31 protein-coding genes (1 of these 31 running past the window's edge) are annotated in these 57,671 nt (G+C 48.4%); 1 reads left to right on the top strand and 30 read right to left on the bottom strand.

From position 1 onward, the window contains the following. The 30 genes from ONB37_13190 to ONB37_13045 form a co-directional block, all read right to left on the bottom strand. A protein-coding gene (locus tag ONB37_13190) for an ATP-binding protein (GenBank protein ID MDZ7401111.1) crosses the window boundary here: on the bottom strand, positions 1-324 show its beginning. It extends 984 nt beyond the left edge of the window; only the first 324 of its 1,308 coding nucleotides appear in the window; the start codon lies at positions 322-324; its stop codon lies off the left edge, out of view. Positions 325-592: 268 nt separating this feature from the next. Further along, a complete protein-coding gene (locus ONB37_13185) occupies positions 593-3,241 on the bottom strand; it encodes a beta-N-acetylhexosaminidase (protein MDZ7401110.1) in 2,649 nt (882 codons plus the stop codon). 232 nt (positions 3,242-3,473) lie between these two features. Then, on the bottom strand, positions 3,474-5,108 hold the full coding sequence (locus ONB37_13180; GenBank protein MDZ7401109.1) for a glycoside hydrolase family 28 protein: 1,635 nt from the start codon (positions 5,106-5,108) through the stop codon (positions 3,474-3,476). A 402-nt stretch (positions 5,109-5,510) separates the two neighbouring features. Then, positions 5,511-6,761, bottom strand: coding sequence for an Nramp family divalent metal transporter (locus tag ONB37_13175; protein ID MDZ7401108.1), 1,251 nt, complete (start codon positions 6,759-6,761; stop codon positions 5,511-5,513). A gap of 467 nt (positions 6,762-7,228) precedes the next feature. After that, positions 7,229-7,429 carry a hypothetical protein gene (locus ONB37_13170; protein MDZ7401107.1) on the bottom strand — a complete coding sequence of 67 codons (201 nt, stop codon included), beginning with the start codon at positions 7,427-7,429 and terminating at the stop codon, positions 7,229-7,231. 170 nt (positions 7,430-7,599) lie between these two features. Beyond that, positions 7,600-9,321, bottom strand: coding sequence for a sodium:solute symporter family protein (locus ONB37_13165; protein ID MDZ7401106.1), 1,722 nt, complete (start codon positions 9,319-9,321; stop codon positions 7,600-7,602). Between the two features lie 612 nt (positions 9,322-9,933). Further along, a complete protein-coding gene (gene uidA, locus ONB37_13160) occupies positions 9,934-11,712 on the bottom strand; it encodes a beta-glucuronidase (GenBank protein ID MDZ7401105.1) in 1,779 nt (592 codons plus the stop codon). Between the two features lie 373 nt (positions 11,713-12,085). Beyond that, positions 12,086-14,617, bottom strand: coding sequence for a hypothetical protein (locus ONB37_13155; GenBank protein MDZ7401104.1), 2,532 nt, complete (start codon positions 14,615-14,617; stop codon positions 12,086-12,088). 473 nt (positions 14,618-15,090) lie between these two features. Then, complete coding sequence (locus ONB37_13150) at positions 15,091-16,311, bottom strand: mandelate racemase/muconate lactonizing enzyme family protein (GenBank protein MDZ7401103.1); 1,221 nt, start codon at positions 16,309-16,311, stop codon at positions 15,091-15,093. Between the two features lie 337 nt (positions 16,312-16,648). Beyond that, positions 16,649-17,875: a mandelate racemase/muconate lactonizing enzyme family protein gene (locus ONB37_13145; GenBank protein MDZ7401102.1), complete on the bottom strand. Its 1,227-nt coding sequence runs from the start codon at positions 17,873-17,875 to the stop codon at positions 16,649-16,651. Between the two features lie 747 nt (positions 17,876-18,622). Then, positions 18,623-20,068: an alginate lyase family protein gene (locus ONB37_13140; protein ID MDZ7401101.1), complete on the bottom strand. Its 1,446-nt coding sequence runs from the start codon at positions 20,066-20,068 to the stop codon at positions 18,623-18,625. A 64-nt stretch (positions 20,069-20,132) separates the two neighbouring features. Further along, complete coding sequence (locus ONB37_13135; GenBank protein MDZ7401100.1) at positions 20,133-21,182, bottom strand: hypothetical protein; 1,050 nt, start codon at positions 21,180-21,182, stop codon at positions 20,133-20,135. A gap of 480 nt (positions 21,183-21,662) precedes the next feature. Further along, positions 21,663-22,412: a hypothetical protein gene (locus tag ONB37_13130; GenBank protein MDZ7401099.1), complete on the bottom strand. Its 750-nt coding sequence runs from the start codon at positions 22,410-22,412 to the stop codon at positions 21,663-21,665. 566 nt (positions 22,413-22,978) lie between these two features. Then, the gene (locus tag ONB37_13125; protein ID MDZ7401098.1) at positions 22,979-24,622 is read right to left on the bottom strand and encodes a T9SS type A sorting domain-containing protein; all 1,644 of its coding nucleotides are present in this window, start codon (positions 24,620-24,622) and stop codon (positions 22,979-22,981) included. Positions 24,623-25,121: 499 nt separating this feature from the next. Next, positions 25,122-28,028, bottom strand: coding sequence for a TonB-dependent receptor (locus ONB37_13120; protein ID MDZ7401097.1), 2,907 nt, complete (start codon positions 28,026-28,028; stop codon positions 25,122-25,124). Between the two features lie 223 nt (positions 28,029-28,251). Beyond that, entirely contained in the window at positions 28,252-28,815 is a 564-nt protein-coding gene (locus ONB37_13115; GenBank protein ID MDZ7401096.1) for a DUF4256 domain-containing protein, read from the bottom strand. Positions 28,816-28,870: 55 nt separating this feature from the next. Next, complete coding sequence (locus tag ONB37_13110; GenBank protein MDZ7401095.1) at positions 28,871-29,953, bottom strand: GntR family transcriptional regulator; 1,083 nt, start codon at positions 29,951-29,953, stop codon at positions 28,871-28,873. 413 nt (positions 29,954-30,366) lie between these two features. Continuing rightward, on the bottom strand, positions 30,367-31,659 hold the full coding sequence (locus tag ONB37_13105; GenBank protein ID MDZ7401094.1) for a pectate lyase: 1,293 nt from the start codon (positions 31,657-31,659) through the stop codon (positions 30,367-30,369). 52 nt (positions 31,660-31,711) lie between these two features. Next, positions 31,712-33,007, bottom strand: a complete 1,296-nt coding sequence (locus ONB37_13100; protein ID MDZ7401093.1) for a glycoside hydrolase family 28 protein — start codon at positions 33,005-33,007, stop codon at positions 31,712-31,714. A gap of 244 nt (positions 33,008-33,251) precedes the next feature. Then, positions 33,252-34,793, bottom strand: coding sequence for a right-handed parallel beta-helix repeat-containing protein (locus ONB37_13095; GenBank protein MDZ7401092.1), 1,542 nt, complete (start codon positions 34,791-34,793; stop codon positions 33,252-33,254). A 90-nt stretch (positions 34,794-34,883) separates the two neighbouring features. Then, positions 34,884-38,462 carry a T9SS type A sorting domain-containing protein gene (locus ONB37_13090; protein MDZ7401091.1) on the bottom strand — a complete coding sequence of 1,193 codons (3,579 nt, stop codon included), beginning with the start codon at positions 38,460-38,462 and terminating at the stop codon, positions 34,884-34,886. Positions 38,463-38,602: 140 nt separating this feature from the next. Continuing rightward, positions 38,603-40,165 carry a T9SS type A sorting domain-containing protein gene (locus tag ONB37_13085; GenBank protein MDZ7401090.1) on the bottom strand — a complete coding sequence of 521 codons (1,563 nt, stop codon included), beginning with the start codon at positions 40,163-40,165 and terminating at the stop codon, positions 38,603-38,605. A gap of 147 nt (positions 40,166-40,312) precedes the next feature. Further along, positions 40,313-41,800, bottom strand: coding sequence for a hypothetical protein (locus ONB37_13080; protein ID MDZ7401089.1), 1,488 nt, complete (start codon positions 41,798-41,800; stop codon positions 40,313-40,315). Then, a complete protein-coding gene (locus ONB37_13075; GenBank protein MDZ7401088.1) occupies positions 41,797-42,834 on the bottom strand; it encodes a PorV/PorQ family protein in 1,038 nt (345 codons plus the stop codon). The genes ONB37_13080 and ONB37_13075 overlap by 4 nt, the downstream gene beginning before the upstream one ends. 22 nt (positions 42,835-42,856) lie before the next feature. Continuing rightward, positions 42,857-45,073, bottom strand: coding sequence for a T9SS C-terminal target domain-containing protein (locus ONB37_13070; protein MDZ7401087.1), 2,217 nt, complete (start codon positions 45,071-45,073; stop codon positions 42,857-42,859). A 32-nt stretch (positions 45,074-45,105) separates the two neighbouring features. Further along, on the bottom strand, positions 45,106-48,048 hold the full coding sequence (locus ONB37_13065) for a TonB-dependent receptor (GenBank protein MDZ7401086.1): 2,943 nt from the start codon (positions 48,046-48,048) through the stop codon (positions 45,106-45,108). A 270-nt stretch (positions 48,049-48,318) separates the two neighbouring features. Further along, on the bottom strand, positions 48,319-49,536 hold the full coding sequence (locus ONB37_13060; protein MDZ7401085.1) for a glycoside hydrolase family 88 protein: 1,218 nt from the start codon (positions 49,534-49,536) through the stop codon (positions 48,319-48,321). 324 nt (positions 49,537-49,860) lie between these two features. Beyond that, complete coding sequence (locus ONB37_13055) at positions 49,861-51,552, bottom strand: T9SS type A sorting domain-containing protein (GenBank protein ID MDZ7401084.1); 1,692 nt, start codon at positions 51,550-51,552, stop codon at positions 49,861-49,863. A gap of 355 nt (positions 51,553-51,907) precedes the next feature. Next, positions 51,908-54,889: a TonB-dependent receptor gene (locus ONB37_13050; GenBank protein MDZ7401083.1), complete on the bottom strand. Its 2,982-nt coding sequence runs from the start codon at positions 54,887-54,889 to the stop codon at positions 51,908-51,910. 16 nt (positions 54,890-54,905) lie between these two features. Next, positions 54,906-55,253, bottom strand: coding sequence for a response regulator (locus ONB37_13045; protein MDZ7401082.1), 348 nt, complete (start codon positions 55,251-55,253; stop codon positions 54,906-54,908). Between the two features lie 347 nt (positions 55,254-55,600). Here ONB37_13045 and ONB37_13040 point away from each other — a divergent pair. Continuing rightward, the coding region (locus ONB37_13040) for a histidine kinase (protein ID MDZ7401081.1) at positions 55,601-57,671 on the top strand (2,071 nt) is incomplete at its 3' end.

Raw genomic sequence — 57,671 nt, 5'->3', positions numbered from 1 at the left:
AAAGTACCGCAAAGCCATCAAAGCACGGGGACAACTCTGAATCTCATCAAAAAATAGCAAATCCTTTCCGACTTCAATCCGAGTGTTTAATAAAATTTCTAACTCTGAGATAATTCGACTGGACACCAAATTCAATTCGAAGATAGAATGCCACTCTGGGTGCAGCTCCAGATCGACATAATGCACCTTCCCCTCAAAATGATTTTTTCCGAAATCCTTAACCACCCAGGTTTTTCCAACCTGTCGAGCGCCCCGCAGAATTATTGGTTTTCGATGTTTTTTATTTTTCCACTCAACCAGTTTTTTGGTGATGAATCGCTCCATTTTCAATCTCTCCTCGTATTTTCACCTTGCCTTTAAAAATTCAAGGTAAATATAATCATTTGCCTTTAAAAATACAAGGTAATTTTGAAAGAGAGCCTTTAATTTTACAAGGTTATTTTTAAAATCCCCAAAAAACAAAATCCAAATCTCAAATGAATTTCAAAATTCAATTTTTAAATTCCAATTGAATTGTGCCATTGGAAATTTAGGATTGAATATTGTTTGTTTTTTAAATTTTATTATTTGAAATTTTCCCGCCGATAGAAATTTATTTCAGATGATAACAATGACCTTCACTCACAAAATTTCGATCCACAACTCTAAAACAAAATCCCCACTTCCCTCGTCCTTGATCGATCTTTAACAGCAAGCGATTCAATCCTTTCTTCAGTGGCAAGGCCACTCGATCCTCATCGATCTTCACGAACCGCAGCTCGTGGCGCTCAAAGATTTGCTCGCCATTCAAAAATACCTTGATGCCATCGTTGCTGCCCAGCGCTGCCAGCACCTGTTGATCATCGGGCGATTTGATGGTGCAAAACGCATACGCCACAACCCTTGAATCTTGATCAAACAGTCCGAGCAGATCAACTTCGGCGCCCAGGGTTGACGTATAAAGCTTCCACTCGACTTCCGAGCCATCGGGCCGCTTCACCCGATCGCCCAACTGGGGATGAGCACCCTTTTCGCCGCCGATCTCTTGCAGATAGTCGGTCTCGAATCCGATGCAGTTGTTCGGTGCATGCGACGGGAGATCATTATCCTTCTTTGGATTTGGAAAACTGCCACAGATCAGCCAGGTCAGGAAAAATTTTTCCTTCAGTTCCCGAATTTCCAGCCGCACCTGCAAGGGCGAAGGAAGATAAAACCCCTTGGCCAAATATGCTTTCGCCTGACCCAACCGTTCCAACACATCGCTGAGGTCATTCGTTATCCGACGAAATTTTCGCCAATAGACATCCAGCCCGTACGCCCGATTTTCCCGCCCCCAGAGCACCTGATATTGATCAGCCAGTGCATCCCATCGCTGCTTTAGATCGGCTATGATCTCGATGGCGTTGATCAAATGCGTTTCTGCTTCCTGCCAATGAGGCTGGCTCAGGCAGGCTCGACGATAATGATCAGCCGCCACAAGGAGGTTCGCTCGAAGATCAGCCATGAATATCACCTGTTGGCAGGCATAGCGAATATAATCCACATCTTCCTGATAGCGATTGACCTGGGCTTCGTCCAGCAAGTTAATAGCCGCCCGAGTTCGTTGCTCGATTTCATCCCACTGCTCAAGCGAAAGCTGCGCTCGAATGCCATCCTCGGGAATCAAACGCTGCCAGAAAAGGGTGTTTTCCAGATTTTGGACAGCGGGAAATTCGACCAGCGAACTCAATTTCAAAATTGCCTCGGAAATCTTGCCCGAGCGATCCCCATAAAAAGCTGCCGCAAATCGGGCATCAAAATTTTCGGTCGCAGCATTTTCAGAGTTCCAGCCCTGATCGGCGCCGTAGGCGATACCATACCAATTGTTCGAGAAAAAATTGCCGCCGAAATCATCCCAGTTGGTGTTCAATACGCCCAGCGCCCCATGCCGAATCCCATCCCGAACAAAATCTTTGATATTGACTTTGGTAGTGGCAAAATCGGGAAACAGCTTGCGGGAGCAGGAGACGCCCGTGGTCACGATGAAATCGAAACCACTCCCTTTGATCGGCAGGATCATGTCCTCGAACGAGCTGCGGCCGCTGTAATTCCATGGCAGCAGCACGATGTCCTGTTTGAGTTGGGACAGAATCTCCCGATGCTCCAACGCCACATCGGCAGCGACCCAGATGCGCTTATTATGCCTCGCCAACTCGTCTCGAATCCAATTGATATGATTCGAATAGACTGTGGCGAAGCCCAGTTCCTTCACCATGGATTCACTGGCGCCCTTGCCCAATGCCCAGACCTCATCGCACAACACTAAAAATTCTTTCGACGGATAAGCCTGCGCCAATTCCCGATAAATATCCGATAACAGCTTATAACTTTCAGGCATGGCAGGCGAAAGCAGGGAGTTCATCTCTCCCAAAGGTTCGTAGCGGGGATGCTCCAGAATCTTCTCAAAGTGGCCGAACGATTGGAAGCAGCCCACCAGATCGATATGATATTTTCGGGCATAATAGGATAATTCCTGGATTTCTTCCAGGGTCAGCGCCTCGGGCGGGGCGAATTCAGGATGGCTCTGGGTGCGAATCACATGCTCGGTGTAGTAGGTCAGTGTATTGATTTTCAACTCGGCAAAGCGACGGATGCAGGATTTGAAATAATCCATCGTGGGCAGCGGGCCACGGCTGATGTCGTCCAGCACCCCCCGAATGTTGAGCATCGGATAATCCCTGATTTTCATACATGGAATCGCATTTTGATCATGATCTCGGATGATCTGCTTTAATGTTTGAACCCCGTAGAACACGCCCGTCTGGGTATTGGCAGCGATGATGATTTGCGATGGTGAAATAGCCAAAACATAGCCTTCTGGGCCAAGTCGGGCATTGCATTTCAGCCCCGCTTTTTGTAGCGCCTGCTTTATAATTTTATCGGAACTAGGAATTCCCAGTAATATTGATTTCCGAGCTGGTTTTCGGTCGATGGGAATTTTAAGATTAAACTGTTCCCTGATTTCTGCCTGAAGCTGCTCGGCGGCAAATTGATGGATCGGATCGCCGATGCTGATGGTGAGCGATGAGTCGAATTGGAAATTGCTCATTTCGATTTGAATTTCTCTGGGCTGAGGGATTAATTTGAGAGATTGGGTGAGTGGGCGATTGGGTAAATGGGTGATTGGGTAATTAGGTAATTGGGAAATTGGGATTGAGGATGAAAATCCAGGCAAATTAAAACTGATGAGAATGAATAGATTAATTGTGATTGAACGAGTCATGATCAGCACACCTATCTTCGGTCCTCCAATCCGCCAGTTGGCGGAAAACAACTCAACGGATAAGAAGCTAAAAATAAGATCCGTTGGGTTGTTTCTATCCGTTGGTGAAAAAAATCCATATCAAAATCCATTCTGAAATCTCATTTCTAAAATCCAAAATCGTCAATCTAAAATCAAAATCATCCGTTGGGTTGTTTCTATCCGTTGGAAAAAAACTGTTATTTTCAAAATATCATCTTATTTTAACATCCGATTTCTTCGCCCCATCACCAACCTTAAAAATGTTCTTGCAGCGATGAAAATCATTCCCAGATAAAATTATATCGCTCGAATTTTCTCCATGCACAGAAAGAAATAGTCGAACATCATCGATGGGTCTCGATCCGCAAATCATGACATCCTGAGTATTTCTCAGCGTAATCAGCGCCCACTGCACCATCGTTCCTGCGGCTCGAAATCCTGTGACATCCATTCCTTGCACATCATCGCCGACCAGTGCTGGGCGATGATCTGCGGTTTCAACTCTCAAATCAATTTCATTTAATCGAATATCTTTCGCATGGCGGATGTAAAAACCATAAGCGGGCAGCTGGCCGAACATGGTGCTCTCGGGATAATGATCGGGCAGCTCAGGCACATGTTTGAAGGCATCCTGGGGCTGGCCGCCGCCCTTAAAAGTAATCTGGATATGGCTCAGCCCAATATTTTCGATGGGGTGATCGGGCAAGCCCGTAATCGAACAGCCAATGCTATCCGCTGCGTTTGCAATGACGTGGCTGATCTGGACATTTCGAAAGATGCCGATGGCAGGACGAGGCAGGTCCTCCCGATAGACTCGCCCCCGATCGCCCAAGCGAAGAAAGATCGGCACTTTGGGCCCGTCGATGCGAATGTTTTGGATCAGCACGCCATCCAGCATGCCGCCATCCACCATGGTCAGCACAATGCCGCCAATGCCCCTTTCAAATCCGAAAATCGGATCGTGATCCTGCGATGGCTTGACCACGCAATTTGAAATGGTGATATTTTTAAATCCGCCGTGCGACTCCGTGCCCAGCTTGATGGCGTTGCAGTGGCTGCTCACCACGCAATTGGTAATGGCGATGTTTTCGCAGGCTCGGCCAGAAGTGCTTTTCAAGGTGATGGCATCATCATCGCTATCGCCGATGCAATCGGAGATCACCACATTGTGGCAGCCGTCGATGTCGATCATGTCGTTATTTTGATTGCAATGATTATAAACATGAATCCCTCGAATGGTTAAATTGTCGCAAGCCAGGTAGTGCTGCATCCAACGGGCGGAATTGCGGAGCGTGAGGTTTTCCACCCGCACGTTGCGGCAGTTCACCAGCCAGATGACGTAGGGACGGTTAAAATAACGATCAGGCTTCTTCTTGGTGGTCACTTTGAAAGCGCCGCCCTGTCCGTCTATCGTGCCCTCTCCAATCAGGGCGATCTGATCCAGATTTTCGCCATAGATCAGGCTGAATTTGGAGAACTCGTCGCCATAAAATCGGTAGTCTGGCGTTGTGGCGGGATAATCGCTAATGTCGGTGCTGCCCAATAACGTGGCACCTGCCATAAACTGCAATGTGACGTTGCTTCTCAGAAAGATCGTTCCCGATAAATATTGCCCAGGGGGAACAATCACCGTGCCGCCAGTCTTTGCGCAGTCATCAATGGCGGCCTGAATGGCTCTGGTATCCAGCCGAACGCCATCACCCGCTGCGCCGAAATCCCGAATGTTGAAAATGCCAGTTTTGTCTGAGACCTGTGAAAATGAATGGACGTGCGATGCCCCAGAAGTGAAAAGCAAAATGCTCAGCCATAAGCTTAAAGATTTTCTCTTTTGAATTGAAAAATCCATTTTCTTTTTTCCAAATTTCTTATCCCAAACCCTTTCAAAAGTTTTCAAACTTTGAAAGGGTGGCCTAATTAAAATCGAAATCACTAAAAATCATTAGCTCTTGTAGGACAGGTTAGCAACCTGTCCTACAGTTCTAATAGACTGATTCCATCGCTCTGAGCGATGGAATCAGTTGAAATCATATCATTTCGAAAATTGCAAACCTTCGGAGGTGCATCTCAACTCTATTGCTCCCTAACTCCATCATCTATCTCATTCAATCCTAATCGAAATTATTCAAAATCATTTTGGTTCTATTTCTGAGACCTTTCAATTCTGAGTCCAAAAAATAAAATCTCTAGCTCTTGTAGGACAGGTTGGCAACCTGTCCTACAAGTTAGCAAAACAGGTTGGAAACCTGTCCTACAGTTCTGCAATTCCGATAATCCCAATAACCGCCATAAAAATCGTGAAGAGAAAAATAAAAATCATGATCAAATTAAAACCGAGCTTTGCTTGATATTCGCCCATGACTTCTTTTTTATTCTGAAGCAGCAGCATCAGCAAAATGATCACGGGCGTTGCGACGGCACAGAGTACCTGGGAGACGATCATCACCAAAACGGGGCGACCACCGAAAATGGGTACGACTAATCCCAGGCTAACCGTGAAAAGGGCGATCAGTCGATTGTAATATTTTTTCATATCCCTGGGCTGTTCGGTAATTTCAGCCAGAAACCAGGGCGCCAGCAGCAAGTGCGGAAACATCGATGATAATCCTGCGCTGACAATCCCCGCCACAAAAATCGAAATGGCAAATCGGCCTGCCAAAGGCTCCAGCAGTCGCACCATGTCGATGGCATTGTCCACCTTCAAGCCCAAGGGATAGAGCGTGCCCGCTGCGCAGGCCATAATTGCGGCGCTCAAAATGAACATCATAGCTGAAGAAATAAACGCATCCCGCTTCTCCTCTTTGAGATCGCCAATTTTCCAGCCCCTCTCTTGCACCAGAATCGAGCGGACCAGATAGAGCACGCCGCCCATGGTCGTCCCTGCCATGCCCGCAATCAGCAGCGCTGCATTGGCCTCGCTGGGAATCCTGGGAACCAATCCCTTGATCACCTGCATCGGCTCTGGGATCACCATGAACATGGTGGCGATGAAGCTGATCCCCATGATGGCGACAAAAATGGTCAGGATTTTTTCAAAAAATCGATGTGTGCCGTTCCAGAAAAAATAGTAGATCAACCCGCCGAAAACGATGCTCAGAACAATCATATTGATGCCGTTGCCCGATGGCGTCAGCGGGCGTGACCATTCTTTGACCACCTCGCATACCACGCTCATCACGCCCATAAAGGCCACCCATTCACTGATCACCACGGAGAGCAGCACGAAAATCGCCATTCCCAGCCCGAAATGCTTTTTGAAGCTGAACAGCGCCGTCTCGCCCGTGACCACCGTGAACCGCCCAAAGGCGACGATCAAAATGTAAGTGAACACGCAGGACAACAGCAGGGGCCAGACATAGGTCATCCCATAATTGGCGCCTGTGGAAGCCGCCGTGGTAACGCTCCCCGTACCAATATTATAGCCGACTAAAAAAATCCCAGGCGCAATCGAGGCGAAAAAAAGAGAGAGCGTTTTCCAGAACGATTTTTTAGAATTGGTCATTTTGGCTCCGTTGCAAATGGCAGATGTGAGATGGCAGATGGCAGACGTGAGACGGCAAAAGGTAAATGGCAAAAGGCCGATGCGAGTTGGCAAACTGGAGAGATGAAGAAATTTTGCTAAAATTAAAATGATTTTTTGGATTAGATTTTTCCATTTCAGTTTTCTTTATTTAGTTTGGCTGATCATTCTTGATAGCATGGCAAAAATGTGATTCATTTGATCACTGATTGGCTTGAGTTCCTCTTCATTGCAATATTTCAAATTTAACGAAATTTCCAACTGCGTATCGATTTCAACGAGAGACGATCGAGCAATTTCATAAAATCGTTTCCGTTCAACTGCCGAGCTTCGTGAAGCACCTTCTGCGATATTCGACGCCACTAAAACCGCCGCCCGCCTGATCTGCGACGTCAACCCATACAGTTTAGACTTGGGATACCTATCGAGCATTTTATAGTACTAATTAGTCAGATTTCAATCCAACATCCCCCTAAATCCCCCTTCAAAGGGGGACTTTCTTTCGTTCCCCCCTTTGAAGGGGGGACAGGGGGGATGTCAGCAGCTTCCAAAGTAGCTAATTTGCTAATCTGAATAAATAGCACTAGATTAGTGATGAACTCAATGCACTTCTTCCAGACATCCAGCTTTTTATGTCCTAAGTTTAACATGTCAGTTCCCTCCTATTGAATTTGATTTCATTATTTCATCATTCTCCAATCTGCCACCTCACGCTTCATCTCTGCCTTTTTGCATCTGCCATATCTCGTTTCACATCTGCCGTCTCACATATCACGCCTGCCGTCTCACGTCTTCCATCTGCCGTTTGCCATCTGCCATCTCACGCCCCCACCCTCGCCAAAACCATCGCCAGCCCAATCAGCAACGCCACAATCACGCACGCCACCAGAAATCCGATGATATCGACTCGATAGCGAGCCCAGGAAAATTTTTTCGGCAGCGACAGCAGATCAACCACCAGTAGCCCATCTTCCACGTCGCTTCTGGCAAGGAATTTTTCCACCAATTTTTCTTTGATCTTCTTCGGAGGAGGAACCTGGGACTCGCCCTCCAGCATGATTTCGATATGCTGATCTTTGAGCCGCTGCTCTTTGCCCACGGGTGTATCCAGCAGCGTATAAAAGTTATGCAACTGTTCTTCGGGTTCGGATCGGGTGAAATGGCTGACCACGATCATAACAACGATGCCCACGGGAACATACAGGGCGATCTGATATTGCAACGGCCATTTCAGATAATTGCCCGTGTAAATGGCAATTGCCGCCATGGACAGGGCGCTGGCAAGGGCGCCATAGCGATTGGCCTTTTTCCAGATCACCCCCGCCCAGAAGGCGATGCCGAGATAGGCGGTTACCTTCCACACCTCCATTAAGCCATGAACCACGCTGGGAAAAATATAGGCGAATAGCAGCCCGCCCAGCACGATCACGCCCGACGAGAGCCGAGCGGTTTTCAACAGCGCCCGATCCGATGCCTGGGGATTGATATATTTCAAATAAATATTTCGAGTGAACAACGCCGAAGCGTGAACCATAAATGAATCGCAGGTGGACATGACGGCGGCAATGAGGGCGGCGACCATCAGGCCGACCAGTCCCACGGGCAGGAGATTTTTAGCAGCGATCCCGAAGGCCAGCTCTCGTTCATGGAAGCCCAATCCTGGGAACAAAAATGCCGCAAACACGCCGACGAACGCCCAGCCCATGGTGGCGAAGCGCTTTAAAAAATTGCCGTAGGTCCAGCCCGTGCGGCAGGCGATCTCGGTCTTGCCTGATCCGCCCACGGCCATGTGATGCGGCTGAACCACAATGCCGATCAACCCATTGATCACGATTGCGATGATGAAGAATAAAGTCACCTCATGAGGCGCCACCAGGCTGAACATGTGTTCGGGCAGCCCCTGATGAATAGCGCTAAGCCCACCCGCCTTGTGAATGGCAAACGGGATGAGCATGAACGAGAGCACCAGGATCAAAAATCCCTGGATCAAATCGGTGACCACCGCAGCGATCAGTCCGCCCGCCAATCCGTAAATCACAAACAGCGCTGTGGCGATCAAAATAATGGTGCTCTCGGACATGACGCCGCCCGTGAGGCCTTCCACCGTAATGCCCGTGCCTTTCAGCATGATGCCGATGTCCATGCAAAAATAGGTGACGCCGATAATGGTGTACAGCACGGCTAGCGTATTGCCATAGCGTTCCTGAAAGAAATCCGCCATAGTCACGTAGCGCAGCCGCCGATAGATTGGGGCCACGATCCAATAGAACGGCGTGGAGAACATCCAGACCCATTGATACCAGATGCCTGCCAGTCCCGTGGTATAGGAGGCGCCAGCGACAGATACGGGCTGATCCGTGTGCGTGCCCACGCCGAACGCCTGGGCGATCATCATGATTTTTCCGAAACGGCGATTGCCCATAAAAAAATCGCCCGAAGATTTGATCTTCTTATGCGTCCAGACGCCCAGATAGGTGATCAGAATAAAGTATGATGCGAGGACGATCAGATCGAGGAGAGAGATTCCAAAAAATGTGGTCATGATTTTTAAATTCCAAAAGACAAAATTCAAATGACAATTAAATTCCAAGCTCCAATAGCCAAATTCCAAACAAATTCCAAATCACAAATTCCAACAGCAGATGTGCAGGCGACTTGTTAGGAATTTGAAATTTTGGAAATTGAATTTTATTTGGTATTCATTATTTATTTTTTGACCAAAAGCCCTGGGTTTGTCATTCCGAACGAAGTGAGGAATCTGATCAACCTCTAATTTATTGGAACAATTAGATTCCTCGACTCCGTTTTGCTCCGCTCGGAATGACAAATTTTGCTGGTTTTCAGTCTGACACTGATCAGTACTACTTTGCCAGATTAATCTGAGTCGTGTCATTCCGAACGAATCCGCCACTTATCGGAGGAGTGAGGATTTTGTATGTACCAAAAACATTATGTGTTAATCAGATTCCTCGCTGCGCTCGGAATGACTTTCGCAAGAATGAATTAAGCTAATCCCACAGTCTGGAAGCGAAGTGAAGAATCTGTAGATGACGAAAATATTATGCCTTGATCAGATTTCTCGCTTCGCTCGAAATGACGCTGTATTCGCTGATGACTTTTAATAATCTGTCTAGGTATCATTAGGATTGAAAATTTACTTCCGATTCCAATGTTCTCGAATAAAAAACGCCGCCGCCTTCGGTTCTCGCTGGCGGTTGAAAACTCCCTTTTTGTTCAAAACGACCCTGCGGAAATGCTGCGCCGTTCGGAAATCAGCAAAGTTCCAGATGTGCTCACCAATGGCAAACGGCAGCGATTCGATGATGTCGAAATATTTCTGGATCAGGTCTGTCTGATACTCCTCGGTGAACAGTTGCGGATAGGTGGCGTGCAGGCCTTCCACCGTATCGGCACCGAATTCGCTCACCAGGATTGGCTTGTGGTATCGTTCGAACAATTGGATCAATTCCTCTCGCAGCACCTCGCCTGCCCGATCGATCTCGCCTGGGATTTCGTACCAGCCCCAGTAGCGATTGATCGACACAAAATCGCAGTACTTATAGACCACATCTTTATCCTTCCACCTGGGAAACGTAGGCAGGGTGAGCGGTCGAGTTGGATCCAACTTTTTAGCCAGGGCGAACAGCTCCGCCCAATACTGGTCAGCCTGTTCCGCATTAGCTTCAGGTTCTCCCCAGATGCCTGGCTCATTGGCCAGGCTCCAGGCGATCACACTGGGGTGGTTCTGATCCCGTTGAATCAGCTCGATGAGCGCCCGACGGTGGCTGTCCAGGGTTTTCTGGTTAGCAAAGCTGAAATTTAGGCTCACCGCAGGCGTTTCGGCGATCACATAGAATCCCAGCCGATCGGCCATTTGCAAGATTTCCTCGGCATAAGGATAATGCGAGGTGCGGAACGAATTGGCGCCGATCCATTTCATTAGTTGAAAATCCTTGACGATCAGCGGCGGCAACAGCCCCTTGCCGATCACGGCAAAATCCTCATGCTTGCCAAAACCCTTGAGAAAGAGAGGCTGGCCATTGATCAGCAATCCCTGCTCGGTGACCTCGATCTCCCGCACCCCCACCTCCAACTCGTACTCATCGATCAGCTTGGCATTTTCAAACAATTCCAATTGCATCCGATACAGAAACGGATGCTCGTGACTCCAGAACTGGCAATCGGGAATTTCAAGGGCGCCTTCGAGCCGATTTTCTTGCAATCCATAATTCGTTTCAAGCAATTTTCGTTGTCGATCCCAGATGGTGATCTTTAGTTGGGTGGATTCAGCCTGTCCGCTGAATTGCACTTGAAAGTTGATCAGTCCCTTGTTTCCAATGATATTCGTTTGTATCCTGACATACTCGATATGATGCGGCTGCAGGGCGATGATTTTCACGGGCCGATGGATGCCTCCGTACGGAAAGAAATCGAACACAGTCGGTGGAAAAGTCTGGTAGCGCTGGCGATGAAACGCCTGGTAATCCTCGGCCGTCACGCCCTGGGGGATGGTGTCGTGCGTCAGAGTGTTATCGACGCTGACGACCAGCAAATTCGGCTGATTCTTTTTGATATGTGCGGACATGTCGAATTCAAAGGGCAGATAGCCGCCGAAATGCTCGCCGAGGAACTCGCCGTTGAGCCAGACGCTGGCATGATGATCGGCCGAGCCAAATCGGATATAGAGCTGATGATTGGCCAATGCCTGGGGAATTTGAAACTGTTTTTGATACCAGATTTTGCCGATGTAATTCATCAGCCCCAGCTCGGCTAATTGTTCGTTCCAACTGCCTGGAACGGCGATGAGAGCATCTGGCTCGAAGCCGTTCATCCATTGCTCTGGCTCGCCCCTGTTCTCGGGATCAACTTTGATTTCCCAGAATCCTGATAGGTCGATTACGGTTCTGCATCGGTTCATTTGCGGATAGAGCATGTCCTTCGTCCTTTGCTGGTCAGATAGCGGAGTTAAGGGATCAGATTTTGTGATGATATTTTTTTCCAATCCGCCGACTGGCGGAAAACAACCCAACGGATAAGCTTGATTTTTGGTTTATAAATTTAGATTTTGGAATTGAGTTTTATTCAAATTTTTTCACCAACGGATAGAAACAACCCAACGGATGATCTTATTTTTAGATTACCAAAATTGTCCCACAGAACACACGAAAGGGCACGGAAACTATTTTTTGATATTAAACTTTCGTGTCATTCTGCGTTTTTCGTGGGCTGAAATTTTTTTCCAACGGATTGAAATAACCCAACGGATTTTGACATACTTATTCGGATATTATTTAAACCCACGATTTTTAATATATCCGAACTTCCAACAACGATCTTGCTGGCAAAACCAATGCGATCCGCTGGCCCTTCTCTCTCATCAAAAATTTTGATTCATGTGCAGCTTGCTCAGATCGATATGTTAATTGGTACGTCCCAGGCGCAAGCTGCCACAGACGCATGTTAATTTCATCTTGCTCGTTCGAATGCGAATAAATTTGCACGCTGAGATGATCCTTTCCCGACTCCGTGACCAGTGCCGTGAAATTTTCATCAGTCCCTTCCCAGGAGACAGCGTAGTAGGGCGACATGCCTTCGGTAACGCCATCCCCCGTGAGCATCGCTTTGAGATGATGGGCGCCACGAACATACACCCGATCGGTGTGCAAAACCTCGTAAGTTAGGAGCGGCACATTGTAGCGAACGCTCTCCAGCAACACTTGCAATCCTTCCAGCAGATGGTTTTCATCCCCAGTCAGACGATAGCGCAGATAAGGGGAGCCATAGCGATGGATCAGATGATCGTAGCGGGTATCGCCCGAAATGAATCGCCATTGGCCAACCACGCTCCAGAAGGTTTCGTCGTCACGCAACTTGGCGACGGCCCATTCAGGCGAACCAGGGGGCCTCGGCGCATTTTTTTCGTTGGAATGCTGGCTACCCTCTTGCGAGGAGATCAAATTCAATGAAGCGAACAGCGGCGTCAGCAGCGTCGTGTCCTGGGTCAGTGTGTAGGTGAACAGCAGTTGATCCAGCATCATGCTGCCCTTGTGCGCTTCCCAGTCATAATAATCCCAGAACATGTTGGCTTTATACCAGGTAGGCTCGTCGGCGTTCAGCGCCTCATCAGGGAATCGAACCGAGGCGGGAATGATGCCAGTGGGCTTGCCTTTATCCGTGCGCATGGCAGCATTCACCCAGGCCAGTGACCATTCGTGAAGCAATTGAATAGCCTCAGGTTCATGTGTCCTCCAGGCGAAATAGCGAATTGCTTTTACAGCACGGGTGTTGTATTCGTGGTCCCGATTCCTGGGCGGATCGGTTATCACCTCTCGGGAGCTGAACCAGGTCGACCGAAAAAACCGATGCCCCTTTGGCGTGATTGCCGTCCACAGCGTATCAAAATAATGGAGCGATGGCTGCAAGCGCTCCAGGAACAGCGGATCATCGCTGAAGAGGATCATATCGGGAGCGGTATCAGCAATGTACTCCGAAGCATGTTCCACATCACGGGCGTGCCTGCAATAGCCCTGATAGACATCGGGACTGTTCCAGACGCCATCTGCCAGCTTGCGCCAGCCATTGAAAGCGATAGTATCCCCAGCCAGAATCAATGGTGTCCACCAGCGCAGCGATTCCACGTCGTCGTCCAACTTTCCGCCGAGCTCGCCGTTAGGGGCCTGCCGTTCTTTTACCCACCAATGGGCAATATGGCGCAAACGACACAGAGCTTCTCGCTGGGCGAGAGACCATAGGGGTGCTCCAGATGTTTTCTCTAACTGATCGCACGGATCGGGCTGGTCAATTTTTTTGCCATTGTACATGGCCAGCAGCGGGTCATGGGGATAGCGCTGATAGAGGGCGGCCAAATCACGCCGTGCTCCTTTGATTTCATTTTGGCCATGACGTTCTTCGCCGAGCCAGTAAAGCAGCGTTCCCCGCAGCCAGAGCGCCCGTTCGTAGAAATAATACTTTTCCGCATCGGGTCGATCGAGCAATCCGTCCAGCAGCATCAATGCCTGATGGTAGCGATCGAAAATGCCCATGCCTGTCTTCTGTGTGGCCCAGCTCCAGCCCATCATGTTTTTCAATTGCTCAGCGAGACTCAGCAGCTCGATTTGTTCCACCCAATAGATAATAAAATTATCCCTCGGCTGCTGGGCTGATAGTTTTTTCAGATCAATGAGCAGGCTATCGAGCGACAGGGTTGCTCCATAGCGCCCCGCCTGTTTGAAGCGGCCGATGAGCTGATGATGAATTGGTTTGTTAGGAAGCGGATCAGGCATGAGGGTGAAACCCAATAGCCGAACCGAATCTCGCTGGCAGGTCATAAGAAATTGCAGCCCATCCTCGTGGACAGCCACATGGCCGTGAAACAGCCGATAGATATACTGGATTTCAGTTCGCCCCTCGGCAGGCGGCGCAAATGCTTGCCAATGCAAATTCCTTTTTTCTCCATTGATTGCAATGGAAACGGTGCTCGAGTCTTCCACGCCTGCTTCCAGCCACAACGTCAGCCACCAATTGCCCTCTGTCAGATCGGCTCGGAAGCTGATTTCTTGCCCGACCACACCATCGATAGTAAACTCAGATCGGGATCGCTCCAATCCGCTGCGAACAAAGGCACGATCGGGTCGAGCCAGCCAGCCAAAACCGTTGCGGGGTTCATAGATCATATCGGGTGTCAAAAGGATCGTTCTCTTTTGCACAGCGCTGTTTTCAGCGCCCGCATCGAATCGAAAGCAGGCAAGCGAACGGGAACCACATTCTGACCCACCCAGAATGAGATTCAGTAGAATCGAAAGAACAAATGGCCATAGAAGCGATATTGATTTTCTCATTTAACCTTCTCATTAAAAGGTTCTAAACTTTTACAGGGAAAATTTCAATTTCTGAGACCTTTTAATCCACCAGTAGGCAATTGGCGTCAACTTAAGAGAACAATGTCATTCTGAGCGATCCGCCAACTGGCGGAGAGCGAAGAATCTCTTGATTAAACGAAATTAGGTGCGCTTATTGAAGGGATTCTTCGTCGCTTCGCTCCTCAGAATGACAGCGCCTTCCTGAATATTCGCTTATGTTGACGCCAATTGCCAAAGGGCGGGCCGTCCCACCAATTGGCGGACGGTTCTGTGACCAAACATTTTAGGACAAATTGCCAATTTGTCTTACACTTTAGCGAGAACACCCTTGCGAAGGTTCTAAACCTTCGCAAGGATTTTAATATCGTTACTTTTTAAGATTCCAAATTCTGAGACCTTTCATTTCTGCGACCAAACATTTTATTGGACAAATTGCCAATTTGACCTGCAATTTATTTCGCCAGCTTCTCGACCCTTTTTTCATTGATCACCAACCCCAGCCCAGGCAATTCGGGCAGCAGCAATTTGCCATCTTTGAATGCAATCTGAGTGTCAAACACGCTCAGCACTTCACGATAGGAATCCAGCTCCACGAATTCCAGAAATGGTCCAGCATTGGAAATCGATGCCATCACATGGAGCGACGCCGCCGTACCCAGAGTCGGTTTAGTGTTGTGCAGCACCAGGGCTTTGAAGAACGTTTGGCCGAGTGCTGCGATCTTTTTCACCTCGGTAATCCCGCCCGCTTTGATCACATCGGGCTGAATGATATCGGGATTGGCCTCGAGAATAAGGTCCCGCATCTGCCAACGGGTGTAGCATTTCTCGCCCGCCATCACGGGAATATCCATCGCTCGCACCACTTCTGCAAGATCACGATGGTCTTCCAGTGGGCAGGGGCTTTCATAATATTTCATGCCCATGTTTTGCAGTTCCTTGCCCACCTGAATCGCCCTGGCCGCTGTGTAGCCCTCATTGGGATCGACAAATATTTCCACCTCATCGGGCAGCGCCTTTCGCAAGGCAGTGTAATATGGGATAGTGGGATCAGGAATGGGGTCCAGGTTGTACTCTCTGATCTGCATCCGCAATTTGATGACTTTAAAACCCAAAGCCACAACCTTCTGGGCCCGTTCGATCGCTTCCTCGACCGACACCTTGCCGCCATTCAAGGGAATGCCACAGTAGGCGGGCATCTCTTTGCGATAACAACCTCCCAGCAATCGGTACACAGGCACGTTCAAAACCTTGCCTTTGATATCCCACATCGCCAGATCCAACCCAGCGATGGCATACGGCAGGGCGCCTGCGGGCCCCAGGTCGTGCTCGCCCCAGAACAGTCGATCCCATAATGGCTCGACATTGAACGGATCCTGCCCGATCACCACTTTTTTCAATTTGTCGTGGATGAACGCTTCGATCACGGGTCGGCTATTGGAACTGGCTTCGCCCCAGCCGTTAATATCCGTGTTAGTCTCCAGCTTGATAAGGATCGCCCTTGCCAGCTTATATGTCTTGACATCCGTAATTTTCAGATCGGATACTTTTGGCAGCGGATTAAATTTATCATCCTGCGGCTTGATGGCAGCCAGTGGCGTTGCCATGGCAAAAGTTCCTGCTGCCGTTAATCCCAGAGCGGAAAGGAAATTTCGACGATTGAGTTGGTTGTTCATGGATATTCCTGAGTCAAATTTATTTTATCATAGCGTTTGTCATCCGATGGGCAAATTCCAAATTACAAATGGCCAAATTCCAAATAAATTTCAATTACTAAATTTCAATGATCAAAACTTCATGCAAAAAATAAAACGATTGGTCTGGTAATTGAAAAAAGCCACTCGGTTTGATTTAATTATGCCCCCCTGCCCTGGAGGGCACTTACTTCGGTCGCTTCAAAGGAGGACTTTTAGCGATTTCCCCCCTTTGAAGGGGGGCCAGGGGGGATGTCAAATTTACAAACCTAATTACCATTCAAATTTCTGAGACCTTCGCAAGGGTAATTCCACTTTTCTAAATCTTGTACTTTTTCACATCCGCTGGATCCAGATCTATGCCCAGCCCTGGCGTTTCTGGCATCTCGATATAGCCATCCTTTACGGGAAATAGCGGCAGGGCGGGATTGTATTTGCTTTCCACCATGGGATAGGTTTCCATGATCAAGGCGTTGGGAACGGAACCCAGCAGGTGGATCGCCATGTGCGGGCTGCCATGCGGCGCCACGGGGATATGAAATGCCGACGCCAGTGCGGCGATCTTGCGGTACTCGGTAATGCCGCCCGCCTTGACCGTATCCAGGTTCAAGATATCGGCGGATTGATTCACGATCAAATCCCGACAGCCCCAGATGGTATATTCGTTTTCCCCAGCGACGATCGGAATATCCAGTTCCCGTTTGACTTCAGCGCAGCCAGCAAAATCATCGGGTTCGACAGGCTCTTCGAACCAGAAGATATTGTATTTCTCGACCGCCCGCCCAAAGCGAATGGCTTCGTACGCCCGCCATTTATTGTTGGCATCGATCAGCAGGTCGACATCGGGACCGATGGCATCACGGACGGCTCGCACCCGTTCCACATCGGTATTGAAATCAGCGCCGCCCACCTTCATTTTAACTGCCCGAAATCCTTCTTTGACATAGCCCTCCATCTCCTTCGCCAGATCGGAAATGGATTTGTTCTCTTCATAGTAACCGCCAGCCGCATACACTCGAATTTTGGTGCGACAGGCGCCCAGCACTTTGTACACAGGCAAATTGAGCGCTTTGCCGATGATATCCCAGATCGCCATGTCGATCGAGCCCATGACCTCGATATATTCCCCTTTGGCCACTGGCTTGCGATTTTCATGATACATCCGATCCCAGATGCGCTCCACAAAAAACGGGTTTTCATCCTTGACAATTTTTTTAAAAAGGGATTGAATCATGCTGCGATTACCTTTTGGCAAGCTGCGCCCCACGATTCCCTGGTTGGTATGGAGCTCCAGTTGCGTCATCTGGGGCGAACCACCGCCCGTGTGGATGATCGAATTCCATTTGCGGGGCAATTGCCCTGGGAATTTCAAATCCAGAAAGTTGAGCTCAGTGATACGAAGATTGTCAATCGATTGCTTTGCCTGGCTCAAGACATTTGAAGTGGCGGCCCAGCTCGGCGTGATCATCGAAGCGGCGCCATAGCCTCCGATTGCCCCAAGAACTGTTTTCAGGAAATTACGACGTTTAAGGTCATGGAATTTCATGTTAAAATCTCCTATAATATTTTTCACAAACTCTGCCACAGAGACTCAGAGATCACAGAAAAGCATAATGTCAGCCAGAGAGTAATCATCAAAAATCAGTTAGCTGAAATAAAGAAAACACCTAAAATAATCCTACAGGAAATTGGAAAATGGTTTACCAAGCGTAACATGGTCTATCAGATTTATACTTTGTACGGGCATAAAACGAACTTTCATGTCATTGCGAGCGAAACGGAGTGAAGCGAAGCAATCCTTTGAGACTAAGCACTCAAAAGATTGCTTCGGCAAAAAACGCCTCGCAATGACAATAAAAAAATGTTCAATTTGTGACCGTTTGCAGTATAATCCAGCGTCCTAACTGATACAAAACCTTATTAACCTTAGTAACAAGCCCGAGCCAGGACAGCACGAACCTTATTACCTTATCAGAAATAATGCTTGAAAGAAAAATAAGCGAATAAGGTTTAGCATTGGTAGATCATCATGGGCTACTAAGGTTACTAAAGTCTAATGGATTTGATCTATCAAACCGAACTTTAATAGCTTACATCGATCAGAAATAAAATCGTGTTGGACAAGATTAATTCCTTCTCGATTTGAATATTTCATCATAATTAGATTACGGTGGAAACCATTTATTAATCCTTCAAGAAATTATGAAATGATTTAGTCAGCTTGACACTGATTGCCGATTAGCGGACGGATTCTTGCAATGACCCATTTATTTTTATTTTGCAGGAGCGATATTCACTTCTGCACAATCAATTTCTTCGTCTCTGAAAAATCCCCTTCCTGCAATCGGCAAAAATAAATACCGCCTGGCAAATCCCTGGCATTCCAGTTGATCTGATATTGCCCATCGTTCTGGTATTGATCGACCAATAACGCTATCTCTTGGCCCAGCAGATCATAAATCACTAACTTTGTGTGACTCGATTTTAAAAGCTGATACTGAATAGTCGTTACCGAATTAAATGGATTGGGGTAGTTCTGAAATAATTTGAAATGCAACGGCTGCAGGCCTGCTGCGGCGAAAATGGCCGATGGCTCAAATAGGTCGCCCTTATTTAAAGTGATATACTCATCGCCCTCTCTGCCGACCTGTGGCCTGTTTAATTGAATCCAATTCTTCATGCTCGCATCGAGCGCAAAATGAATGTTGGCCAATTCATAGCAATTTCTCCGCTTTTTGCTCTTATTGGGATTGCTGTGCCAGGGGAAGGGTGCGTTTTCGATGTCCCAGCGATAATATTGTTCAATCAACTCTTTGAGGGTGGCGCCCTCCTCGGTCGCATCGTGCCAGAAATTGAATCCCACGTAACGGGCAATTTCCAGGCATTGGGTCATGGTCGTCAGTGCATAAGCGGTGTAGGTTAAGCCGCTGCTGCCATCGTTGCGGACCACTTCTCGTGGCAAGTACACCCCACGGTGATCCTTTTTGATCTTCCAGCCTGGACCTGGATTTTGAACAAAATGATCGGTGCGGCTGAAAAAGTAGCTCTTTAATTGAACCAATCCTTCTTTCAACAGCAGCGTATCTTCCAGCACCACGGCGGCGGCCAGCACCCCCAATAGTCCCGCATCTTTCCAGTTATTGTCTTTATGGCGCATGACATCGATGGTATGGATCAGGCAATTATTTCGCCACCAATATTTGAAGTTGATCCGCTCGGAACTGGTCCAGCCTGCATAGTCATGAATCAGGTCAGCGGCGTACAGCATGGGTGAGAACCATGAGCCAAGCTGCAACCCTCGATCGCCACCCGTGAATGTCGTCATCCTGTTCGCCCAATTCATCAACACTTCCCTGGCTTTTTCGGCGTAGATCGGATCACCTGTTAAGGCATACGCCAGGCCGCAGGTGTACGCCGCATGGCAATTGCGCCACAGCCATTCCCTCATTTGATCGAGATTGGAATTTGGCTCGTAGCCACCCATAATATTCATGGTATCAGGGGCATCGGGCACAAAATTGAGCTGAACCGCCGCCTCGGTCAACAATTTGGCAAAGGCCGTGTGCTGCGGTTCGATCTTGCTGCTGATGCGCTGCTTGATGATTTCCAATTCATTTGAATTTATCACCGTCATTGGATGATTGAATTGGAAGCCAGCAAGCGAAATATTGTATGCCTCCCGCCAGGGTTCGGGTGAATCAGGAAAAGTCTGTGCGCTCACGAAAAATGGAATTAGCATCAAGGCACAGAAGGCAAGTTTACATCGCAGTTTTGGGAATGAATTCATAGCTGACCTGGTAGAATTATAAAGCTGGCGCCAAATCCCAACTGGGGTGATTAGTCAAATTCCTCAAATTTTTGCCGTCAATTCCGATCTCATAAATTTCCGAATCCTCGAATCGCATCGACTCAAACAATATCGATTTTCCGTCTGGCAAGAATATCGGATTATGATTGATATAGTTCAAGTTCTGGGTTAGATTTTTCACCTTTTTCGACTTCACGGGAACCAACATCAGATCACGGTATTTCATGCCTCGGATGTTGGAGCTGAACAGGACATATTTGCCATCGGGTGAAAATTGGGGCGCTACGTCATGAGACTTGTGTTCAAACAAAAGGACCAATTTTTTATCCGATAGATTCAAATAATAAATATCAGAGCTGCCACGGCGATCCGAGCAAAAGGCAATTTTGGCACCATCGGGTGAAAAGGCTGAATTCGAATCATTCCCCGCATCATCGGTGAGTAATTCTTGCTGGGAGCCATCGGCATTCATCAGGCCGATGGACGTGGTTTTTCCCCGCCTGGTGGTAAAACAGATTTTCGAGCCGTCTGGGGAAAATTCTGGCTCAGTATCATCGAAATTATTTTGCGACAGATTCTTTCGATCCGAACCATCACGGTTCATGCGAAAGATCTGATGACGTCCTTCTACTTTGTCGACGAATATGATATATCGATCATCAGGAGCGAAACGGGGCTGGGGCTGATCGATTTGCACCTGCGTGAGCGGCGTGGCAACTGTGTCGCCCAATTGCAAGGCATACAAAGTTCTTTGCATTTGATAGAGTGTCACAAAAAGCACGGTTTTCCCGTCATGCGAAACCACGGGATTTGAAAACGACCGAATGCCGTGAATGTGTCGGGTGAGATTGCGTGGCTGACTGTCATCCCGATTCATGGAAAAGACATCGAATTCACGGGGAACGGCCTCTCGATTCGATAAGAATAAAATCCGATCGATCTGGCGCTGACTGATGGCTGTCTTTTTTTGACAGGCGTAGATCAAAATAATGGTGCAGCAAATTACAGCGAGTGGAACAAAAGCCATTCGGTACAAAAACATCATCCTTTTATTGTCCTTTCTCATCTGAATAATTTATAGCCGCAGAGACTCAGAGCACACAGAGTTCTTCTTTTTAGAAAATTATGGGAAGAAATTTCCTCTATATTCGCTAAATGATTTTGATGGCGGATAATTAGTTTCTATTGCAAAAATGAAAATCAAAAGAAACGATGTGATTCCTGTCCGCTAGTTGGCGGACAGGCGTGACAATTTATCCTGTTTTGGTAATTTTGAAACAAGAATTAATTATCCCCAGGCTATTCATCTTCTGCTCTGTGACCTCTGTGCCTCCGTGGCAAAATTTGTAAATATTACGTGGAGCATTATATATATTACATTTGAACTGTCATTCCGATCCGCCAATCGGCGGAGAGGAATCTGGTTTTCAAGCAACTATTGAATTTACAGATTTCTCCCCGCCAACTGGCGGGTCGAAATGACACCGATAAGTAACCTATTTCGTGCTCTTACTAATAATACAGGCTAAAATAGCTGATAACCCAGGCTGATCAAATACATCGAAACGGAACGTTCCTCTCCCAGAATCCGATTTTCTCGGCTGAAAATTTGGGGAAACACTTTTTCCGACAGCGTACGAGTCCCTTCGAAGCGAGGGGTGTTCAAAGACAAATAACTGAATCCAAGCTGCCACTTTTTAAACAAATTGAGGCTCAGGCCCAATTCATAGCCGAAATCCCGAGCGAATTCGAAGCTGGTGTGTTCCGCTTTCACATCGCCGATCATCCCCGATCGGGAAGCAGCTTTGGAAAAGTTAATGCCGCCCTGCAAAAAGACCGCCGCACCAACATCAGACAAAAATTGATACTCGTAACGCAATCCCGTCATCACGGGGAAATTGATCCAGGTGCCCGTCTCGTAAATGATATCGACGCTATCGCCCATGAAATGCTCGAATGCAGCTTCGGCCGTGGTCGGGTCCGTGCTGTTGGCCAGCAAGCGCAAACTGATCACCCAGCCCAGGCCAGACACCAACACGGGCGTGTTCAGCTCGATGCCGAGGCCATAGCCCGCCTTTGCCAGTCCCACATATTCGCCGATATCGAACCCCGAACGCCTGGTCAAAATTGGATTCTCGCCGACCTTCTTGGCGAAATCACCAGCGGGCAGGCTGCCATAGGCAGAGACTAGCAGGGAGACATAGTCAGTTTGGGCGTAGAGCAGGCTGGATAGCAGCATCAGGACGATCAGTTGCCCGAACAAGAATCGTTTCATGATTGGCTCCGTTGAAATTCGTTTCTGATCTAATAATTAGTGCTTGAACGAAAACTCACCATTCTGTCATTTCGACCGAAGGGAGAAATCTGTGACTCCAATATTTGTGTAAAGAACAGATTCCTCACTTCGTTCGGAATGACATCTTTGCTACAAATTCTATAGTTTTCGTTTAGGCACTAATTAGCAGTATTTAGTCAGATTAAAGGACGATATGTCGTTCCGAACGGATCCGTCCGCCAATCGGCAATTGGCGTCAATTTAAGCGAACAATATCATTCTGATCCGCCAACTGGCGGAGAAGAATCTCTTGATTTAACGAAAGTAGGTGCGCTTATTGAAGGGATTCTTCGTCGCTTTGCTCCTCAGAATGACAGCGCCTCCCTGAGTATTCGATTAAGTTGACGCTTATGGCCAATCAGCGGACAGGGAGAAATCTGGTTGGCCAATTAACTGGTGGAGAATTATAGATTCCTCACTCCGTTGCACTCCGTTCGGAATGACAGCTCAATACGATGAACAATCCTTGCGAAGGTTTGAAACCTTCGCAAGGGTTGCAAACCAATTTATTTCATCAATAACATCTTCCGTGCCAGGACTCGATCATTGGTTTCCAGACGATAGATGTACGTGCCGCTGGGGACCATTATCCCCGCATCATTCCGACCATCCCATTTGGCCACATACGAGCCAGCATCCTGGTTTTGGTTGACCAGAGTTCGCACTTTCTGGCCCAGTACATTGTAAATTGATAGAGTGACAGCGCCACGTTTATTTAGACTATAGGGTATCGATGTGGTCGGATTGAACGGATTGGGATAATTTTGAGCTAAATAGAATTCGGTTGGATGGACTTTTTTACCAAATTCCACCTTAGTCACCCAGGTTTCCCACTCAGCCTTTTTAGCTGGGAACCAATTCAGATCGCCAGCAGGGAAGCCGCCCATGGCATGTGTGTAGGCAGCAAAGGTCGCTGCATAATCGAAATTATAATCATCGGCTGGCGGACCAAAAGTCTGGGGATTATCGGTCAACGTACCCACCCCATTGCGATCGACTCGAAAATCGGGGTTATTGTTATTGGCGTAGTTATCATTGAACCGATGCTCCATGTAAGCCAATAGCTTATCCGTTTCTGGGCCATCCGAGAAAACAACATCTTCATAGATGTTATTTTCGGCGACCATGTTCGGAAAAGTGGCAATAAAGCGTTCAGCGGTCGCATCGATGAAGCGATAGAAATCCAGCGAATCCTTGCTCTGAATCCAGGCTTTGACCTGTGGAGACCAGCCCATAACGTTATTTTTAATCGTATAAGTCCGCTGGTCATCCGTTGCTAAATTTGGAGCCTTCAATGAATCAATGGGAACTGCCACCTCACCAGTCGAGTCCACTGACCACAGGTCTCGTCCTTCATAGCCAAAATCGAGCATCAAATTATTGGTAAAGACGCAATTGATAGCCCGATCCACATCGAATTCGCCACTATTGCCAGCAGTCATGACCAAAGTGCAATGATCCATGAGGAAATTTTTGATGATGCCGCCACCGCTGCGCACTGGATCGGTGGAACTGTTGTAAAATGTGCTATTCTGGATAAAAATAGTATCCTGCGTATTGCCACGGGTATCGATAAAGCGGCCGTTGTTGGGATCAGATAGGAGAAAGGAATTGGCAAAGATCGTATTGGTAATGTAAAGTTTTTGGCCCTCGGCATTCATCCGAACCGTGGCCTGGGCATCGCCGTCGACATAGCAGTCATCGATGATAAACTTGCCGTTCTTTTTATCGCAACGAAAGGCATTGCTCTCCACCTGGTTCCCCAGATTGTCGATGCCCGAGAGATACAGGCCTCTCCATTCGGCGTCAGAAGCAGGCCTAAAATAACGAAGCGAAGTGCCAGTTTGCCCCGCCGTAGCAATGAGCACTGGTTTGGGGCCGTCTCCTTTGGCCGCTACGATGCGAAGGGGGATGCTGAGCCCCCGAATGGTTCCGTTGAGCAGGTAAAAGCCGCCTCGTTCTAATCGGTAGACCCGATTGGGATTCGCAGGCACACCACCTGTTAGCGTATCGCCTTCAACCGCCAGATTTAATGTTTCATACCCCTGGGCGACATCCAGGGTGTCCTGGGCGAACAAAACGCCCGATTCGGCCAGCATCATGCAGAAGGCTATGGCGGTTAAAAACAGAGCGGTAAATATTTTCTTCATCGCATGTTCCTCCAATTGGTTGGTTTTTGATTTCCGTAATAAAAATGGTAATCGATCACAAGGTAAATAGAGTTGAACAGCTAAGCCTACATTTCTTTGACATCCCCCCTTACCCCACTTCAAAGGGGGGGAACATTAAAAAGTCATCCGCTAATTGGCGGAGGAATTTGGAGCAATGCTAAGGTCTCTGTTTTAACCCTTGGATCGTTTACGAAATATGAATTATGGCCTTTCATTCACCTCCTCCCTGCCGAGAAAATCTATTTTATTTTGAATGCCGATCGATCACCTCCATTCTCCTGCTCAGTTCAAAAATTTGAAATAGGTAATTACGAGAAGCCTATTGTAATTTACTTTTGGATTGTCATTCCGACCCGCCAGTTGGCAGGGAGGAATCTGACTTTGAAGCGAAAGTTGAATTTACAGATTTCTCTCCGTCCGCCAGTTGGCGGACGGATCGAAATGACGCTGGTATCGAACCTATTTAATGCTCTTAGCATTAAAAGCGTAATCCCAAACCAAGATTCATGGTCCAACTGTAGTATTCACTGGCGGTCAAGAACTGGGTCTGAGATTGATACGACTCATCGGGTTCATCGGTGATGTTGTTCCAGTCAAAAAACAGGTCAAGGTAGCGGGCTAAGCGATATTTGATGGACAGGTCCATTCGCATCAAATCGGCGGTGAAGCCGTCCAGCTCGGGTCGTTCGCCCACAATCGCCAGGGTCTTGCCCTGATAGAGGAGCGACAATCGTGCGGAAAAGGGACCTTTGTCATAGCCGATGGCGACATTGGCAATATCGTCACTTTGATCTGGCATATCACCCGTGCGAAAAGTGTCCACAACGGTGGTTTTAAGAAACGGAAACACAGGGATTTTTTCACTCAAAACGAACGAACGTGGGAAATGAGTTTTTGACCAGATGTGAGAATAGTTGGCGTTCAGCACAATTCCGTCGAACGGGCGGGGCAGCCAATGAAAACGAGTCTGCCACTCCACCTCGAATCCTTTTACTCTGGTCAGAAATGGGTTATTCTCGGGTCGGTCTAAAGTAAATCCCTGCAAGTCGGGCGTAAAGCCTTCCTTCACGGCGTTCAAAATTTTATGTCCCTGGCGATTGAAAATGAGATCGTCGATCTCCTTATAAAAGCCGCCGAGCGTAAACAAACCAATCGTGTTTCCATAAAATGAGAGGAAGATGTCATAGTTGGTCGACATTTGGGGCAGGAGATCGGGGCGGCCAAATTCTACCCGACGTTCGGTGCCATGAACTTTCTTTTTGGGCATCATCCAACTGAGCTGGGGGCGGGACAGCGATTTGGTGTAAGCCAGTCGAATATCGAACCATCCCGTGGGACGAATTCTGGCATGGATCATGGGGAACCAGCGGCCGTAAGTGGCGGTAGCGGTCGTATCCGAAACAAAAGGCTTATTCAGCTCTGGCTCGGAGAAAATATCGGGCACGGTCCCTTTGCGTCCTGTCATTTCAGCCCGAGTATATTCATAGCGAGCCCCTGGGAGCAGCATGAAAATCCGCCCAAAATTGAGCTCGGTCATTAAATAGCCAGCCGTCACCGCTTCTGTTACCTCATAATCATCTAAATCGGCGATGGATGAAAAGGCATAGAGCGAATCCAGCAAGTAATGATTGAGCAAAAAGTTCAGCTCAGAGCGGCTCATGGCAGGACCAAAATTGTAGCGCCCGCCCAAAAAATTGCCAGCGTCGAACGATGGATCCAGATAATTTTGCATCAATGACCAGCCAGTGGCATTCCACTGATATTCGAAGCCTTCTTCTCCAGAGCGAGGATGATGTCGTTCAAATTCCTCCCGATGAGTGACGGCCGTCAGATCCAATCGGCTGTTGCGATGGCCACGATCCCGTTCCTTTAGCTTTTCAATGTATTTGGCGCCAAACTTGACGTTGCCTGCTATCTTATTGGTTAAAGTGAACGGCAGCTTAAAATTGAGCTGGCCACTTCGATCTCTTTCCAGGGATTTTTCGGTATAAAAATCGCCCTGGTAGAGAAACATCTGGTCGTAGCGATTGTTTGCGGCGGCCAGCAGCAGATCGGGTCCGTAGGAATTGGGGAGCAGGGCGTGATTAATGGCACTCAATTCACGGGCACGGATGCGGTTATCAAAGGGTTGGCGGTTGAGGGAAGCGGTTTGGGACACCCGCCAATCCAATTGACCAGAGAAGAGGCGATGTTCACCCGTGAGTGAATTGGACAGGACATCGATCTGTTGCTGCCGATCATAAAGTCGGATTTCGTGGGTATTGGCGCCCTCATCCCATCGGGCCAGGTGAGTCAGCGCATCCCGATCCAGACGGCTCATAAAATTATTGAACGTCAGCTTTCCATTAGGGAGGCGATAATCCATGAGGATGCTAAAACCGATCCGCTTGCGAATTTCATCGGTATAGCTCAGGTCCACCTGGGTAGCAAAAATTGGAGCGTAAGGTTCGCCTTCCCTCTTTTCCCTGAGCACCTGATAGTTAGCCGCAAACTGGTCCGAACCACGCTGGGCTCGCTCTAAATTGCCAGTGACCATCAATCCCAATTTTTGATCGAAATAGCGATTGCTCAAAGTCAGGCTGCCTTTGTATTGCCCAAATTGATCTCGCTGCGCATTATAGCCATTGCGGAACTTGAAATCATATTTAAAACCTCCCTCCGAAGCATCGGCCAATTTAAAATTGACAATCCCTCCAAACGCATCGGCGTCTTTATCTGGCGTCAACGCCTTGGTGACTTCAATCCCAGCTAAAATTTCTGGCGAAATCATGTTCAAGTCCACACTGCGATCATCCAGGTCGGTGGCAGGGACTTTCTCCCCTGCAATGGTGATGATGTTGTAGGTCGGCGCCAAGCCCCTGATCACAATTTTATTGCCCTCTCCCCCACTGCGTTTAATAGAAATACCAGGCAATCGGCCGACGGACTCAGCCGCATTGGCGTCGGGCAGCTCCTGAATGCGCTCCGCCGAAACGATATTGGTGATCGTGTTGGAGCGCAGTTGCTGGTTGATCGCCGCCACCTGACCCTCGGCCTGCGCTGTAATGGTGACCGTCTCGCCCTTCACCACGTCGTATTCCAGTTGAACATGCACCACTTTTTGTTCATTCAGCCCGATCTGAATCGGCAGCTCTTTTGAGCGGTATCCGATAAACGTGACCCGCAGTTGATAGGTGCCTGGCGGGACTGAAGGAATAATATATTCCCCTTTGAGGTCCGTCGCAGCCCCGATTGCCGTGCCCTTTAAAAAGACATTGGCTCCAGCCAAAGGATCGCCTGTTGTCGCATCGGTAATTTTGCCAGTGATTTTACCAGTTGCAGCCGCAAAGAGGTGAGCGAGGGGCAAAATAAGTAGCAGCAATACAGCGAGGATTTTGAATTTCATGATTCGCTCCTCAATCAAAGATGGATGTGAAGATTAGTTCTTTTCTATAAGGTTGCCACTCTGATATTATTTAAAAACTGCCGTCGCTATCTGAAATTTCATCGAACGGCTGTTGCTTCACCTACCCCACAAAGTTAGCGAAGCGGCAGCTTGATCAAGCGCTTGTTCGCTCAAATCTGATTCTTGCAGAAATAGCAAGCGCCACTTTGTCGCCTGAAAAAACTTAGATCCTCAGCAAGCCACGAAACCCTCTTGAAGCGTAATAGGACTCTGCGCTGTTGTGATATACGAAGACATGGTTATAGCGACGATCACAAAAGAGCGCCCCACCAAGTTTTCGAATATTGGGCGGCGTTTTCACCCAGCTTGATGTTTTCGTATCAAAAGCCCCAAGTTTCTGCAGCTCTCGATATTGTTCTTCCGTTAAGATTTCAATCCCCATGGCAGCAGCCATATCAACAACATTATTTTCTGGCTTATGTTCTTTCCTCGATTCCAATGCTTCACGATCGTAACAAAGACTTCTCCGACCATTAGGGCTTTCCGCTGAACAATCACAAAAAATGTATTCGCCCGTCTTTTCGTCATAACCAACAACGTCTGGCTCTCCGCCTGTTCTTTCCATTTCATGGAGCGACCACATTTTTTCAGGATTGGCTTCTATTTTTGCTTGCACGTCAAGCCATTGAAGACCATCATGGCGGCTCATATTTTTTTCAAAACGAGCTTTCAGTTTTCTCAGCAGCTCTTCACGTTGTTCTGGCAATAGCTTTTTATCGCTGTTCATGCTCATATCTATCTCTCGTGAATGCTTATTCCTGCAATCGTGCGGTAACAAATGTTTAGCAACTTGATCGAACGATCAACTCAGGCTTTAAAATGGTTCGAACTGCCACAGGCTCGCCATCGATAATTTTCATCAATTGCTCCACGGACTGCTGGCCAATTTCATCCGTGGGCTGGTGGATGGTGGTCAATGGTACAGGAGCATACTTGCCTCGCTCGATGTCATCGAAGCCGATAATGGCCACGTCATCAGGGATTTTGTAGCCCTGATCCAGCACTGCCTGTTCAAAGCCGAGCGCCGAAAGGTCGTTGTAGACAAATAGCGCTTCGGGCCGATCGGACTTTTGAAAGAATTGCTGACCGATCTGATAGCCAGAATCATAGTCTCTGAATTTCATCGGCAATGGAAAAATAAATTCGGGACGAAATGGCCTGCCGTACTGTTCCAGGGCTCGTCGGTAGCCTTTGAGCCGCAGCTCAGCCAGCAGGTTGCCCGATTCGCCGCTGAGGTAACCGATTTTCTGATAGCCCCGCTGGATAAGATGCTCGGTGGCTATAAAGGCACCCAGCTCATGATCGGTTCCGACATAATAGATGTCTTCATCTTCAATATACGACACCATCACAAACGGAAAATTGTCATCCTTGAGCTTCCGAATCGTCTCCGTGGCCCGATAGACGTGACTGGTCGAAGCGATGATCATGCCGTCCACGCCCAGATCCCGAAAGCGATGGATCTGGCTCTCTTCTTTTTCTATATTTTGAGAGGAATTGGACAGCAGCAAATTGTAGCCGTTTTCGGAAATCTTCTGTTCCACGCTGTGAAGGATCAATGAGAAGAAGGGATTTTTCAGGTCACTGAGGACCAATCCGATGGTGTGATGTTGAGTGAAATCGATAGATGGAGCGGGTTGGGCCACGAAGGTGCCCTTGCCAACCCGACTGAACAGCACGCCCTCACGGATTAATTCGGTCAACGCCTTTTTCACGGTGATGAGGCTGACCCCGTATTCCTGCGCCAGTTCATTTTGCGAGCTGATTTGATCACCAGGTTGCAGTTCTCCCGACTCGATTTTTTCTTTGATGGTATCGACAATTTGCAGATAGAGGGGTCTCGGATCGGTAAAGTCTATGGCCATGGGAGCACTCGTACTTTTATTATCACGCATCGCCGATGGAGGTGATGCTCTACCATTGGTATTCTTAAACCAAATAGTCGAGTTGTCAGGCAAGGTGAAATTAATCATACCTGGTATACCAGGTATGATTAATATAACATATTTTTTGAAAATGTCAAGTGTTTTTTTCTCGTTTTTTCGTCTGTTGCTTCGGCTTTTTGTCGCTAGGCCAGAGTGAAGTTTATTTGGCTGGAGCCTGCATTTTAAAAGGTGATCTTGAAGATTTTGAAGGAGCAAAATTTTAGCTAAAATCGGGGATTCAATTTTAGCAGGACTCAATCGAATGGATCAGACGGCACTGTAACCATAATTCACCAATTCTCTGAAGTTCTTTGCGGCTGAGCATCGAAATTGAATGCCATCTGTCCCTCGCATCAATGTATCAAAAGATCATTCAAATAGTCTTCGAGATTCGTATAGCCATCGCCATCGGCATCGCCATTCCGATCTGTTGGATTAACAGGATCGAGACCGTGAGCGATTTCCCAATCATCTGGCATCCCATCATGATCGGTATCAATAGGAATGGGACCAGTTTTCAACTCCGGCCAGCCGCCGACTTGGTGTTGCGAATCAATGATCCCCGTGCCTGGCCCCCAGATTCCACCATAGGTCGCTGTTCCAGTCTTCACTTCTTCAATGATCCGCCAATCCACGGGATCCCTTTTGGGGAACACAGCGCCGACGTTGTTCAATACGAGCTCATAGGCTAATTCGGCTGGCTGCGTCATCACAGGGGCAACAGCAACGGGGAATTTGAGCCGCACGGACTTCCAGTATTTGCCTTGCACGCCACCAGCCCAGTTATCCCGAGTAATATTGGGGAACCCCGCAACGAAATTATCAGCTATATACCATCGACTGGTGCTATCCCAGGGTTCTACGATGCGATCTTTCTTCTGAGTCGCTGGGCCAAATTTATAGTAATTGGCGATCAGATTATAAAAACCACCCTCTCCCCCATAACTGCTGTTGAACCCCCAATTATAAATCACATTGTTTCGAAAATCGACCACCTCACGGTTTGGCTGACCATGGGTGCGGCTGCCATTGAAACGGGGATTGCGGCTGGAATGATGTGCCAGCAAATTATGATGAAAGGTAGCACCCTTTCCGCCCCAAATACCACCATAACCATGATCCCCTTTATGATGAAACGAATGATTCAAACTTTCGCTGATCAAACACCATTGCAATGTGAAATTTTCATTGTCATAAAAAGAGGCGACTTCATCGATCCCCCAACTGAATGAGCAATGATCAATGATAACGTTTCGATTTCCAATTGCAGAAATTGCATCCCCCTCGAACTGTCTTTCATCGCCCAAGCGACTGCGGATGAAACGAATAATCACATTATCCGCAGCGATGATCAAAGGATAATTTTTGAGACAGATGCCATCGCCTGGTGCTGTTTGACCAGCAATTGTGATATTGCCTTGTTTGATCACCAATTCCGACTCTAATGCGATTGTACCAGAAATGCGAAATACGACAGTTCGGATCTGATCCGAATCGATGGCAGCACGTAAGCTTCCTGGACCGCTATCTTTTAGGTTTGTCACCTCGATCACGATCCCTCCGCGTCCGCCCGTTGCGAAACGACCGAAGCCCTCGGCTTCAGGGAAGGCTAATGGTTGCGCCCGAAGCGAAGAAGGTATAATCATCGAGAAAAAAAATATCATCCAGAAATAAGAGCAGTTCATATAAACTGTGTCTTTATCGACTGTCAAAATTAATGCAAACATTCCTCAAGACCAGATCCTTTACATGTTGCTGATCAAAGCCCTTGGTCACCCCATTAAAGCGACAATTTTCTAATCGTAAATGCAAAACAGGGGTTTTCTTATCCCCCTTGATCACGTAAGCATAGGGTGCATTGCGACAGGTCATGCGATCGACTTGGATGTTCCGAATGATTGGGGCATATTCACCTTGTTCTTTGCCATAGAACATATCGATGTGGATAGCAGCCTCTTTTAGCTGGCCCACGACAATGTTTCTCAGAAATATATTTTCAATTACTCCCCCCCGAAGCGAATTGGTTTTGATGCGCAACGCCCGATCAAGTTCTGGGCTATCCATCATACAATCTTCAACAAAAACATTTCGGACGTTGCCAGAGACCTCACTCCCAATGGTCACACCGCCATGGCCATTCTTCATCCGACAGCGCTGAATCACGATGTTTTCCGATGGGACATTGATTCGTCGGCCATCGGCATTTCTGCCTGATTTAATTGCGATACAATCATCTCCGCAATTGAAACTGCACTCTGCAATCAACACATCGCGACAGGATTCGGGATTGCAGCCGTCATTGTTCGGCCCCAGGCTTTCGATCGTCACATGTTGAATCGTCACATTGCTGCACAGCACGGGGTGAATGACCCACATTGGCGAATTTTTGATGGTGATGCCTCGAATCAGCACATTATTACACCGATAGAACTGAATAAAATTGGGTCGCAAGTAATGCCCCTCTCCAAAGATCCGCTGTGTTACGGCCAGATTGTTATCTGCCATCCGCTGTAATTTCGCCACATCTTGGCGTTGATCCTCCATGCCTGGTTCCCATCCAGTCGGTGTCGATTCTGCATCATCCCAGGGGCCTTTCCAATTCCACCAGACATTGGCCCTGGCACCGCCATCCAGCACACCTTTGCCAGTAATAGCAATATTCTCTTGCTCAAATGCATACACGAGTGGCGAATAATTCATGCATTCGATTCCCTCAAACCGGGTAAAAACGGCTGGTAAATACTTTTTCGGATCTGTGCTGAAGCGGATCGTAGCGGATTTTTCAAGATAAAGATGGACATTGCTTTTGAGGTGAATGGCGCCGGTTGCCCAGATTCCCTTCGGAACGATCACTCTACCTCCGCCAGCAGCATGACAGGCTTCGATGGCGCGGCGGAATGCCTCAGTACAATCGCTTTCCCCGTCTCCAATGGCGCCGTATCCAGTAATCGGAAAATCTCTCGCTGGAAATGATGGAGGAATGATCCGACGCAAAATTTCCTCTTTCTGATTCCATCCCTCATTTCGAGGGGAATCCTTCGAGAGTTTGAGCAAAAAAATAGAAAAAATCAGCAATCCGAAAGTTGCTATTCTTAGCGATCTCGATCGATTAGCTTGCATGACATATCCAAACAAACGTCCATGATGCGATTGCTGTAAATCTTCAGTGACTATGGGTACAAAACAATTCAACCACTATCGAAATAGAAATTTGAAAATCAAGCCAAGATGAGCATTGTCATCTTATCACTATCAGCTTCCGAGTGAACGTGCGACCGCTGGCGTTCATTTGATAGAGATATACGCCAGAACCAATGGATTGACCATTCTCATTATCGCCATGCCAGGTCACTTCATGAGTCCCCGCTCCAAAATTTTGATCCGCGATGATCCGCACCAGTTGTCCAGCAGGGTTGAAGATCCGAAGCTGAACATGGCTCAATTCTGGCAGCGAGAAACAGATCGTCGTTATTGCATTGAACGGATTAGGGTAATTCTGATGCAATTCGAATTGCGCTGGCGGATTGGCGATAGCGATTTCAATTTCAGTTGATGATTCAGTTTCGAACGCTCCCAAATCAGGCGCATTACCCGAGAATGGCAATCCCACCTCAACCCCAGCATCGATCAAATCGCTGCCAGTAGCGAGATGAAGAAAATCGATATCGGGCAAACTGCCATCTGGCTTCCGCGGCGCTGCGGCTAAATTGGCATCGAGACTTAGAAAATCCTCTGCGGTTACGAGAAAGGGCGGCATCCAGCTATTGGCCTCTTGTATGGCGAAACCTCCCAGTTGGACCAACCCTTGAAACGAAACACAATTTTTGATTATGAGGCTCTGCCCTGGATTCAACGAACGCTGGATTCGGTAATTGGCTGCCTTGTTATGGTAACCAGTGCAATTGAACAAGGTCATGGAACCGACATTGTTATTCTGATCGAATCCTTTATTTTTGTTATTGAACGCCACACATCGAACGAGGATTTGATGATGCATCAACGCTTCGCTATTGCTGTTATCGCCGCCACCCATTTTGAAGCCATTCCCGTTCGCCTGGGACCCTGGATCGGTCCCATCTTTTAAATAGCCATTGCTCCAGGACCAACAATTTTCGAGAGTGGTGGTCACATCAGTAGCGCCACGTAAATAGCCATCCCAACCATCATCACAATTGCCCCAGGAGCGACAGCCGTAGAAATAGTTGCCGCTTCCCACGGTTAATTTTGGTGCAAATCCGTCGGCATCGGCATAATCTGGGGGATCAGCATTATAATATGAATCGCAATTGATGATGCGATTGTTGGCCGAACCATTGCTCAGTTGCAGCCCCGAGTCGCGATTTTCAAAGAAGACACATCGCTCGATGATATTATTCGAACCAAAGTTTATTTCCATGCCGTTATCGCCTGCACCCTTGACGTGAAGTCCGATGATATGCCAATAATTGGCCCGCAGGCTAATTCCTTTAGATCCGAGCGATTGGGCCGAAAAATCTAACAATGGTACTTCATCTTTAAATGCGCTCATCGTCACCACTTTCTCCTCTGTGCCACTTTTGGCTGCGCTGATGGTGATAGTGCTGGTGAGATGATAAGTACCGCCCCGTACATAAATGGTATCGCCTGGCATGGCTTCGGAAATAGCCTTAGCGAAAGTTCCAAACGGTTGTGTAATGGTCCCGGGATTGGCATCATTGCCGTCAGGGGCAATATATTTCTGTGCCCATAAAAGATCGGTGAAAATTGCCTGGAGCAAAAACAAAAAAACGAACTTCTTCACTGCTTCTTGCCTTTCACAAAAATGAACTCAATAATAAAACGCCGGCCGCTGAAGGCGGCGGCCGGCAAAACGCGTTTAGCTATCGATTCTTCACTTCATCAAAATGAGCTTGCGCATCGACTTGAATTCGCCGGCTATAATCTGGCAGAAATACACACCACTCGGCATCCCAGTCGCGTTCCACACCACTTTATAGGAACCAGCTTCGTGTTGACGGTTCACCAGTTCTGCCGCCAGCTGCCCATTGATATCGAAAATTTTCAATGCTACATGGACTGATCTGGGGATGTGGTAGCAGATAGTGGTCGATGGATTGAAAGGATTGGGATAGTTTTGCATTAAAGCGAAATCTTTGGGAATCGCATCAAGCGAAATATCTACCGAGGTGCCAACTTTTAGCCGACCGCCCTCAAACGAGATCGACCCATTAGGCCCGAGCGTAAAGGGAATGGTGTTATCGAATTCTCCAGCGATCAATCTGAGTACCCCGTTTATGGTGGTTTCTTGTGACAATTTGACGCCCGCTTCATTGTTGATAACTAATCCATTGACCACTTTCGGCATGAGCGTGCTGGTGATCTGCGGTTTGGTGCCATTGAATATGAAATTAGCGTTTTCACTCAAGGTCAATGTGCCAGTCGATTGAATGGCTCCAGCAACGCCATTTTCATGGGCCGTGGCAAGAGTGGCATTTTCATTCAGAATAAAAACACCATTGCCCGCTAATTCGGTCAGCCCGAAATCGAGCGTGGTGCCTTTGGCCACCTCGATGGCTAATCCGCCGCCGCCGTAGGTAATTTGGCTAAGCACCAAATGTTGAACACTATCCTGCCGATCGAACACAAACCGAGCGTTGGTAGGGTTAGAATTTTGGGTTGTCGCAGTGGACATCATGAGATCGCCCTGGTGGAGATACCACCGCGTGGAACCTGATCCATTCCCTTGAGAGCCGCGAGCGACCGAGAAATTCCCTCCAGTAACGATCACGTCTCCATAATGATGGACTTTGAACACGGTCAAGGCATTGCCTGTTCCCTGAGTTTCGAACGAACCGTTCTCCACGATCAAATCGCCCATGATCGTCACGATGGAACTGTCCCCCGCTGGGGCTGTGGTCAATCGCCAGCGAGCGGTTCCCGTATTCAGCACCCGAATGTCCCCGCCAATAGTCACTCCATTCAGCCCCATATCGAGATTGGATGTCATCTTGGGAGTATTGAACACGATATGATAATAGCTCTGGTTTCTGTTTGCTGGTGCCGTGTTGACGATTCCTGTCATCAACAAAGTTGAACCCTCCTCCCAGAGACCAGATGGAATACTTCCACCGTTGCGGGCGTGCTCATAAATTGAATGACCACCGAACACCAACGGGTTGTTGGCTTCGAGAGCGCCCCGATTCACCACGGTCCCTTCAACCGCACCAGCGCTGGCAGTAATACTCCCCAGCGAATCGATATTCATAACCGCCGACGGCGTGACATATAATTCCTGGCACAGAAGCGTATCGGTGAACGATACTCCGGCAGGATTGGAGATGGTCAATGTAGCCAATGTATCGGGCAACAGCAGCCCGGCGGATTGGGCAATAGTACCATTAAAGATGAAGCTGGAGGCCTTGCTGAGGGTGACCACTCCAGTGGTTTTCAGATTGCCATCGACGCCTGCTGGATGGGCGCTCATCAGCGTCGCTCCAGCCGAAAGCGTGAAGATACCGTTTCCTGCGATGGAGGTTGTATCCATGTTCAGGGTGACCAGGCTATCCACCTGGATGGGCAATCCACCACCGGCATAAGTGACATTTTCGAGCTTCAGATTTTGGATACCACCCGCATTGGCGAACACGAACTTCGCCTTGCCTGGAGTTGGATTGGAATTTTGAGTGGTGGCGTTGGCCATGTTAAAATCGCCTTTGTGAAGGAACCATGTAGTGGATCCGGCGCCACTTCCCTGGGAGCCTCGGCTGATAGAAAAATTCCCACCCGTGACATGGATATTACCATAATGATTGACGATGACATCGGTCGCGCTACTGGTGCCTTGAGTCGCCAATTGGCCAGCTTCAACAATAACATCTCCCATGATAGTTACAGTCCCAGAAGATCCGCCGACCAATTGCCAGCGAGCCGAGCCAGTATCGATCACTTTTAGGTCACCCCAAATTGTATGCCCGTTTAAATTCAAATCGCGGTTCGAGGAGAGCCCAGGTGTCTTGAGCACCAAATGGTAATAATCCTGCCCGCGATTTTCGGGCGCGGTGCTGGTGATCCCAGTGAATAAGGCTGTTGAACCAGGCTGCCAGTTGCCCAAAGGCACGCTGCCACCGTTCCGCGCGTGTTCGTAAATTGATCCCTCAGCGAAGACTAATGGATTACTCGCGCTGATCAATCCTTGATTCATCAAGGTTCCTGCGATAGCCCCGGAGTCAGCTATTATATTTCCCGACTGATCTATTTTCATGATTCCGCCGGCTGATACGTTCAATCCAGCGGTTTTCAAGGTATCGCTGAACGTCACTCCCACAGGATTCGCTATTGTAAGGACCGCGATGGTATCTGGCAACAACACGCCGGGAACTTGATCAACAGCGCCATTGAACGTGAAGTTAGCCGCTTTACTCAAGGTAATCGCACCTGTGGTTTTCAAATTGCCGTCCAGGCCGCTGGGATGCGCGCTTATCAATGTCGCTCCAGGTGAAAGCGCAAAAATTCCGGTACCACCGACTGCTGTTGTATCCATATCTAAGGTGGCTAAGCTATCGACCTGAATCGGCAGGCCTCCACCACCATAGGTCACATTCGACAATGTTAGCTTTTGCTTGCCTCCGACATTTGCGAACACGAATTTCGCATTTCCTGGTGTCGGATTGGAGTTTTGAGTCGTGGCATTCGACATCGTGAAATCACCGCCAAATAGATACCAAAGTGTCTTTCCTGTCCCGTTGCCCTGTGAACCTCTGGCAATCGAAAAGTTGCCGCCAGTAACGATGACATTACCATAATGATTGATGATAAAAACTGTCTGAGCATTGCTGGTCCCATGTACAGAAAATTGCCCATTTTCAACGATTACATCTCCTAAAATCGTGATGCGTGCCGTATCGCTAGCAGCGATCGAGCTCATCTGCCAACGGTATGCTCCGGTGTTAATCACCCTCACATTACCACCGATGGTGATGTTTTTCCATCCCATGTCCCGATTGCGCCCCAGGTTCGGCGTGTTGAAAACGACATGATGGAAATTTTGGTTTCGATTGGCAGGGGCATCCTGCACCGTGCCGGTCAACAGTAAGGTTGATCCCTGTTCCCATGTAGCGGTCGGGAGCGTCCCGGCATCGCGGGCGTGCTCGTAGCTGCTCCCATTGCCAAAGCTCAAAACGCCAGTTGTTACGGTGAAAACACCAGATTCGACCACTTTCACATATCCTGTGATGGTCACTGGCACGTCTACGCGCACAGTGTCAGTCCCTTTCACAAGGATATTTTCAGCGCCTGACGGCCCAGCACTGGGTGCAACCCAGTTGGTTCCATCAAAAGTTTCCCAGGTCGCGGTGCTGCTCCAATCCCCGCTTTTCGCAGAACGAAAGTCCCCAGCGACCTGCGTGTACCCCTGCCCCACTGTGATCATGCTTAGGAATAGCAAAATAAGAAAAATTCGTATCATTTGCATAAACGCACCCTCCTTCAATAAATCATTCATGTTTTTGAAAATCGAATATGACAATAAATGAAAATCTTTCGCAATCCCCTATGCTTCTTCCATTTGAACAAAGAAATGGATCGAACCAGCAAGTTCGATTCAGCAGCTCCTCATTTCAACAGCATCATCCGTTTGTTGTCAACAAAATCGCCCGCCTTGATTTGATACAAATAGATACCTGCGCTCAGGCGTGAACCATCAAACTGTAATTGGTGAATTCCAGGCTCTCTGCGAGCATCTAACAAGGTCAGCACCTCCTGTCCCTGAATGTTATATATCTTCAGTATCACATGAGAGGCCCGGGGTAAACCGAATCTGATCATGGTAGCTGGATTGAACGGGTTCGGATAATTCTGTTCGAGAAAAAAAGCGCAAGGTAAGTTCAGAGACCCACTTGCCACCGAGACCGGAATTTTTAAGCTGCCTCCCTCGTAGGAGATCGAGCCATTTGGGCCCAAAGTAAAGGGGATGGTGTTGTCGAATTCTCCGGCCATTAATCGCAGCACGCCGTTAATTGTTGTGGGCCGAGAAAGAATTACCCCGGCTGGATTATTGATGATCAAATCCGTTACCACAGCGGGCATGCGATCGCTGGTGATCTGACTAGTGGATCCATTGAAGCCAAAACTCGACCCCTCTTTTAGTGTCACCTCAGCGACGATGCCGCCAATTGCCTCAGCAACTCCGCCGGCCAATGCCGTCATTAATGTCGCTCCTTCATTCAGCACGAAGATCCCATTGCCTGAGAGCTTGGAAGACCCCATATCAAGCGTTGTTCCGCTACTGACCTCGATGGGGAGGGCCGTCAAAGTATTGCCCTCTCCTAATGTCAACGTTTGCGTTCCCATCTTTTTAAACACAAATCGGGCTCCTCCTGGCGTGGAGGTCGAACTTTGGGTCGTCGCATTAGACATGGAAAAGTTACCTTCATACAAATACCATGTGGTTGTTCCGCCTGCTTGCGATCCGCGGCTGATCGAAAAATTGCCCCCAGTAACCACGATATTGCCATAGTGATGTACGATGAAGGTCGTCTGGGCATTGCTTGTGCCATGGACCGAAAACGCGCCGCCTTCCACAATCACATCACCCATGATGGTAACAATTGATGTGTCTGTAGCTAGAGCTGTGGTTAAATACCATCGAGCCGATCCGGTATTGATCACTTTCACATCGCCGCGAATGGTATTCGCCCTCAGGTTCATATTCAAATTCGAAAGCAAACCGGGAGTGTTGAAGATAAGATGGTAGTAATCCTGATCCCGATCGGTTGGCGCCGTCGAAGTCACCCCAGTTAGCATCATAATCGAGCCTTGTTCCCAATTGGCGATGGGAATTCGGCCACCATCACGATCATGCTGATAGGTGCCCCCACTGGCGATGGTGAGCTGGGAATTATCTTCAACAATTCCCTGGTTCACTAGCAAGCCAGTAATCGAAACTGGGATGTTGACAAAAATCGAGTCCGTCGATCGGACAGTGATCGTCTCTGCTCCAGTGGGAGGTGTGCCCGTGGTCACCCAAATCGAGCCGTTGAATCGCTCCCAATTCTGCGCCTTATTCCAATCGCCGCTAGCGCGCGTCCGATAATCCCCAACTTTTTGGGCCCAAAGTGATGGCAAGAAGAGCAATCCAAATGCTATCGCAATGCTTGCTGTAACACCTTTTTTCATTATCCACCTCCTTCGTTCGACTGAAAAATGTGATGGGACTTTATTTGAACCAATTTCACCATTTTTTCAATCAAAAAATTCCAGATCTCGATTTCAGTTTATCAATTTGCTATCAATCGCACTTTCGAAGTGATGCGCTTAAATTTCTCACTTAGAATTAGAGGCCCCTATTCGCCACGGCAGCTCGTACGATAGCTGCATCACCCATGTCTGAGTTCGCTCGCTATTTTTGCTGATGGCGCTGGACCATACGTCTTGGTATTTCATCAGCGAATTTTCATAGCTCAGGTTCAAACGAAACTCATTAAGAAACACTCCAACCCCCGCAGAATAGACCTCATAAGTTACTGGCGTTCCGGGGAGTTGATTTCCCTCAGGCTCGAACACCTCAGCCTCACCGCGGATACCAGCTCGAAGCGCTAGCCATGGGGCGATCAGATATTCGGCTCCAACGCGAACCAGGGAGGCTGGCAGCCATGGTCTTGTTTCCTCCCCATCGGACGCGATATAGCGAAGCGATTTATAAGGGCGAATTTCGCATTCGAGCCCAAAGGCCAAATTGTCTCTGGGAGTGAGCATAAGGCCGATGGTTCCACGCCAAGGAAGCTTTAGTTTGTCTTTGCCGATAACAGGCTCGGATTGAACCCCGGCATCCGATTCGCTTTGCAGTGTGAGATGATAAGATCTGGAGATCGTTGTAGCCGGGCGAAGGGACCATCCGAGGGTAGCGTAGCGGCCGGCCCACTGGCAACTGATCGTTAATTCATATCCTTCGAATTCCGATGTTCCGCTTTTTATCGTGCGATGAAACACAGAATCAATGCGGAAAGCATTAGAAAAGAACGTAAGTTTTCCTCTACCGATCTGCTGTTCCAGGTCTTCGCTGGTGCCTCTTAAAGCCGTTCCGCTCACCCCGAACCAGAGGTGAAATTTTTCGATCCCACTGGCAAGTGCCAGGCCATAGCCCTTGATCCATCCCTCTCGGGATCGAATCGATTGGAGCCAATCCACCTTGAGGGGGTTGTCATCGGTCGGTCGTAAGGTCGGCAGGGGTCGCTGCGATAAAATCGGGGGCGAAAGGAGATTATTATTCTGATAAAAATGATTCAGGTCCACTTGGTTCATTACTCCCATGCCAGCAACAATTTTCAAATTGCCAATTGCGATCGGAATGGCGATCAAAGCCTGGATTGGCTGCTGACGCATTTTCTTTCGAGACCAGTTCGGTCCAATGTCGTCGAATGGCCGTTGCACTGTATCTTTGGCGCTGAATCCGAATAGACTGGTATCTGGGTCTGGGATCCGAGCTGTGAGCCCTTCCAACAAGAGGCTCAGATTCGGATAATAGCGGACCGGGGCATATTCCTGGTTCTGCTGCAAACGTTGGGATTCCATCATCCCAGCAAGAGCGAGCTGCATTGTTTGAACCGAATAGAGGCCGGCTGGGTGCTGAAACATTGTCCCAATATCGGTTCTAATCGCGAAGCTTATCCCCCCCATTGCTCGCGCCGCAGCAGAATGTAGAACCAGATGATCTACGCCCTGAAAGCTCAGCGGCCCTCCATATCCCTGAGCATGAATCGCTCTGGAAATAAAAAGAGCGAACATTAAGATCAAAAGCCTTAAATTTCTCATGGTAAAGCAATCCCCATACTGATTCGTTGAACATATCCGAGGTAATCCCCCATATCTCCGTAACTGTAATCTAATGTCAGCAGAACCCCTTCGAACTGGTGTTTGATGCCAGCGCCAAAAGTTAGCCCATCAAAATCGTAATTGAATTTGTACCCAGCGCGCAGCGCCAGCTTTGCGGCAAATTCATATTCGAGGCCGAAATGAACTTGCTGGTCATAATCATTAGGATGAAAGATATCGCCAGCTAAGCCTAATCGGTTGCTACTATCGTTGCGGGACAACAGTCCATCAGGGCCAATCAGATCTGCTCCAATACCGAATCGAAATAGCAGCGGCACTGGGTGCGATTCTTTGGCATATTTCACATCTGGCCCAAAATTTTGCACTGAAGAGCCGATATGGATTGACCGGTAGCCAGTGTTGTATCGGATGCCGAAATCGAACAAGACTACGCTCGCCCACGTTTTCACTTCTTCATACACGCCCTGCTTGATCATCGCTATTACTCTGTCCCCATTGAATAGCGATTCGTACGCATATTTCATCCCGAAGCCCACAGAGAATTTATCGGTCAGATCACGGGCATAACAAACCCCTACCACGAAGCTGAACGGATGAAATATTCGGCCGGTAAAGCCTGGATTATCGGGATCGCTGATATAAGGGCGTTGGGTGCTGGTTTCGTCGAACTGGCCAAAATCGGCGTATTGCACCTGGAATCCAATAGCACCAAGCTGTTTGATGGTCAAAGCGGCCGCAATCGCTCCCTGTTGCGCATCAAATAGCCAATTGATATAGCTGGTCGAGATCCCCATTTTCTCAAGCCGCGCCAGGCCTGCAGGATTCCAGAACACAGCTTCTGGTCCTGCCGCCCAAGCAGCATACGCCTCCCCAAGGGCAGTGGCCCGTGCACCTGGCGTTACCTTCAAAAATTGCATCGATGTGCTTCCTACTTTTTGGCCATTGGAAACGGAAACCCTTAAAAGCAGCGCTGTAATGACGAACAGTGGGATGGTAAATCGGATCGAACGCATTTCTTTTCACCTTAATAAATCATTAATGGATGACGATAAATTTGCCTTTGGATTTGGCTTTGGTTTCCCGATCTTCAACAACAAAATAGTAAACTCCAGAGGCGATGATTTGATTGTTATAGCTGAGCTGGTACCACGGGTTACCGTATGTATCCTGTTCATGTTCGATTGTCATGATCAATTGACCGGTGTATGAAAAAATTCGGATAGTGCATCGTCGTGTCAGGCCCATGAACTGGATTCGATCGTTGATTTCGCCACCGGGGTCAGATCCAGCGAGCCCACTTGAGACGATGAGGGGGTTCGGTACCACGTACACTTTGCCGAGCGTTTCAGCGGGTGGGGCTTGCGTTTCATGCAGCGTCAAATTGGTCATGCCGCTTCTTCCGCCCAGTCCATCCACCGAAACCACTGCATAGGCCACATTATCGCCAAGATTGCTTTCCGGATCGAGCACCGAATATTCACCATTTTTAAAATAGACTGGATCGCCTGGGTAGACCGTAGCAATGATCTTCCATGGTCCCAAGGGATGGGGCGCTCTCAATACCTCATAATGGCTGAAAGGTGCTCGCAATCTTGGCGTATTGAACTTTTCCACTTGAGGCCCCCATATGATTCGATTGGCCGCAGCGCGGGTATCCTCGACCCGAATTGCTGGTGCTGGAAATGGGATGGGGATGGTGTTATAGCGACCTGTCGCCGGCGCCTCCTCGGGCTTGTACTGCAGCGTATCGTATTTGATCAATGGCCGTCCGGTATATAGCTCGATCGCCCTGTCGGCTACATCCCGGATGGAGACCACTCCAGGAGTGACATACCAGGGCAACGGATGATCGCGCAAATAGGTGCTACCGATATAATTCTTATTACCCAGATTTGGATATTGTAACGTGTCGAACCAGCTTGGAACTGGGTGGAAGTAGGCGCCAGCATCGACGCCAGCGCGGACCGCGCCACCGAGATCCTTGTACTTTCGATCGGTCGCCACGCCTGGTCCGTAGCCAACCAGCTCAGCTACGGAAAAGCGCATTTTATCCCCAGGGGGAAGAATATAGGGATAGAAGCCATAGGCGCGCGCAACAGGCTGCCACCAAGAAAGATTGACCGAACTCTTGGTCCTGCCCTTCCAATATGGCCAAAGCGCTGGCTCGAATTGATCATGAAACCGCGTCGAATCGCTCTTTCCTTGCCAAATCCCGGTCTTGCGCGCCAGCGACGGGTCCATCCAAGTCATGGTCTTCGATTCCGCTGGCAGGTTGCCGTTTTCATAGCGCAATAGAAACGGCTGTTTTGCCTTTCCGTTTTCATCCCACATCCCAATACTATCAGTCGGCGCCAGGAACACCTGCCTCGTTTGATCCCTGCGGCTCAGATGGTCATAATCGTAATACAGTACCATGATCCCCACGGCCTGGGGCGAATTCAGTCCACCCCGATCCCCTGGCTGAGACCATTTTTCAAAAAAATCTGGATCTGGAAGGCCATCTCGCTCATGATTATAGCTCATCCATCTTTTTAAGTCGAACCGAGCAAAGTGATCGCCCAACCCGGCTGGCGGCTGGCCGCGAAAGGCGGACTCAGACCAATTCCCATGATTCCGTTGATACCCGAACATCGATGGTGCGAAAGTATTGGCAAAGGTAAAGAAAAGATCCGTGATCGTATCCGCAGTGACGTTTTCAAATTGATATTCGTAAATGATGAAACTATCATAACCAGGGTAGCTCCAGGCACGGCTGGTGCGGGTTACGCGGATCCCCACTGGCGTATCCCAGGCAGAAATGATGATCTCCTCCGCTTCATCGGGGTTGAAATTCGGGTTTAGCTCTCCATTCTCCAAAACAGGATAGTTTTCGATCCGCTGCAGATCGAGAGGGATACTGTAAACGCCCACAACAGGGACCGGGTCGCCACTGGTATTTGACACCGCTCCACAAAAGGCATATTTTCGTCCCGATGGCCGAGTGCCTGCGATCCAAATGCCGCTTCCGAATGAATTATGTTGACCTGGGTAATTCCGACGATCCAACACCATGCTGGAATATGGCGGCCATTCCATCGACGGGCTACCAGGCAGAATCGTCCCCCCTGCATTATAAGCTCGACCCAATTCCCCAGTATTGAACACAGTCTGATGCAGCATCCCTCTGCGGTGGACCCGCCAATCTCGGACTTGGCAATGGCCATCGCCAAGCCAAACCATGAGGATAAGCAGGAAAAATCCAATCCGTCTCATAATATTTGCCCGTACTTTCTTTATAGGTGCGGTTAAAATTCCACCACCAGTCCAAATTGATAAGACCGTGGTTGATTGCTGTAAATTAAAAACGATTGATCCACGCTGAACGGCCCCTGCCTCCCCTTATCCCACCAATAGCGGATTCCATTCTGACGATCGTTGATGGGATAAAGCTCATAATACTGCAGAGGGAGGTTCGGGTTAGTGGCTGTGGGGCGCTGAAATAGATAATCGTAATTGAGAATCTTATTGTTGAACAGATTATATATTTCACCATAAATCGTCGCTGATAAGCCGACCACGTGGCGCAGCGTCTTGGTCAATCTCAGATTGGTATTGAACTCCATCGGTGTGCGTTTCACATTGATCAACCGAATGTCGAAAGGCGAGGTATAGGGTCTTCCGCTTTGCAGCGATGAATGAAGAGAGACCGCCAGTTCAGCAAGCGGTTTTCCTCCGAATAGCGCGGGCCCCCATTCTCGCCCCGTCGTATAGCTGATGGTGACAATTAGGTTGTGGGTTCGATCGAAATCCAACAAAATATCCCGAGTTGGCACGTTGGTCAAATCTGTCGTAACGACGCCCAGCGTGTCCCGATTGAAAATTGGGGTCGCAGCGGTAGCCGTGGCACTTTTCCCCGTCGCATAGCTGAATTGATAGTTGATCGACCCAGTTAGGTTCCCGCGCCGTTTGTTGAGCGCGATGCGAAAACCTCGGATATCCGCATAATCGAGGTTGAAATATGAACTCACCTGATAACCGGCCCGTTCGTCGATGAAATTGGATTGTTGAATTAGGTTTTTGACATCTTTATAATAGCCGCTGATGTCCAACGTAATTCCTTCAGTGAGGGCCTGAACCACTCCAATATCGTAGCTATTGGTGGTCTCAGGCTCAAGGCGCGGATTGCCCAGAATGATCGGATCATTCAATCGCTGGCCCAGTCGCGTTGAAACGATATATTGAAAAGCTGGGCGTTGCATGAAAGCACCATAGTTCAAATGAAACACAGTTCTGACCGAGATCGGAAATGAAAAACCCAAGCGCGGCTGCAAACGGCCGTAGATTGGTGGCTTTTTGCTGACTGCTTGCGAGGGGTGGAATCGTCCCAGTGAGTCTGGATCCCCAAAGGGGGTGTACAGATCAGGATAGTATTTTTTGCCAGAATACCAGAGGTCGAACCGCAGCCCCACGCTTGCGATCAGGCCTTCGAACTCCATTTTGTCCTGGATATAGATCGCCGCCTCGAATGGTTTGGCGGTGTAATTTTCGAGCTGTCTACTGGAGCGAATGTTCAAAAAATTTGAGACATCAATTCCATAGGAGTTGAGCTGGATACCGGCATTAAGCAAATGCGCTTTTGTAATTTGACTGGTCCATGCCCCATCCACAGAAATCGTCCGTGTTCTCTCATCAGTAAAGCTATCATAACCCATTTGATAATTGAGCCGATCGGGCGAATTGTTATTGGGATAGGCGATCGTTCCTACCACCCAGTTGAAATCCACCGAATCGGGAAGGACGGGTGGTACTGGCGTTGCACCCAGGCGATTATGAGTGAAAAGGGAATTAACTTTTAGCTCGTAAAAGGAGCTTGGGCTCACCGTCTTGGTCACTCGAACGCCAAACTGGGCATTGACCTTTTTTCGTTCCCGCACGCCAGTGATCCGGTCCCAGAGCCAGCGCTGATATCCACCAACGTTATTTGAACCCGGAAACACATAATCGTGCAGATGGTTCAATCCGGCGCTGAGCCGGACCGTTGCACCCGAACCCAAGTCGGTCACAATGTTCCCCATGCCTTGATATTCGACGTTCGGCCCCTCGGTGGGAAAGACGCTCCAGCGCCGATTCGAGCGGCCGGCGATAAACAATCGTGTTCTCTGATCGATCGGCCCTCCAGTCGCCAGCTCCAACGAGTTGTCGAGCTCATTGCCATAGATTCTGCCGATATCTCTCCTGGTTTGTTGCCAGAGCGCCTGCGCCACGGCAAGTTGAACAAGGGTGTCCCCGGCGAAGCTACCAGTTAGTCCCGAGGCCATTGAACCGTAATAGGGTTGTGGCAGATCAGCGCTGGGATCGCCACGCAACCAGACTTGCTCGTTGAGCAACAATCGGATATAATCGTTTGCATTCGGATCAAAAACGCTGGGGCCGAAATGCTTGCGACCTGGTGCTCGCACGCGGGATTCCAATCTGGTCCACCAGTGATGCGGATCCCCCTCCTTCATCGAAATATTCACGATACCGGATTGGGCATTGCCATATTGCGCCCCAAACCCGCTGGTGATCACCTCTACCTCCTCTACGCCACTCATGATCGGCTGAAACGCCGTCGATCGGTCCAGCGGATTGACGATCCCCATCCCTTGCAATAGGTAATATTCTTCACCCTCCCGGCCCCCTCGGAAATGACCATCAATAACATCCACCGCCAATTGAATTATATCCCCAATATCCCGAATGCCTGGTAACAATTGAACATCATCAAATCGGACGATCGAACTGGTGGAAGTCTTATCCCGCTCCACATCCGGCCGTGTCGCTTGCACCACCACCTCACCAAATTCCAACACAGACTCCTCCAGTTTAAAATCCACCCGTGTGGTTCGATTGACATGCACAATTACATCCACTACCTTCATCTTCTCATATCCCATCATGCTGGCGCGCAGCTCATATTTCCCAGGCGGGATATTCAAGATATAATATTCACCATTCACATCAGCGGCCGCCCCCAGCAGGGTACCGACAACAACAACATTCGCCCCAGGCAATGGATCCCCGGTCTTTGCATCTCTCACCGATCCAGCGATCTTGCCAACGCTCTGCCCGTTCACCCAACTCACAAGAATCAAGATCAGTCCGATTGCAATGAGACCAGCTCTTAACCATTCACTCTGAGATCGATGGAATCCAGAGCCTCCATATCTGATTGTTTTCATAAATTTCAGGCGATTTGTAGCTGTCATCACGCCTCCTATTTAATGACCACAAATATATTTCAAGTGATTCATCGTTATTCTTGATCTCGAGCCGCTGCCATCACTCCAGATCACTCGAAATCCCATTTCATTAATTCACGATTAGAGCCATCTAATATCATGACATTTTTGGGTTCATCTTTCCGATATGCCCCCTCTTGAAACGAGTGGTAAAAATCTGAACATTCCGATTGAATGTTTATACCATTCCAAACGATCAACCGACCAGCTAAATCAGTCAATCCGCATTTATTTCCATCATTTCCTCAATGCTTCATATTCGAGACTGGCGAGGATGAACGGACCAACCGCCTTGGGATCGTTGCTTCGAATTGGCTCGCTGATATAATATTCGAAAGAACCATCTCGATATGGACTGCCCCCTAGGCCAGCGACGGAGCAAACTTGATGAATATTGGCCGTTCCATCTGGATCAACGGTGATGAACTGCTGAATGATCCCATTATACCCACGTTGTGCATTAGACTCGAAAGACCGATCGAGATAACCATTGCGAATGCCTTTCAGCAGGGCATAGACGAACATGCACGAGGCCGATGATTCGAGATAATTGCCGCTACGCCCCATCTGATCGACCACCTGATACCAAACCCCGGTTTTCGGATCCTGATATTTAGCGATCGCTGATGCCAATCGGTTCAAAATGGCAAGGACTTCAGCCCGACGCGGATGGTTGTCTGGGAGAAAATCGAGCACATCGACCAACGCCATAGCATACCAGCCCATTGCGCGGCCCCAAAAGTTTGGCGAACGCCCAGTCACTGGATCAGCCCAGCGCTGCAGCCTGCTTTCATCCCAACCATGATAAAGCAGACCAGTATTTTCATCTCGAGCGTGGCGTTCCATCAACACGATCTGATTAACCACATCATCTAAAAGTTCTGGTTCGTCGAATTTCTGGGCAAATTCTGCCAAGAAGGGACTGGCCATGTAAATCCCATCCAGCCACATCTGATGGGGATAGATTTTCTTATGCCAAAATCCCCCCTCACTGGTTCTCGGATGGGTCCGCATTTGCTCCCTCAGCAATAGGATTGCCCTCTTGAATTTTTCATCCCTCGTTTTTTCATACAAAAGAAACAGCGGCTTCCCAGGATTAATCCGATCGATATTGTATTCATCCAGACGGTAAGTCAAAATATTGCCGCTACTATCAATGAACTGATTGTAATAAGCCCGGACATACTGGAAATACTTTTCCTCCCCAGTCGCCTGCCAGACTTGCAAAATGGCTTTCAATACCAAGCCCTGGGTGTATTCCCACTTGGGCGTTTCGCGGAAATCGATCATCCATGGTTCAGGATTTCGTTTCATCTCTGAATCGGCCATGCGCACGGACCAACGAGTGGCGCGATGGCTGATACACGCTTGCTGGCTGATAAAACTGAGCGACAACAGCATCACTGTCAGCGAACCGAAAGCAGAGACATAAAAGTTTTGAAATAGTTTTTTCACTTAAAAATCCCTTTTCTGAAACTGCGAATTAGCTGAATATCTCTTGAACATGATCCGTCTGAAGCTTAGATCGGACATCGAACGCGATCTCTCGTCTCTTTGATCTGTGCTGGTTTGATCAAAAGCCACTTGATGCCTTTCCATCCTTAAAAGTAACCACCGACACCAATTTTGGAAGCGAAAGCTTCAGTTAGAGCAGTTTTCTATTGAACTCCTGGTAAAATGCCAGCGATCGGGAGCGGCGAGAGAACTGCTCCGCCCTCCCGATCTGGAATGAGTCCCCGAGACCATCGATCCCTCCAAGACCGATGGTTTGTTCGGACGCTATTTCAGCAAAAGCATCTTTCGGACACTGGCTTTTCCGTTGGCTTCTAATTTATAGAAATAGACTCCATCGCTCAAATGCGACGCATTGAATTCAACCTGATGATAGCCGGCAGATAGATTCCGATCCAGTAAGGTTGCCATGTGCTGACCGAGCAAATTATAAACGGTCAATTTCACAGGGCCAGCTTTGTCGATGCTGAAAGAAATGGTTGTCGATGGGTTGAACGGATTGGGATAATTCTGGTGCAATGCGAATTGTGTTGGCATCCGCCCCTTCTCAGATTGAACCCTCGTCACCCATTGTTCCCATTCTGCTTTCTTGTCTGGGAACCAATTGAGGTCACCGACAGGGAAACCTCCCTGCGCCCCTGTATAGGCCACTGAGGTCATCGGATAAGAGCAGTTTAGGGTATCGCGGTAAAATTCGATGCGGCGTCGATCGTAGTCATCCCGCTCTTTGACGAAATTGGTTTGATCTTTCTTTCTGCCACCGCCGGTTGGACTTTCGTACCAGCGCATCATGTTGGTCATAAGTCTTGGGATTTTAACGAGGCTGAGATTAATATAGGTGAACGCGTTCACGGAATCAGCACCTAAGCGCTTGTTGATGTGATAAGAAAGCGGAGATCCGGGACCGAACTTGAAATCGTTCAAAAACGCCCAGCCAGAATCGCTGATGGTGTAATAATTATTCCGAACCGTCCACTGGGTGACCTCGTTGGGCGCCGTGAAGATCCACGTGATCCGATTCAGCCCATTGGGATAGAACTCACCGGTGTTGGCCCATTCCGCCGCGCGGGTCACATCGGTGGAATCTTCGCCCAGGGCAAATGCATCGACAAACAAGTTGTTAGTAATGATGATCTCTGGCCCCACATTGCCCAAAGAGAATAAGCCGTGGAATCCCATCCCGTTCACGAAAGTATTATGCTCGATCCGGCCGTATTTGATCTCTCCAGTTCCCGCCTGCGGATTGCTGAAATTATAATGCCGAATCGCACGGTCCTGATAATTCACAAAAGTATTGTTCACGACGATGAAAGTATCGCAAGCCGCCTCTCTCAGATCGATTCCCTTACCAGCCCCAAGGTTGGAAGTGGTCAGCGCACCCATATTGGCAAATATCGAATTGGTGATCTGAACCTTCACTGTGTTCTGGCCAGTTCGAACATGTTGCCCATTGATATTGGACATGATGACTCCGTCCAAAATTATCGTTGACCCCACAGCCGTGGTATTGATCAATCCACCTTGAACGCCACCTACGCGGTCAGGCTCTGGTTCGAAAAATCCAGCGATACAGATATCCTTCAATTCCAGATTGCCACCATTGAGCACCACAAAATTGCCTGGTGGACGTGTTGGGTTTGATCCGGTTCCAGTTTCCCAAAGATATATCACCGGTTTTGGCCCCGTACCAGCTTCGGCTCTCATTCTGAGCCACTTCCCATTCGGAACAGTAAAAATCGCGTTATGGAGATAATACTTGCCGCGCGCCAATTCATAGACCCGATTGGCTTGCAACCCTCCCGCAGCCGTGGTATCGGCGACAATCTGGGCATTCACAAAGCTCTCCGCCGTCCCATCATACGGTTTTAGCTTTACCACCACCTCCTGACCAGATACTACAACAACCGTGACCAGGATGATGATGGCAGCAGCCATAGCAACAATATTCCGGTAACCCATGTGAACCTCCTTCATTCATTTGATTGGACTCTTCATGATTTCGTCTCCACCGCTCAAGCATCGGGGAGCGAACAGGGATTGACGATTGATTGCGATCACTATCACTCAACCCGCTAACTAAAGTTGATCATGCATCACCTCCTTAAAATGTTTGCAGCAGCAAAAATTTCTTGTCGCATTTATTCCCGAGCGATGAACCGATAACCGCACGTCAAAATCGATTCTTGCATTTCGAACCTCTTATTGAAGACAATTTTTATAGCTAAAGGAACGACTATCTTGTTCTCGGTACTCCAAAACGATGGATATGCGATTGTCACGACAACAGAATGGCACTGGGATGAATTGGAAAAAATCAAAATTGGACAATGACCCCAAAATCAGCGGTCATGCCATATTTTTCGCTCTCGTTGAACAATCGCCGATCATAGACGCGATTATAGATTGAGCTGCCATCCTCCACATTGGTGAGATTGCTGAGATTGAGCACTAAAGTGATGGAATTGGTAATTTTTTGCCTCAGGGCAACATCAACGCGAGTAAACGCATTGGTAACTTCATCGCTCAGCCCAGAGGCAGAGTACGAGACGTTATGCTCTCCCTGATGAAAAAGCGAGATCCGTCCAGAGAAATTGCCAATGTCATATCCCAGGGCGATATTGCCAAAAAACTCTGGCATGCCTTCTAACTTCTGTTTTCGTTCGATCAAAATATTTTTGGACTTGATAAGCGGGAATAGTCCTGAAGAATCTATGTAAGTGATGGTCCGCGAACCATAAAGCACCGCCTCTGATCGTACGAGGGAAGCATTGTAAGAAAGCACAAGATGTTTCAGCAGGCCGGGGAGAAAATGAAAGTTGATCTGATGCTCGAATTCGATGCCCCAGACTTTTGCGGGCTTCGGTGAATTGTAAGGAAGTGTCAAATTATACGGCGTTGTTTTCATTTGGCTGGCCCATCGGATGCCGAAAAAGCGGAGCAGCGAATCACCTACGGTGTTGAAACGGTTTAGCATGTGATACATGTCCTGAATCTCCTTGTAGTATCCTGAGATGGAGATCAGGCCTAGTGATCGACCGAAAAACGAGGTATTGGCCTCGAAATTCCAAGCCTGGGCGGTTTTCAGCCGTGGATTGCCCACGTAGACCTGAAATTGGGTTCCGACCTCTGCTGGACGGCCAGCAATGTAGCGATCCAGCCGCATATTGAAATCGGGACGGGCAAGCGCCTTATAAGCAGCCAACCTCAGTTTCATAAAATCAAAAGGCGAATAAGCGATATTCAAATTCGGCAATACCACAGTTTGATCCGCAGCCGAGGTCGTATCTCGGATCGAATTCGCTGGCACTGGGAATCCTGCAACTGGTTTCGGCATATACGAGGCGATATAATCGTTATCTTCGTATTCGATTCGGACCCCAGCGATGATCGTCAATTTGCGCCCCAAATTCAGGGTATTCATCAGATAGCCGGCAGTCACCCGTTCCGTGATATCATAATCATCATATCGAATCAGCGGATTGGGCCAGACCTCTCGCTGGTTGCCCGTGGCATCGATCCCGTAGCGATTCAGTTGCCACCACTGTCGCAACCGAGCTCTCTCAACCAGGGGGGTTAATTGATAAGAACCATAGACCGATCGCGAAGTTGGTTTGCTGAAAAATTGGTTAATTGCAATGAATCCACCGCCCGCTTTGAGCCAATCTTCAAAATAAGTCCCAGTGAAATCTTTTTTCTGGAATGTCCCATCGGGCAGCAGTTCATACGGTTGCCATTTGCCGAGATAATAAGGCGTGAAATCTTCGCCGCGCTCATTCGTACGATCTTTGATCTTATATTTCCCACCGAATTTCAATTCCCCGGAGACCTTGTTTGCTAATAAATAGGGCGCACCAATATCCAAAAAAGCAGTTCGCTCTTTATCGAAATTGTGCTGGGAACGATAATAAGCCCAATACATTGAGGCATTGGCGAAGTTATTGACTGCATAATCGATCAATTGCGCCGGATTGCTTTGCACCATCGGAGAGGGCAACATCCCCGATGGCTCTACAAAAATAGCCTCGTAGTCAAACGGGTATTTCGCTTCCGATTGGCCTAATGACACTCCCCAATTTACCTTAAGCCCCAATAAAGTATTATCGCCCCGGAGCGAGCTATTCAGCGTATAAATTTCTTGTTCGCGATCTCGATAATCGTAAACCGGGTTGCCCTCCTGATTGCCGCCGCCATTGGATGGATAATCCCGGGTCGACCAGAGATAATCTCTTTTCGTTCTCCCGTAAACCGTATTGAATCGAATTGTCCCTTTATCAGGGGTATCCAGATCCAAAAACAAGCTGAGACCATCTCGTTTTCTGATTTCATCGGTAAATTCGAGCAAAAAATCGTCGATAAAATATCCAGCCTGGGAGCGCTTTGGATCTTGATTATAATTGACATTGATCCGCTCATTGCTTCGAATTCTGCGCTCGAAATTTCCCGCCAATTGAATGCCCAACAGCTTATTGAAGAAGCGCTCGCCATAGCGCAGCGAGAGATCATATTGGTCTGCCGAATTCATGAGTCGATTATAGTCGCCCTTCAAATCGAGCCTAAATCTCCGACTATCGGGTGCCTTTTTAGTCACCAGATTAATGCTCCCGGCAAGCGCATCCCCATCCTTGTCAGGAGTTGTCGCCTTATAAAGCTCGATGCCTGCAAGAGAGCTCTGTGATAAGGTGCTTAAATCGACCCCGCGGCTTGTGGCATCGGTCGGAGGTATTTTCACTCCGTCAATGGTGATATTGGTGAATTTATCCTCGAGCCCTCGTAAGATAACCTTATTCGCCTCTCCACCAGACCGAATAATCGAAACCCCTGGCAATCGGCCAATGGCCTCTGCCGCATTCGCATCGGGCAACTCTTGGATCTTCTCTTCAGAGACAATATTGACAATCGTATTCGAACTGATCTGTTTGTTGATCGCAGCCACCTGCCCTTCTGCCTGTGCAGTAACCTCAACCAGTTTTCCTCGGATTATATCATAAATCAGAGCGACATTGACCTCCAGCGTCCGATTCTGCTGGACTTCGATCTCGATATCTTTTGGTTGATAACCGATATAGGTGACCCGAAGCGTGTAACGTCCCACCGGCACTCGCATGATCCGATATACTCCTTCCACATCCGTCGCGCTGCCCAACGATGTCCCTACAATGAAGACATTCGCACCAACCAATGGTTTCGAATTCGCCGCATCGCTGATCACCCCACGAACGCTTCCCTGCCCAAAAATCAAAATCGGAGAAACAAGAATTGCTACGATTAAAAGCAATTGATAACCTTGCTTTCTCATGACAGGACTCCTCGAATTATAGTTTTTGTATCACCTTCGTCAATTTCCTCTTGCTGATCGGCTTCATCAAATAATCGATGGCCTGATAGTTTTTAGCTCGCTCGAGATATTGATCGAAAGCGGTGATGAACACCAGCTTGAAATGGCCATTGACTCGGTCCAAAAAATCAAAACCTGATCCGCCTGGCAGTTGGATGTCCAGGAATACCAGATCAGGTTTCAATTCATTATGCAATTTGATAGCATCCGTAACACTCGATGCCTCGCCCACCACCTGAATGTTGGGATAGTGCGAAAGCATGCTCTTAAGCTCGGCCCGAATGAGCCACTCGTCCTCGATGATGAGCGTTTTATGCAGATTCATGGCACTAAAAATTTATGGTCGCTTCATTCGAATAAAAAATTCATTCGAGAGCTAGATTAAATTTTACTGACTAGCCGATCAAACATGAATTGGCAGCTCTGGACCGTATTTCTGTCCGTCGGTTTCAATCGTCGTGATAATCATATACGAAAAAAGAAAGCAGAGTAGATCTATCCAGAATTTGCCAAGTCAATTAGAAAATAAAAATGGAAATTTTCAAGGCGAATTATGTAAGCGGCGAAATAAAATGGTGAGCGGCTTTCGGATCTCAAAAATGAATTGACATTTTCATCAGAAAAGCTTATTTTAAATCAATACTAAAGGGGCATCGACCAAAAATCTCGACTATGATGAATGCTTTTCTAAAGAATCTCCTTAGCGTTACTTTCTCATTTTTGAATCTATTCTGCCTGTTTTTCTTATTCGCTCTGATCAGCTATGGGTCGCTCCATGCCCAATCCCAGGACCTCAAATTCACCAACATCACCATCGAAGACGGCTTGTCCCACAGCAAAGTCAACTGCATCTACCAGGACCGCCAGGGATTTCTGTGGTTCGGCACCAATGAGGGCTTGAATAAATATGATGGCTATTCGTTCACGATCTACCAGCCCGATCCCGATGATTCGCACAGCATTTCGGCCAATCTTATCCGTTGCATCCTGGAGGATCGCAACGGGAATTTCTGGATCGGCACCGAGGCGGGTGGCCTGAATCGATTTGATCGCCATCAAAAAAGATTTACTCATTTCACGGCCGACTCCTCATCTGAAATCGTCCTGAGCGGCAACAATGCCAATGCGATTGTCCAAGACCAGGATGGCAATTTATGGCTGGGCACCGAGCATGGCCTCGATCGGCTCGATCTGGAGCACAAAAAAGCCTGGCACTATTTGCCCTATCCGCCCGAGCAAAATCCCCGTCTCTCGAATGAGGTGATGGCCCTGCTGGAAGATCACGAGGGTGTCATCTGGATTGGCACGTTGGGAGGCGGACTGTGCGCCTTTGATCGTCATCGAGAAGCATTCAGCTATTACCGACATGATCCTCACAATCGCTTCAGCATTGGTGACAATGAGATTTACTCCATTTATGAGGACACCAAAGGCGAGCTCTGGATCGGTACGCTAAACGGTGGCCTGAATCGCTTTGATCGAGTCAACCAACGCTTCTATCGCTATTATCCCGATCGCAACAATCCCGAAAGCACCACCATTCGGGCAATTCTGGATGACGGCAGGGGCAATTTGTGGGTCGGCAATCGCAGTGGTCTTTACAATTTTGATCGCCAAAACCATCGCTTCAGCTATTACAGCCATGATCCGAATAATCCTTACAGCCTAGTTCAAAATTCAGTTCAGACCATTTTCAAAGATGCCAAAGGCGATTTGTGGATCGGCACCCGTGGCGGCATCAGCTTCCTGAATACCTCCAACCTACCATTCGTTCATTATCGAGCCGATGTGAATAACCCCCGCTGCCTCAACCGACAAGCGGTTTACGCCATTCTGGAAGATCGCAACGGCGATCTCTGGTTCGGCACCGAGCATGGCGGATTGAACCATCTGAATCGCAAGACAGGGTTATTTACCTACTATGAGCATGACAACCAGAATCCCAATAGCCTGAGCGTGAATAATATCAAGGCGCTACTGGAGGATCGGGAGGGCAAGCTTTGGATCGGCACTTTCAATGGCGGACTCAATGTCATGGATCGCCAGCGAAAGCGATTCATTCATTATCATCACCAAGAGAACGATCCCACCAGTCTGGCGGTCGATAACGTGATGGCGCTGTTTGAAGACAAAGAGGGAAACATTTGGGTGGGAACTTACGGCGGCGGATTGGATCGCTTCAACCGCCGAACCCAGCACTTCGAGCATCTGCTGACCGACTGGCACCACCTCGGCTTCAACAATATCTATTGCTTCTGGCTGGATCGGCAGGGTCAGCTCTGGCTTGGCGCAGGCCAGAGCAGGGTCGGCGCTTTTGATCTTCAGGCCAAAAAATTTACACCCTATCGGCTCAACCATCGCATCAATAATGTCGATGTCAGGGCCATCTATCAGGATCGGGCGGGCAAGCTGTGGTTCGGTACTGTCGGAGCGGGACTGTATCTTTTTAACCCAACAGATTCATCATTTCGAGCCTATGCGCAAAAAGATGGCCTGCCGAGCAATATCGTCTACGGCATTCTCGAAGATGACGCTGGCAATTTATGGTTGAGCACCACCAATGGGCTATGCCAGTTCAATCCCCAGACTGGCATGATCAAAAATTATTATAAAGAAAATGGCCTGCAAAGCGACCAGTTCAACTACAATGCTTATTTGAAAACCCGTGATGGCCAGATGCTGTTCGGCGGCATCAACGGCGTGACGGCGTTTTATCCCCAGCAGATCCAGCAGAACACATTCA

The organism is candidate division KSB1 bacterium (assembly GCA_034506395.1).
Taxonomy (GTDB): domain Bacteria; phylum Zhuqueibacterota; class Zhuqueibacteria; order Thermofontimicrobiales; family Thermofontimicrobiaceae; genus Thermofontimicrobium.
Note: the sequence above shows the minus strand (reverse complement) of the source record. Positions and strands in the feature narration are given on the sequence as shown.

What these genes read in the sequence shown, in the direction of transcription:
- ONB37_13185 (MDZ7401110.1), bottom strand. Translation starts at nt 3,241, where the DNA reads ATGACTCGTTCAATCACAATTAATCTATTCATTCTCATCAGTTTTAAT.
- ONB37_13180 (MDZ7401109.1), bottom strand. Translation starts at nt 5,108, where the DNA reads ATGGATTTTTCAATTCAAAAGAGAAAATCTTTAAGCTTATGGCTGAGC.
- ONB37_13175 (MDZ7401108.1), bottom strand. Translation starts at nt 6,761, where the DNA reads ATGACCAATTCTAAAAAATCGTTCTGGAAAACGCTCTCTCTTTTTTTC.
- ONB37_13170 (MDZ7401107.1), bottom strand. Translation starts at nt 7,429, where the DNA reads ATGTTAAACTTAGGACATAAAAAGCTGGATGTCTGGAAGAAGTGCATT.
- ONB37_13165 (MDZ7401106.1), bottom strand. Translation starts at nt 9,321, where the DNA reads ATGACCACATTTTTTGGAATCTCTCTCCTCGATCTGATCGTCCTCGCA.
- uidA (MDZ7401105.1), bottom strand. Translation starts at nt 11,712, where the DNA reads ATGCTCTATCCGCAAATGAACCGATGCAGAACCGTAATCGACCTATCA.
- ONB37_13155 (MDZ7401104.1), bottom strand. Translation starts at nt 14,617, where the DNA reads ATGAGAAAATCAATATCGCTTCTATGGCCATTTGTTCTTTCGATTCTA.
- ONB37_13150 (MDZ7401103.1), bottom strand. Translation starts at nt 16,311, where the DNA reads ATGAACAACCAACTCAATCGTCGAAATTTCCTTTCCGCTCTGGGATTA.
- ONB37_13145 (MDZ7401102.1), bottom strand. Translation starts at nt 17,875, where the DNA reads ATGAAATTCCATGACCTTAAACGTCGTAATTTCCTGAAAACAGTTCTT.
- ONB37_13140 (MDZ7401101.1), bottom strand. Translation starts at nt 20,068, where the DNA reads ATGCTAATTCCATTTTTCGTGAGCGCACAGACTTTTCCTGATTCACCC.
- ONB37_13135 (MDZ7401100.1), bottom strand. Translation starts at nt 21,182, where the DNA reads ATGATGTTTTTGTACCGAATGGCTTTTGTTCCACTCGCTGTAATTTGC.
- ONB37_13130 (MDZ7401099.1), bottom strand. Translation starts at nt 22,412, where the DNA reads ATGAAACGATTCTTGTTCGGGCAACTGATCGTCCTGATGCTGCTATCC.
- ONB37_13125 (MDZ7401098.1), bottom strand. Translation starts at nt 24,622, where the DNA reads ATGAAGAAAATATTTACCGCTCTGTTTTTAACCGCCATAGCCTTCTGC.
- ONB37_13120 (MDZ7401097.1), bottom strand. Translation starts at nt 28,028, where the DNA reads ATGAAATTCAAAATCCTCGCTGTATTGCTGCTACTTATTTTGCCCCTC.
- ONB37_13115 (MDZ7401096.1), bottom strand. Translation starts at nt 28,815, where the DNA reads ATGAACAGCGATAAAAAGCTATTGCCAGAACAACGTGAAGAGCTGCTG.
- ONB37_13110 (MDZ7401095.1), bottom strand. Translation starts at nt 29,953, where the DNA reads ATGGCCATAGACTTTACCGATCCGAGACCCCTCTATCTGCAAATTGTC.
- ONB37_13105 (MDZ7401094.1), bottom strand. Translation starts at nt 31,659, where the DNA reads ATGATTATACCTTCTTCGCTTCGGGCGCAACCATTAGCCTTCCCTGAA.
- ONB37_13090 (MDZ7401091.1), bottom strand. Translation starts at nt 38,462, where the DNA reads ATGCAAATGATACGAATTTTTCTTATTTTGCTATTCCTAAGCATGATC.
- ONB37_13085 (MDZ7401090.1), bottom strand. Translation starts at nt 40,165, where the DNA reads ATGAAAAAAGGTGTTACAGCAAGCATTGCGATAGCATTTGGATTGCTC.
- ONB37_13080 (MDZ7401089.1), bottom strand. Translation starts at nt 41,800, where the DNA reads ATGAGAAATTTAAGGCTTTTGATCTTAATGTTCGCTCTTTTTATTTCC.
- ONB37_13075 (MDZ7401088.1), bottom strand. Translation starts at nt 42,834, where the DNA reads ATGCGTTCGATCCGATTTACCATCCCACTGTTCGTCATTACAGCGCTG.
- ONB37_13070 (MDZ7401087.1), bottom strand. Translation starts at nt 45,073, where the DNA reads ATGAGACGGATTGGATTTTTCCTGCTTATCCTCATGGTTTGGCTTGGC.
- ONB37_13065 (MDZ7401086.1), bottom strand. Translation starts at nt 48,048, where the DNA reads ATGACAGCTACAAATCGCCTGAAATTTATGAAAACAATCAGATATGGA.
- ONB37_13055 (MDZ7401084.1), bottom strand. Translation starts at nt 51,552, where the DNA reads ATGGGTTACCGGAATATTGTTGCTATGGCTGCTGCCATCATCATCCTG.
- ONB37_13050 (MDZ7401083.1), bottom strand. Translation starts at nt 54,889, where the DNA reads ATGAGAAAGCAAGGTTATCAATTGCTTTTAATCGTAGCAATTCTTGTT.
- ONB37_13045 (MDZ7401082.1), bottom strand. Translation starts at nt 55,253, where the DNA reads ATGAATCTGCATAAAACGCTCATCATCGAGGACGAGTGGCTCATTCGG.